This window comes from Escherichia sp. E10V10, assembly GCF_004211985.1.
Lineage (GTDB): Bacteria > Pseudomonadota > Gammaproteobacteria > Enterobacterales > Enterobacteriaceae > Escherichia.
In genome coordinates this window covers 339,062-396,732 of record NZ_RHJO01000001.1, presented here as the reverse complement: position 1 = coordinate 396,732, position 57,671 = coordinate 339,062, and the positions used below count along the sequence as shown (strand labels likewise).

The window sequence follows — 57,671 nt, the reverse complement described above, 5'->3', positions numbered from 1 at the left end:
TGACCCCAAAGCGGTGAGAAAACTCGAACGCTACTGGAGCCAGGATATATTTAGCGATCGAGAAGCCAGCTACATGTCGCATGAAAACCACTTCGGCTACGCGGCCTGCGCTGCCCTTTTGCGCGAACAAGGACTGGCAGCCGTTCCGCGCCTCGCGATATATGCCCATAAAGAAGATTGCGGCAGTCTGTTGGTACAAATTAACCATCCGCAAGTCATCCGCACCTTGCTGTTAGTTGCTGATAAAAACAAACCCAGCCTGCAACGTGTGGCTAAATACAGTAAAAACTTCCCCCATGCGACGCTCGCTGCACTGGCAGAACTGCTGGCGTTAAAAGAACCACCAGCCCGCCCAGGTTATCCAATCATCGAAGACAAAAAGCTGCCTGCACAGCAAAAAGTTCGAGATGAGTTCTGGCATACGCTGTTACAAACGCTGATGGCATCGCAGCCACAACTGGCAGAAGACGTCATGCCGTGGTTAAGTACTCAAGCCAGGGCAGAGCTGAAGAGTTATTTATCGGCACCGCCCAAACTAGTTATTGATGGCACCCCTAACAGCCAAATGCCTGAAATCCTCGTTTCACCACCATGGCGTGGGAGAAAGAAAAAGACTTCCATACCTCACTTTTCGCTGCCTGATCTTACGCTTGCACCACAAACGTACAGGTCGCCGAATAAACACTGGACGCCGGAACAGCAAACTGCAATTGACCATTTTAGCGCCATGTCTTTTGACGAACGTCTTGCTAAGAGAGGAGCGGATATCTTCTTGCGGAAATTAGGTTTTGACGTTCATAGCCTGGAATTTAATAAGCGTCTTCTTAATGGACAGTTGGATGCCTTTGATGCTCAGCAACTGCAAGAATACACATCAATAGGACTATTGCGTACTTATCACGCGCATCAGGCCAAATCTAAACAGTACCGGGAAGAAGCCACCAAATCATTACTGGCACAAGATAGCATTGCGTTGATGGAAGGGTGGCGAACTTTTCAGTACGGATTTTACTATGGTAATGAACAGCGTTGGGGGATTTGGAATCTGTACCTTATCGCGCAGATGCCGCGCGAAATGGCGGTATCGTGCTGGCAACAAATTGTCGAGGCTGATTTTCATTACACCGGGGGGGAATATCTGTTAAGTGTGCTGGGTACCGATGCTTTGCCTGGATTAAACACCGCCTTTGCCCGACATCCAAAAGAGATATTTCCGCTGCTGATTCATTTTGGCGCAACAGAACTGGCCCTGCCCGTTGCCCGCGTCTGGCACCGTTTTGCGGGCCAGCGTAATCTGGCTCGCCAGTGGATTTTACAATGGCCGGAACATACGGCTTCTGCACTTATCCCTCTTGTCTTTACCAAACCCAGCGATATTAGCGAAGCCGCATTACTTGCCCTGCGTTTACTGTACGAACAGGGACATGGCGAATTGCTGCAAACTGTGGCAAACCGCTGGCAACGCGCTGATGTATGGCCTGCCCTGGAGCATTTACTTAAACAGAGTCCAATAGAGATTTACCCAGCACGCATTCCAAAAGCTCCTGATTTCTGGCATCCGACAATGTGGTCCAGGCCGCGCCTTATCACGAATAATCAGCCTGTTACCGATGACGCTCTGGAAATTATCGGCGAAATGCTGCGCTTTACCCAGGGTGGACGTTTTTATAGCGGGCTGGAACAACTGAAAACGTTCTGCCAACCGCAAACGCTGGCCACTTTTGCCTGGGATCTCTTCACCGCATGGCAACAAGCTGGCGCCCCCGCAAAAGACAACTGGGCATTTCTGGCGTTAAGTCTCTTTGGCGACGAAAGCACGGCACGGGATCTGACGACACAGATCCTCGCCTGGCCACAAGAAGGCAAATCTGCCCGTGCTGTCAGTGGTCTGAATATACTCACCCTGATGAATAATGATATGGCGCTGATACAGCTGCATCATATATCGCAACGGGCGAAATCCCGCCCCTTACGTGATAACGCGGCGGAATTCCTTCAGGTGGTCGCAGAAAATCGCGGGCTAAGCCAGGAAGAGTTAGCGGACAAATTAGTCCCAACCTTGGGCCTTGATGATCCGCAGGCGTTGATTTTTGATTTTGGTCCCCGGCAATTTACCGTTCGCTTCGATGAAAACCTCAACCCGGTTATCTACGATCAGCAAAACGCTCGCCAGAAAAGTGTTCCCCGGTTGCGCGCCGATGACGATCAACTGAAAGCGCCCGAGGCACTGGCCCGATTAAAAGGGCTAAAAAAAGATGCCACTCAGGTGAGCAAAAACCTGCTCCCGCGTCTTGAAACTGCCCTTCGCACCACCCGACGCTGGTCGCTGGCAGATTTTCATTCTCTCTTTGTTAATCATCCATTTACTCGCCTGGTTACCCAGCGACTGATATGGGGCGTTTATCTGGCAAATGAACCGCGACGTTTACTCAACGCCTTTCGTGTGGCCGCAGAGGGGGAATTCTGCAATGCACAAGATGAGCCAATTGACCTGCCTGCGGACGCTCTGATTGGCATTGCCCACCCGTTAGAAATGACAGCAGAAATGCGCAGTGAATTTGCACAGCTTTTTGCCGATTACGAAATTATGCCGCCTTTTCGCCAGTTGGCGCGGCGCACGGTACTGCTCACACCTGACGAGTCAACCAGTAACAGCCTGACTCGCTGGGAAGGTAAATCCGCTACCGTTGGGCAACTTATGGGAATGCGATACAAAGGCTGGGAGTCAGGCTATGAGGACGCATTTGTCTATGACCTGGGCGAGTACCGGCTGGTCCTTAAGTTTTCACCCGGTTTTAACCACTACAATGTTGATAGCAAAGCGCTAATGAGCTTCCGTTCTCTTCGGGTTTACCGTGACAATAAATCCGTCACTTTTGCCGAACTTGATGTGTTTGATTTGAGTGAGGCGTTAAGCGCACCTGACGTCATTTTCCATTAAAACACAGCGGGCAGTGATGCGACTGCCCGTTATCAACACGACTTACAACCGGGAAAAGCGATGATCGTGCCAAAAGAGCTGGTCGCTATTTACGATTATGAGGTCCCTGTACCTGAAGATCCGTTTTCCTTCAGTCTTGATATCCATAAATGCTCTGAATTATTTACAGGTTCTGTCTATCGACTGGAACGATTCCGGCTACTTCCAACATTTAATGATGCCGACCCGCTAATAAATGATGCGTTGATTTATATAAGAGATGAGTGTATTGATGAGCGAAAATTACGAGGTGAATCACCTGAAACGGTAATAGCAATTTTTAATCGCGAACTACAGAATATATTCAACCAAGAAATAGAATAATAGTTTATTAAAGGGGGAAACGGTATTCCCCCTTAAATGCGTTTCAATTTGCCCGTTACTTCAACAAATCAATCAACCGTAACAGAGCCACTAATAGCTCCAGTACGGCAATGAGCACGGTTAACTTTTGTGTCAGCGTGTCCATCCGCTCTCCTTATTAAGGAGCGCAACACCAGCACCTTACCCTTACACTGCCTGTCGATACTGGTTTACGTATGTTGGTACGAAACGTTGCTCTCCGGATCAGGGCACCGCCTGCGGCACCACCCGTCCGGCAGCCAGGACTTAAAATTGGTCCGATCCGGCACAACCTCCCAACGGGCAGGATTATAAATCTCACTCACTGAATTGCAATGGAGTGTGGATATGGTTATAATTTATTCGTTGGTACGAAATGTTGCACAATCAGCAAGTTAGCGTCATTGTAGTAAATAAAAGAACCTGCCTCACCAGCAGGTTTTTTTATTTACTGTGATCTGCTTTCCAGATATTTTCCGCCCAAACAACTAATGCGCCAAACATTTATTGCGCGTAAAATATCGTTTATTTCATTAATACATTTCAGGGATGAATATATGTCACCGCAGAATAATCATCTGCAGCGTCCGCCTGCTGCTGTGTTATACGCCGATGAACTGGCAAAATTAAAACAAAATGATAACGCCCCATGTCCGCCCGGTTGGCAGTTAAGTTTGCCTGCGGCCCGTGCTTTTATCCTTGGCGATAGCGCGCAAAATATTAGCCGTAAAGTCGTGATTAGTCCCTCCGCTGTCGAACGTATGTTAGTCACTCTTGCCACCGGACGCGGTTTGATGTTGGTGGGGGAACCAGGCACCGCAAAATCTCTCCTGTCTGAATTACTGGCAACCGCTATTAGCGGCGATGCCGGGTTAACCATTCAGGGCGGCGCATCTACCACCGAAGATCAAATCAAGTACGGCTGGAACTACGCCCTGCTTATCAACCATGGTCCGTCAACGGAAGCGCTGGTCCCAGCCCCGCTTTACCAGGGAATGCGCGACGGCAAAATTGTCCGTTTTGAAGAGATAACGCGTACACCGCTGGAAGTGCAAGACTGTCTGTTAGGTATGCTTTCTGACCGGGTTATGACGGTGCCGGAACTCACCGGTGAAGCCAGTCAGCTCTATGCGCGAGAAGGCTTTAATATTATTGCCACTGCCAATACCCGCGATCGCGGCGTCAATGAGATGAGTGCCGCGCTAAAGCGTCGCTTCGATTTTGAAACTGTCTTTCCGATTATGGATTTCGCCCAGGAGCTGGAACTGGTCGCCAGTGCTTCGGCGCGTTTGCTGGTCCATAGCGGTATTCCGCATAAAGTGCCTGACGCGGTACTGGAGTTACTGGTACGCACCTTCCGCGATCTGCGTGCCAACGGCGAAAAGAAAACGTCAATGGATACACTGACAGCGATAATGTCCACCGCTGAAGCCGTGAACGTGGCCCACGCTGTGGGCGTCCGCGCCTGGTTTTTAGCGAATCGCGCAGGTGAGCCTGCCGATCTGGTGGACTGTATTGCCGGAACCATCGTCAAAGATAACGAAGAAGATCGCGCTCGTCTGCGCCGTTACTTCGAACAGCGTGTCGCCACACATAAAGAAGCTCACTGGCAGGCTTATTATCAAGCCCGCCACCGCCTGCCGTGAGGAAAGATGCATGAGCGAGCCGTTAATTGTCGGCATCCGGCATCATAGTCCGGCCTGCGCCCGGCTGGTGAAATCGTTAATCGAAAGCCAGCGGCCACGATACGTGTTAATTGAAGGCCCGGCTGATTTTAATGACCGGGTAGACGAACTGTTGTTAGCCCACCAGCTTCCGGTAGCTATTTACAGTTATTGCCAGTATCAGGACGGTGCGGCCCCCGGGCGTGGTGCCTGGACGCCATTTGCTGAATTTTCGCCGGAGTGGCAGGCGCTACAAGCCGCACGTCGTATTCAGGCACAAGCTTACTTCATCGATTTGCCTTGCTGGGCGCAGAGTGAAGAAGGGGACGATTCGCCTGATACGCAAGAGGAAAGCCAGACCTTGCTGCTGCGTGCCACCCGCATGGATAACAGCGACACCCTGTGGGATCACTTGTTCGAAGATGAAAGCCAGCAAACTGCATTACCCTCTGCACTGGCGCACTATTTTGCCCAACTGCGGGGCGACTCCCCCGGCGATGCACTCAATCGTCAGCGCGAAGCCTTTATGGCCCGCTGGATTGCATGGGCGATGCAGCAAAATAATGGCGACGTGTTAGTCGTCTGCGGCGGCTGGCACGCTCCTGCACTGGCAAAAATGTGGCGCGAATGTCCGCAGGAAATTAACAAGCCAGAATTGCCCGCACAGGATGGGGCCGTTACAGGTTGCTATCTCACGCCATACAGCGAAAAGCGCCTTGATGTGCTGGCTGGATACCTTTCCGGTATGCCTGCCCCGGTCTGGCAAAACTGGTGCTGGCAGTGGGGCTTGCGGCAGGCGGGAGAACAACTGCTAAAAACGGTTCTTACCCGTTTGCGCCAGCATCACTTGCCTGCTTCAACCGCGGATATGGCTGCCGCTCATCTGCATGCGATGGCACTGGCACAGTTGCGCGGTCATACACTACCGTTACGCACTGACTGGCTGGATGCCATAGCAGGATCGCTGATTAAAGAAGCCCTGAATGCGCCGTTGCCGTGGAGCTATCGCGGCGTTATTCATCCCGATACCGATCCGATTCTGCTAACGTTGATAGACACATTAGCGGGTGACGGATTCGGTAAACTTGCCCCTTCTACGCCACAACCGCCTCTGCCAAAAGATGTCACCTGCGAACTGGAACGTAGCAAAATCACTCTTCCGGCGGAGCTTACCTTAAATCGCTTTAACCCCAATGGACTAGCGCAAAGTCAGGTGTTACATCGGCTGGCAATACTGGAGATCCCAGGGATTGTGCGCCAGCAGGGAAGTACACTGACACTTGCAGGTAACGGTGAAGAACGCTGGAAATTAACTCGCCCGCTTAGCCAACATGCGGCATTGATTGAGGCCGCCTGTTTTGGTGCCACACTCCAGGAAGCCGCACGCAATAAATTAGAAGCCGATATGCTGGAAGCGGGCGGAATCGGCAGTATCACCACATGTCTTAGCCAGGCGGCGTTAGCGAGTCTGGCGTCCTTCAGTCAACAATTACTGGAACAACTCACATTATTAATCGCCCAGGAAAATCAATTTGCCGAAATGGGCCAGGCGCTGGAAGTGCTATATGCCTTATGGCGGCTGGATGAAATTAGCGGTATGCAAGGCGCGCAGATATTACAAACGACGTTATGCGCGGCTATCGATCGCACGCTGTGGCTGTGTGAATCTAACGGAAGACCGGATGAAAAGGAGTTTCACGCTCACCTGCATAGCTGGCAAGCGTTGTGTCATATCCTGCGCGATCTGCATAGCGGTGTGCAGCTCCCCGGCGTTTCTCTTTCTGCGGCGGTGGCCTTACTGGAGCGCCGCAGTCAGGCGGTTCATGCCCCGGCACTGGATCGCGGCGCGGCTCTTGGCGCACTGATGCGTCTGGAACATCCCAACGCCAGTGCCGAAGCGGCGCTGGCGATGCTGACGCAGTTATCCCCGGCACAATCCGGCGAGGCGCTGCACGGTTTGCTGGCGCTGGCCCGCCATCAACTGGCCTGTCAGCCTGCATTTATCGCCGGTTTCAGCAGTCATTTAAATCAACTAAGTGACGCCGATTTTATCAACGCCCTGCCCGATTTACGCGCGGCGATGGCCTGGCTACCGCCACGAGAACGTGGGACGCTGGCGCATCAGGTGCTTGAGCATTATCAACTGGCGCAACTTCCCGTTTCGGCGCTGCAAATGCCGTTGCATTGCCCACCGCAAGCCATTGCACATCATCAACAACTCGAACAGCAGGCACTGGCATCGCTGCAACACTGGGGAGTTTTCCATGTCTGAACTAAACGATCTTCTGACCACCCGTGAGCTACAACGCTGGCGATTGATTCTTGGCGAAGCGGCAGAAACGACGCTTTGTGGACTGGATGACAACGCCCGACAACTAGACCACGCGCTGGAGTGGCTGTACGGGCGCGATCCTGAACGGATCCAGCGTGGTGAACGTTCCGGTGGATTGGGTAGCTCAAATCTCACCACGCCTGAGTGGATCAACAGTATTCACACGCTGTTTCCGCAACGGGTGATTGAGCGGCTGGAAAGCGATGCCGTGCTGCGCTACGGCATTGAAGATGTGGTGACGAATCTCGACGTGCTGGAACGTATGCAGCCTTCTGAAAGCCTGCTACGCGCCGTTTTGCACACCAAACATCTGATGAATCCTGAAGTGCTGGTTGCCGCCCGCCGGATAGTGCGCCAGGTAGTGGAAGAAATTATGGCGCGACTGGCAAAGGAAGTTCGCCAGGCTTTTTCTGGTGTCCGCGATCGCCGCCGTCGCTCATTTATTCCACTGGCGCGTAATTTCGATTTCAAAAGTACTCTGCGCGCCAACCTGCAACACTGGCACCCGCTACATGGCAAGTTGTATATCGAATCCCCCCGCTTTAACAGCCGTATTCAGCGCCACAGTGAACAATGGCAACTGGTCTTACTGGTTGATCAAAGCGGATCGATGGTCGATTCGGTGATCCACTCTGCGGTGATGGCGGCCTGTTTATGGCAGTTACCCGGCATTCGTACCCATCTGGTGGCGTTTGACACCAGCGTAGTTGATCTCACGGCAGACGTTGCCGATCCGGTAGAGTTATTAATGAAAGTACAGTTGGGCGGCGGGACCAATATCGCCAGTGCCGTAGAGTATGGTCGGCAACTTATTGAACAACCAGCAAAAAGCGTCATTATCCTCGTGAGCGATTTTTATGAAGGGGGTTCATCATCATTGCTGACGCATCAGGTGAAAAAGTGTGTCCAGAGCGGTATCAAAGTGCTGGGACTGGCAGCGCTCGATAGCACAGCAACGCCATGCTATGACCACGATACGGCCCAGGCGCTGGTTAATGTCGGCGCACAAATAGCCGCGATGACGCCGGGCGAGCTGGCATCATGGCTGGCGGAGAATCTTCAGTCATGAATTCACTACGTCCGGAATTATTAGAACTGACACCACAGGCACTGACAGCGTTAAGCAATGCCGGTTTTGTTAAGCGCAGCCTTAAGGAACTGGAAAATGGCAACATTCCAGAAATCAGTCATGAGAACGGCGCCTTAATCGCCACTTTCAGTGACGGTATACATACCCAGCTGGCGAACGGTCAGGCACTGAAAGAGGCTCAGTGCACCTGCGGGGCCAGCGGCATGTGCCGTCATCGCGTGATGCTGGTGTTAAGTTATCAACGACTTTGCGCTACCGCCCAGCCCACGGAAAAAGAAGAAGAGTGGGATCCAGCAATCTGGCTGGGAGAGCTGGCAACCCTACCCGATGCCACCCGTAAACGTGCACAAGCCCTTGTCGCTAAAGGCATCAGCATCGAGTTGTTCTGTGCGCCGGGCGAAATTCCCTCTGCCCGAATGCCGATGAGTGACGTACGTTTTTATTCCCGCAGCAGTATTCGCTTCGCGCGCTGTGATTGCATTGAAGGAACACTTTGCGAACATGTCGTGCTGGCGGTACAGGCCTTTGTCCAGGCCAAAGCGCAGCAAACAGAATTTACCCATTTGATCTGGCAGATGCGCAGCGAGCAAGTTGCCGCGAATGATGACCCATTTGCCAGCAACGAGGGCAACGCGTGCCGTCAATATGTTCAGCAATTAAGCCAGGCATTATGGCTTGGCGGTATCAGCCAGCCGCTCATCCATTACGAGGCAGCATTCAACCGCGCATTGCAGGCGGCAGAGACCTGCAACTGGCGCTGGGTGAGTGAATCAATACGACAGCTACGGGCAAGCGTTGATGCCTTCCACGCCCGCGCCAGCCACTACCACGCCGGAGAATGCTTGCGTCAGCTTGCGGCGTTAACCAGTCGCTTGAACAGTGCACAAAAAATGGCACGCCGCGACAGTGTTGGTGAAATTCCTCCCATGCCGTGGCGCACGGTGGTTGGCGCAGGCATTGCCGGAGAAGCAAAGCTTGATCATCTGCGGCTGGTGTCTTTAGGTATGCGTTGCTGGCAGGATAATGAGCAGTATGGTTTACGCATCTGGTTCACCGATCCCGACACCGGCAGTATTTTGCACCTTTCGCGCAGTTGGCCGAGAAGCGAACAGGAAAACTCACCGGCAGCCACACGTCGGCTGTTTAGTTTTCAGGCTGGCGCACTGGCAGGTGGGCAAATTGTTTCACAAGCCGCGCGTCGCAGTGCCGAAGGTGAGCTGCTGTTAGCTACTCGCAACCGCTTAAGTAGCGTTGTCCCACTGTCGCCCGATGCCTGGCAAATGCTGAGTGCACCGTTGCGCCAGCCCGGCATTGTGGCTTTGCGGGAATACTTACACCTGCGCCCACCAGTCTGCGTCCGGCCGCTTAATCAGGTGGATAATTTATTTATTCTGCCGGTGGCGGAGTGTATTTCGCTGGGATGGGACAGCAGCCGCCAGACGCTGGATGCGCAGGTGATTAGCGGCGAAGGTGAAAATAATGTGCTGACGTTATCGCTGCCAGCCTCTGCCTGTGCCCCCTTTGCGGTTGAACGCATGGCGGCGCTTTTGCAGCAGACGGATGATCCCGTGAATCTGGTTTCTGGGTTTGTCCGTTTTGTCGACGGGCAGTTAACGCTGGAGCCGCGGGTAATGATGACGCTAACCCGCGCCTGGGCGCTGGACGCTGAAACTACGCCTGTTGCAGCACTACCTTCTGCCAACGTTCTTCCTGCGCCATCCACCGCGCATCAGTTGCTGATGCGCTGCCAGACATTGCTCATTCAACTGCTACATAACGGTTGGCACTATCAGGAACAAAGCGCTATTGGTCAGGCCGAATTGCTGGCGAATGAACTTACCGCAGTGGGTTTTTATCGGCTGGCGCATGTGTTGGCACAATTGCGTAACCCGGAATGCGATTCAAGGGTAGAAGCATTGAATAACTGTGTTTTACTTTGCGAGCAGTTATTACTGATGCTTGAGTAACAAGGAGGGAAAGATGCTTTTTATTAAGAGTTCTACTCCATTTCCGGACTGCTCAAAACAAGGTATAAAGCATATTCTATAGCGCCCTGGTGAGAGTCACCAGTTTCCTGATTTTGATAAAATGGAGTTTTACATGAAGGCTTTCAACAAGCTGTTTTCCCTCGTAGTTGCATCTGTTCTGGTTTTCTCTCTCGCAGGCTGCGGTGACAAAGAAGAATCTAAGAAATTTAGCGCTAATCTGAACGGTACTGAAATTGCCATTACTTATGTCTACAAAGGCGACAAAGTGATTAAGCAATCTTCAGAAACCAAAATTCAGTTTGCAACCATTGGTGCAACCACCAAAGAAGATGCAGCTAAGAAACTTGAGCCATTAAGCGCCAAATACAAAAACATTCCGGGCGTTGAGGAAAAATTAACCTATACCGATACTTACGCGCAGGAAAATGTAAATATCGATATGGAAAAAGTTGATCTGAAAGCCCTGCAGGGCATTTCGGGTATCAAGATGGGTGATGAAGATACCAGCAAAGGTGTCAGCATGAAGCAGATTGAACTGGTCATGGCTGCTGCTGGTTTTAAAGAAGTGAAATAATCTGTCGGCGGCCATGTTCTTCGCATGGCCGCCATGCCCATCTTAGCTTTTCTTCACATGCTGGCGCGCTGCCAGTCCACGCAGAAAATAACGCAAGAATTGATCGCCGCATTCACGGAAGTTTTTATGATCCGGTGCACGCATCATCGCAGTAATTTCCGGCATCGAAACACGGAACTGTTGTTCGGTGAGGATCGCCAGAATGTCATCGGTTTTCAGTGAAAACGCGATGCGTAATTTTTTCAGCACGATGTTGTTATTAATGCGACGTTCCGGCTCCAGTGCCGGAGCAGACTCATCCTTGCCGCGTTTTTCGTAAATCAAACCATTCAGGAATGAAGACAAAACAATGTCCGGACAACGCTGAAAACCCTCTTCGTCTTCTTTACGTAGCCAGACAGCGATCTGTTCCGCGGTGGCTTCAACATTAGCCAGCGCCAGGATACGCACCAGGTCATTATTGTTGGCTTTCAAAATGTAGCGCACGCTGCGCAGAATATCGTTACTTAGCATGAGGCCTTCGGGTGTTAATGAGGCAAAAAGCCATTTTAGCAGTCTTTTACAGGCCAATCGCCTCTTTTAAACTTTTCAGATAACGGCGGCTGACAGGGACGGTTAATCCATTACGCAAAATCAACTCAGCCTGACCGTTATCTTCCAGGCGAATCTCCTGTAAATGCGCGAGGTTAACCAGATACTGTCGATGGCAGCGCAGTAGCGGTGTGCGGCTCTCCAGCGTGCGCAAAGTTAATTCTGTGAAGCCCTCTTTCCCTTCCTGGCTGATTACGTAAACACCGCTCATTCGACTACTAACAAACGCCACGTCTTTCATTTGCAGCAAATAAATACGACTATGACCGGTACAAGGGATAAATTTCAGCGCCTGCTGATTTTCCGGTAACAGCGAAACATCCTGCTTGCTACGCTCCTGTCGCAAACGCACCAGTGTTTTCTCCAGCCGCGCTTCATCAATCGGCTTCAATAGATAATCAAAGGCATGTTCTTCAAAGGCTTTTATAGCGTATTCGTCAAACGCGGTGAGAAAAACAATATACGGGCGATGTTCCGGGTCAAGCATGCCAACCATTTCCAGACCGCTGATACGCGGCATCTGGATATCGAGAAACAGCACATCCGGGCGCAGTTTATGCACCGCGCCGATCCCTTCTACGGCGTTTGAACATTCGCCGACAATTTCAATATCACTCTGCTCCTGCAGAAACACACGCAGGTTTTCCCGTGCTAACGGTTCATCATCAACAATTAAGACTTTAATCATGCCTCATCCCTCCATGGCAGTCGTAACGTTATTCGGGTGTAACTATCAGGCTCACAGGCGACGCTTATCCCATAGTCATCGCCAAACCGTTCACGTAAACGCTTATCCACCAGATTCATCCCCAGCCCGCTGGCATTGGTTGCCGGTTGATACAAACCAGCATTGTCTTCGATCTCCAGCATTAAATGTTGCCCATCACGTCGGGCGCTAATTGCCACTCGTCCTGTTTCCAGCAGTTGTGATGTCCCATGTTTGATGGCGTTTTCCACTATTGGTTGCAGGGTAAATGCGGGTAACTGCTGCTGAGACAACGCCTCCGGAATAGAAATGTTGACCTGCAACCGCGACTGGAAACGCGCCTTTTCAATTTGCAGATAAGCATTCACATGTTCAATTTCGTCAGCGAGAGTAACAAACTCCGAAGGCCGCTTTAAGTTTTTGCGGAAAAAAGTGGAAAGATACTGCACCAGCTGACTGGCCTGTTCGCTGTCACGGCGGATCACGGCTTTGATGGTGTTAAGTGCATTAAACAAAAAATGGGGATTGACCTGGGCGTGAAGCAGTTTGATCTCTGACTGGGTGAGCATCGCTTTTTGCCGCTCATACTGCCCGGCGAGGATCTGCGCCGAAAGCAGTTGTGCAATCCCCTCACCCAACGTGCGGTTGATCGAGCTGAACAGCCGATTTTTAGCTTCATACAATTTGATGGTACCCATCACCCGCTGATTTTCACCACGCAGAGGGATCACCAGCGTTGAGCCTAACTTGCACTGCGGATGCAAAGAGCAACGATAAGGCACTTCGTTGCCATCGGCGTAGACCACTTCTCCGGTTTCAATGGCTTTTAAGGTATAAGCCGAAGAAATCGGTTTACCTGGTAAATGATGGTCGTCACCAATACCAGTAAAGGCCAGCAGTTTCTCGCGATCGGTAATCGCTACCGCGCCAATATCCAGCTCCTGATACAGCACCTGGGCCACCTTCATGCTGTTCACTTCGTTAAAGCCCTGGCGCAAAATGCCTTCCGTCGAGGCCGCAACTTTCAGCGCGGTAGCGGAAAAAGCTGAGGTGTATTTTTCAAACATCGCGCGCTTATCAAGCAAAATGCGCATAAACAGCGCCGCGCCCACGGTGTTGGTTACCATCATCGGCGCAGCGATATTACTCACCAGACGCACCGCATCTTCATAAGGTCGGGCAATCGCCAGGATGATCAGCATTTGCACCATTTCCGCGACGAACGTGACGGCACCAGCGGTAATGGGGTTAAAGACTTTATCGGTACGCCCGCGGCGGATCAGGATGCTATGTACCAGCCCGCCGAGCAATCCTTCGACGATCGTCGAGATCATGCAACTCAGCGCAGTCATGCCCCCCATCGAATATCGATGTAGACCGCCGGTCAGACCAACCAGTCCGCCCACTACCGGACCACCGAGTAAGCCGCCCATTACCGCGCCTATGGCCCGGGTATTGGCAATAGAGTCGTCAATGTGCAGCCCGAACCAAGTGCCCATGATGCAGAAGATGGAAAAGACGATATAGCAGAGAAATTTGTGCGGCAGACGAACTGTGACCTGCATTAATGGTATGAATAATGGCGTTTTACTCATCAACCACGCAATGACCAGAAAAACGCACATCTGCTGAAGCAGCAGCAACACCAGATTAAAATCGTACATACCCGCAAACCACACATCCCTTTAATACGCGTAACATACATTGCTCGCGTTCAACTTTCTTTGAACTGTTGCAGAAAAATGAAAAATCGTGAGTACGATCACTCAAAACAACCTGGCAAAAACAAAATCATCCTAATCGAGATCAAAAAACGGCCAAAACTACCTGGTTCATAAAAGAACGTCTACAGTTATGCTGGGACCTCGCAAGCAAGGGTGGGACGATGGCGCTTTACACGATTGGTGAAGTGGCGTTGCTTTGTGATATCAACCCTGTCACGTTACGCGCGTGGCAGAGGCGTTATGGGCTGTTAAAACCGCAGCGCACAGACGGCGGTCATCGCCTGTTCAACGATGCCGATATCGACCGGATCCGGGAGATCAAACGCTGGATCGACAACGGTGTGCAGGTCAGCAAAGTTAAAATGCTACTCAGTAATGAGAATGTTGATGTGCAGAACGGCTGGCGCGATCAGCAAGAAACTCTGCTTAGTTACCTGCAAAGTGGCAACCTGCAAAGTCTGCGAATGTGGATCAAAGAGCGTGGTCAGGATTATCCCGCCCAGACGCTCACCACACATCTGTTCATTCCACTGCGCCGACGGCTTCAGTGCCAACAACCGACTCTCCAGGCACTGCTGGCGATTCTGGACGGCGTACTGATCAACTACATCGCCATTTGCCTGGCTTCGGCACGTAAAAAACAGGGCAAAGATGCGCTGGTGGTTGGCTGGAATATTCAGGATACCACTCGTCTGTGGCTGGAGGGCTGGATTGCCAGTCAACAAGGATGGCGCATTGATGTCCTCGCCCACTCGCTCAATCAACTACGCCCTGAACTGTTCGAAGGCCGTACATTGCTGGTGTGGTGCGGCGAAAATCGAACCTCCGCCCAACAGCAGCAACTCACCAGTTGGCAGGAACAAGGGCATGATATTTTCTCACTCGGCATTTAATGATTCGTTAACAAATGCGCTTTACTGTACAATCCTTTCGTTAACATAAGGAGTGCATTATGCGCATAGCTAAAATTGGGGTTATCGCCCTGTTCCTGTTTATGGCGTTAGGCGGTATCGGTGGCGTAATGCTCGCAGGTTATACCTTTATTTTGCGTGCTGGCTAAGCGCCTGCACCAGCCGTTCAAACAGGCGGTCTACGATGATCGCCGCCAGTGCCACCAGTAACGCTCCCTGAATCACATAAGCGGTATTAAATCCGCTAAGCCCGATGATGATCGGCGTACCCAGCGTACTGGCCCCAACCGTTGAGGCGATCGTCGCCGTGCCAATGTTGATAATTACTGAAGTCCGCACGCCCGCCAGAATCACCGGCGCTGCCAGCGGTAACTCGACTTTGCGCAGTCGCTGACTACGGCTCATTCCCATGCCTTTGGCAACTTCGGTCACGCTGGCATCAATCGCTCCCAGCCCGGCAAGTGTCGCCTGCAAGATGGGTAGCACGCCGTAAAGGATCAGCGCGATAATCGCCGGTTGCTGACCAAACCCAATTACCGGAACGGCAATCGCCAGCACCGCGACGGGCGGAAAAGTCTGCCCAACGGCGGCAATAGTTTCCACCATCGGGCGAAACTCCGCGCCCCACGGGCGAGTGACAGCAATTCCGGCACCAGTGCCAATGATCACCGCAAATAAACTCGAAATTCCCACCAACCAGAAATGGGCCAGCGCCAGGGCTGCAAAGCTTTCTTGCTGATAAACGGGCCTCGGCAGTTGCGGAAATAAAGCACCGAACAGCGGCTGGCTGTAAGGCAGCCAGAAGATCAGTGCCACAAACACAGCAATGAGCCAGAACAGCGGATCGCGCAATATCTTCATTCGATTACGCCTCCACCAGCAGATCCTGAAAATGCAGCGTGCCGCAAGGCTGGCCCTGCGTGTTGACCACCGGCAGCACTTCGCATCCCCGCGCAACAAACAGGGAGAGCGCATCGCGTAGCGTCATCTCTTCTGCCAGCGCCTCACCTTCAGCCCGTTCTTCGCGGCGCACGTAATCCGCTACGCTACGCAATGACAACAGACGCACACCCAGTTCGCTGCGCCCAAAAAACTGGCGGACAAAATCGTTTGCCGGACGAGTAAGCATCGCCAGCGGATTGCCCTGCTGCACCACTTCACCGTGATCCATCAATACCAGATGTTCTGCCAGCCGTAGCGCCTCGTCGATATCATGGGTCACCAGCACAATAGTGCGCCCCAGCAAACGGTGAATGCGCGTCATCTCTTGTTGCAACGCGCCGCGCGTTACCGGGTCCAGCGCGCCAAAGGGTTCATCCATCAGTAAGACTTGCGGATCGGCAGCCAGTGCGCGCGCCACTCCCACACGTTGCTGCTGACCACCGGAAAGCTGATGCGGATAACGCTCACGCAAATTTGACTCCAGCCCCAGTAGCGCCATTAATTCGTCGATACGATCGTCAATCCGCGCCCGCGACCATTTTTGTAATTGCGGCACGGTGGCGATGTTTTGCGCCACGCTCCAGTGGGGAAACAGGCCAATAGATTGAATGGCATAGCCCATCCGGCGGCGCAGCTCCAGCACTGGCAGCGAGCGAATTTCTTCTCCGGCAAAGCGGATCACGCCGCTGTCATGCTCCACCAGGCGGTTAATCATTTTCAGGGTGGTGGATTTGCCGGAGCCAGAGGTGCCAATCAGCACCGAAAAACTCCCTTCCTGAAAATTGAGATTGAGATCGTTAACGGCTTTTTGTGCGCCGAACAGTTTGCTGACATGGCTAAATTCAATCATTATGTTTCACCTTCAGCAGTGCGATAAGCAAATCGAACAGCGCGTCGGTAAGCACCGCCAGAACAATTACCGGGATCACCCCCAGCAACACTAAATCAATGGCACTGCTTAACAGCCCCTGGAAAACCAGCGCACCAAAACCGCCTGCGCCGATTAATGCCGCAATCACCGCCATGCCTACAGTTTGCACCATCACCACCCGCAGGCTGCGCAGAAATACCGGCAGCGCCAGCGGTAACTGAACATGCAGGAATCGCTGCGCCCCGCTCATCCCCATCGCTCTGGCGCTCTCTAGCACATCACGCGGGATCTGATTCAAGCCGACTACCACGCCACGCACCAGAGGCAACAGGGCATAGAGCACCAACGCTATCAGTGCTGGCGTCATGCCTGTTCCTGCCACACCAACCGTACCCAGCCACGGAAAGGCAGTAACCAGCGCGGCAAGCGGCGCAATCAACAGGCCAAAGAGCGCCACCGAAGGCACGGTCTGAATGACATTGAGCAGAGAAAAAATCGCCCCCTGCCGCGCAGTGGAAAAGTAGCACCTGACGCCCAGCGGCACACCAATCACCAGCGCAGGCAGCACCGCACCAAACAGCAACGTCAAATGCTGTGCCAGCGCGTCATCAAACACATCCTGACGGTTGGCGTATTCTTTCATTAGCGAGAGATCGTTAAGCGTGCCGGAGTACAGCAACCACAGCGGAATAATAGCAATCTGCATATGCAACAACCAGCGCCACAGCGGATGCGGGGAGATTCGGCGGATGGCATCGCTACAGGCCAGCAATGCCAGCGCCGCAGCCAGCCAGAAACCACTGCCGAGGCTGGTTCGCGCCAGCGCACTGCCATTTTGCGCCAGTTGTGTCGCCGCCTTTCCAGCTCCCCACACCAGCAATACGAAGACGAATTGCGCCAGAATGAGTGCAAAAATGCTGCCTTTTTTAGCGGGAATAAAACAGGCAGTCAGCCAGGCGCAACCAACGCCCACCAGCATCCAGATCGTTTGTGGCCACAGTTGCCAGAGATAACGTCCCTCACCAGAGACTAACCTGTTAGGTGCATAGCTGATAAACGGCAGCGCCGCTGCGATTGCCGTCAGCAACAGCAGCAGCGCCAGAACAGGATTAATACGTAGATAAGTCACGGGAAATTACTTCGTCCACCCTTTTTGTTTCAGGTAGTCGGCAGCCACTTTTTTGGCATCCAGTCCTTCCAGAGCTATGCTGGCATTCAGTTGCTGCAATGTTTTTTCATCGAGGCTGGCGAAGACTGGCTGTAGCCACTGTGCCATTTGCGGATACTCTTTCAGCACCGACTCACGCACCACTGGCGCAGGCGCGTAGATAGGTTGCACGCCTTGCGGATCGCTTAAGGTTTGCAGCCCCAGCGCCGCGACCGGGCCGTCAGTACCGTAAGCCATTGCGGCATTAACGCCAGAGGTTTGCTGGGCAGCGGCTTTAATCGTCACCGCCGTGTCACCGCCAGCCAGTGACAGCAATTGATCCTGATCGAGCTTAAAGCCATAGGCTTTTTCAAACGCGGGTAACGCATCGGCGCGTTCGATAAACTCTGCTGAGGCCGCCAGTTTGAAGGTGCCGCCCTCTTTCAGATAACGGCTCAGGTCGGCAAGCGAAGTGAGTTTGTTTTTCTCTGCCACATCCTGACGCACGGCGATGGTCCAGGTGTTATTCGCTGGTGCGGGCGTCAGCCAGATTAACTTGTTTTGCTCTGCATCGAGTTTTTTGACTTTCTCGTAGCCTTGCCCGGCATTTTTCCACGCTGCATCGTTTTCATCTTTAAAGAAGAAAGCGCCATTGCCAGTATATTCCGGATAGATATCCAGTTCGCCGGAAGTAATCGCCCCGCGCACCACAGGAGTGGTTCCCAACTGGACTTTATTGACCGTCGGTACGCCATGGCTTTCGAGTACCTGTAAGATGATGTTGCCGAGTAGCGCGCCCTCGGTATCGATTTTCGAACCAACTTTAACGGGGGAAGCCGCCTGTAGCGGCAGGCTCACGGCTGCCAACATAACCAGTGAACCTGTCCAGAGCTTTGAGAATGGCATGATGCTTTCCTCATTCTTTTACTGTTGTTTTCAGCGAATTAAGAGAAAAGCATAGTTGATAATAACAGGGTTAGCCTGAGCAGACGGATTCAGTTGCAGAATCAGATAAATACTTAAAGGGCATATCTTGCCCGGTGTATCTTGCCGGATGCGGCGCGAGCGCCTTATCCGGCCTACAAAGGGCGAAAATTCAGCAAGTTAAGATATGAACATCAGGCAAAGGGCGCAAACGTCGCGCCCTTACTAAAGCATTACAGCAACTCAAACTCGCCTTTCTTAACGCGTGCGGAATCAGTGCCGATGAAGACGTTGAATTTGCCAGGCTCGGCATCATACTTCATCTGTTGATTCCAGAACTTCAGAGCCTCAATATCGATTGGGAAGCTGACGGTCTGAGTTTCGCCCGGTTTCAGGGTGATTTTCTCAAATCCTTTCAGCTGTTTCACCGGGCGACTCATGGAAGCCGTTACATCCTGCAAATACATCTGCACTACCGTCGCCCCTTCGCGCTTACCGGTGTTCGTCACCTGCACGCTGGCGGTCACTTTACCGTCACGCTTCATGGTCGGCGCAGAAAGTTTCACATCAGAGACGGTGAAAGTGGTGTAGCTCAGACCATAGCCGAACGGATAAAGCGCCCCGTTAGCTTCATCAAAATAACGCGAAGTGTATTTATTCGGCTTATCGGCATTATACGGACGACCGGTATTCAGATGGCTGTAGTAAACAGGAATCTGCCCGACAGAACGCGGGAAGGACATTGGCAGCTTACCGGATGGGTTGTAATCACCAAACAACACATCGGCAATCGCATTACCCCCTTCCGTACCCGCAAACCAGGTTTCCAGAATCGCATCAGCCTGCTGATCTTCTTTCACCAGCGCCAGCGGACGACCGTTCATCAGCACCAGCACCAGCGGTTTTCCGGTGGCTTTCAGCGCCGCAATCAAGTCACGTTGGCTTTGCGGAATAGTAATATCGGTACGGCTGGAGGCCTCGTGCGCCATCCCCTGTGCTTCACCGACCACAGCCACCACCACATCAGATTGTTTCGCGGTTTGCACCGCTTCATCAATCATCTCTTGGGCAGAACGAGGATCGACTTTGACCGCTTCTTCATACTGATTCAGGAAATCGATAATGCCTTTGTCACTAGTAACGTTCGCCCCTTTGGCATACAGCACTTTACCGTTTTCACCGACGGCATTTTTAATCCCGGTCAGCACAGTCACGGATTGATCGGCGACACCGGCTGCGGACCAGCTGCCCATCACGTCACGTTTACTGTCCGCCAATGGCCCAACCACCGCAATGGTTGCTGATTTTTTCAGCGGTAACGTTTCGAGACGGTTTTTCAGCAACACCAGGCTTTCGCGCGCCACTTCACGCGCTTCTTTGCGGTGCAGGCGGCTTTCAGCATTGGTATCCACCGGGTCAGACTCTTTCGGACCGAGATGGCTGTATGGGTCGTTAAACAGCCCCATATCATATTTAACGTTCAATACGTGGCGGGCGGCGTCGTCCAGCTCTTCCATCGTCACTTTGCCGGACTTGATCAAACCGGGCAGATACTTCGAGTAATACTCGTCGCTCATGCTCATGTTGATCCCGGACTTAAGCGCCACGCGCACCGCATCTTCCGGGTCTGCCGCCGTACCGTGTTTGATCAACTCTTTGATTGCGCCATGATCGGAAACCGTGATGCCTTTAAAACCCCACTGATCGCGCAGGACATCTTTCAGCAGCCAGGAATCAGAAGTTGCAGGCGTGCCGTTGAGTGAGTTCAGCGCCACCATCACCGCGCCGCTGCCTGCGTCCAGCCCCGCTTTGTACGGCGGCATATAGTCATTAAACAGACGCTGCGGGCTCATATCGACGGTGTTGTACTCTTTACCGCCTTCTACCGCGCCGTAAGCAGCAAAGTGTTTGACGCTGGTCATCACCGAGTAGCGATCCGCCGGGCTTTTACCCTGCATCGCTTCAACCATGGTTTTACCCATAATTGAGGTGAGATATGTATCTTCACCAAAACCTTCGGAAGCGCGACCCCAGCGAGGATCGCGCGAGACATCGACCATCGGCGCCCAGGTCATGTTCAGGCCATCGTCCGCCGCTTCATAAGCTGAAACGCGCCCGACGGTTTTCACTGCGTCGAGGTTAAAAGAGGACGCCAGACCGAGGCTAATCGGGAAGACGGTGCGCTGACCGTGCAGCACGTCGTAGGCAAAGAAGAGAGGAATTTTCAGGCGGCTCAGTTCCATCACCTGATCCTGCATGGCGCGGATATCCTGGCGTGTGACGGTGTTGAAAATCGCCCCCACCTGCCCGTCTTTGATCATCTCGCGGATCGCCTCTTTCGGGTTATCCGGACCAACGCTGATTAAGCGCAGCTGACCAATTTTCTCATCAACCGTCATTTTCTTGAGCAGTTCGGTGACGAACGCATCCCGCGCTTCGGGCGTTAATGGATGGTTGCCGAATAAATCATCCGCCAGTGCTGGCTGTAGGGCCAGACTCACCGCGATACCTACTGAACATAGCCATTTCATATGGATTATTCTTCCTCTGTTGCCCGACGTGGCAGCGAAAATGGTGCAAAAGCGGTAGTTTGCCATAACCCTGATAGAGAGAGAAAAAGAAAGCTCAGTTTATTGTCTGAATTTTCAAAATATTCACTCGCTGAATTGTCATACAAGGCGCTATTCTAGTTTCTGATATTTTTTCGCCACCACAAGGAGTGGAAAATGTCTTCCATGACAACAACTGATAATAAAACCTTTTTGAATGAACTTGCCCGTCTGGTCGGTTCTTCACACCTGCTCACCGATCCCGCAAAAACGGCCCGCTATCGCAAGGGCTTCCGCTCCGGTCAGGGCGACGCGCTGGCCGTTGTTCTTCCAGGCTCGCTACTGGAATTGTGGCGGGTGCTGAAAGCCTGCGTCACCGCCGACAAAATTATTCTGATGCAGGCCGCCAATACCGGTCTGACCGAAGGCTCCACGCCAAATGGTAACGATTATGATCGCGATATCGTGATCATCAGCACCCAGCGCCTCGACAAGCTGCATGTTCTCGGTAAGGGCGAACAGGTGCTGGCATATCCTGGCACCACGCTCTATTCGCTGGAGAAAGCTCTCAAACCATTAGGCCGCGAACCGCACTCGGTGATTGGTTCATCGTGTATTGGCGCATCGGTTATCGGCGGCATCTGTAATAACTCTGGCGGCTCGCTGGTGCAGCGTGGCCCGGCGTATACCGAAATGTCGTTATTCGCACGCATAGATGAAAACGGCAAGCTGACGCTGGTTAACCATCTGGGAATTGATCTGGGTGAAACGCCGGAGCAGATCCTTAGCAAGCTGGATGACGATCGCATCAAAGATGACGATGTGCGTCACGATGGTCGTCACGCCCACGATTATGACTATGTCCACCGCGTCCGTGATATTGAAGCCGACACGCCCGCACGTTATAACGCTGACCCGGATCGCCTGTTTGAATCCTCCGGTTGCGCTGGCAAACTGGCAGTTTTCGCAGTGCGTCTGGATACCTTTGAAGCGGAAAAAAACCAGCAGGTGTTTTATATCGGCACCAACCAGCCGGAAGTACTGACCGAGATCCGCCGCCATATTCTGGCTAATTTCGAAAATCTGCCGGTTGCCGGCGAATATATGCATCGGGATATCTACGATATCGCGGAAAAATACGGCAAAGATACCTTCCTGATGATCGACAAGCTAGGCACCGACAAGATGCCGTTATTCTTTAATATCAAGGGACGTACCGATGCGATACTGGAGAAGGTGAAGTTCTTCCGACCACACTTTACCGATCTCGCAATGCAGAAATTCAGTCATTTGTTCCCCAGTCATTTGCCGCCACGCATGAAAAGCTGGCGCGATAAATATGAACATCATCTGCTGTTAAAAATGGCGGGGGATGGCGTGGGCGAAGCAAAATCCTGGCTGGTAGATTTTTTCAAACAGGCCGAAGGCGATTTCTTTGTCTGTACGCCGGAAGAAGGCAGTAAAGCGTTTTTGCACCGTTTCGCGGCGGCAGGCGCAGCGATACGTTATCAGGCCGTGCATTCCGATGAAGTCGAAGACATTCTGGCGCTGGATATTGCTCTGAGGCGTAATGACACCGAGTGGTATGAACATCTACCGCCGGAAATCGACAGCCAGCTGGTGCATAAGCTCTATTACGGGCATTTTATGTGCTACGTCTTCCACCAGGATTACATCGTTAAGAAAGGCGTGGATGTGCATGCGCTGAAGGAACAGATGCTGGAATTGTTACGCCAGCGCGGCGCGCAATATCCTGCCGAGCATAACGTCGGTCATTTGTATAAAGCACCGGAGACGTTGCAGAAGTTTTATCGTGAAAACGATCCGACCAACAGTATGAATCCGGGGATCGGTAAAACCAGTAAGCGGAAAAACTGGCAAGAAGTGGAGTAAATACGGCTGGATGCCTGATGCGCAAGCATCGCATCAGGCATGGGCATCGAATGCCGGATGCGGCGTGAACGCCTTATCCGGCCTACGGGCGCGTCACGTTTGTAGGCCTGATAAGATGCGCAAGCATCGCATCAGGCACGGGCATCGAATGCCGGATGCGGCGTGAACGCCTTATCCGGCCTACGGGCGCGTCACGTTTGCAGGACTGATAAGATGCGCAAGCATCGCATCAGGCACGGGTAACGAATGCCGGATGCGGCGTCAACGCCTTATCCAGCCTACGGGCGCGTCACATTTGTAGGCCTGATAAGATGCGCAAGCATCGCATCAGGCACGGGCAACGAATGCCGGATGCGGCGTCAACGCCTTCTCCGGCCTACGGGCAAGCAAACTTAATCGTTTTGTGCCGTCTGCCCTGCCGCCGCCATCTGGGCGGCTTTTTGTTTTTTATAACTCAACGCCGCTGCCGGAACGGGCATCACTTTGCCGGTTTCAATCCATGTACGCAGGCGGCTGGCATCGGCAAAATGGGTATATTTGCCAAACGCATCCATCACCACCAGCGCCACCGGTTTATTATTGAAAACCGTGCGCATCACCAGGCAATGCCCTGCGGCATTGGTAAAGCCCGTTTTGGTTAGCTGGATATTCCAGTTATCGCGATACACCAGATGGTTAGTATTGCGGAATGGCAGCGTATACGACGGGTTAGAGAAGGTCGCCATATCTTCACGGGTGGTACTTAACTGACCGATCAACGGATATTGTTTGGTGGCAATCAACAATTTGGTCAGATCACGGGCAGTCGAAACGTTATGCACAGATAGCCCGGTCGGTTCAACGAAGCGCGTGTTATTCATCCCGAGAGCTTTTGCTTTCGCATTCATTGCTTTAATAAATGCGTTATAACCGCCAGGATAATGATGTGCCAGGCTCGCCGCCGCGCGGTTTTCCGAAGACATCAACGCCAGCAGCAGCATATCTTTACGGCTGATTTCGCTGTTCAGTCGTACGCGCGAATAGACTCCTCTCATCTCCGGCGTCTGGCTGATGTCTACTTTTAGTTTCTCATCCAGCGGCAGTCGTGCATCCAGCACAACCATCGCAGTCATTAATTTGGTGATTGAGGCAATCGGACGCACCAGATCCGGGTGGTTCGAATAGATCACTTTGTTGGTATTAAGATCAACAATCATCGCACTACCGGAAGCAATTTCCGGCTGCGAAGCGGTGGTAGCGGCTGCCGTTTTCGCAGCGGCCTGCGGTGCAAAAGGCACAGCCAGCATCAGGGCCAGGCTAAATAAAGAAACTCGAAATTTCGGCATGATGAGCATTCAAATAGTGGTTCACGCGCACGGGTTGCGCACCGCCGGAGTAAGGATTTACTGAGGCTAGCGAAGCCATCATAACGAGCAAAAAGTGCGGTCGTCAAAGGAGAATCGTGAGGAAATGCTGCATTGCTGACATTTACGCCAGCAATGCAACGCAAAAGAACTTTCTAGAACAGACGATAACCGTACCCCCAAAGTATGACGGTAAGGGCGAGCAGGACTTCCAGTACCAGCACACCAATCGCCAGTGTAGAACTGGAGAAGCTAAGACCTTCCTCTTTGTTAATATTCAGGAAGCTTGGAATACCGAGATAAAGCAGATACCCCGTGTAAAACAGCGCCACCGTGCCGACCAGAGCACACAGCCAGACCAGCGGGTAAAGCGCTACCAGACCGCTTAGAAACAGCGGCGTCGCGACGTATCCCGCGAAGACCATACAGTGCGCAAGCGACGGGCGCTGTGGGTAATTGCGCGCCATCCACCAGATGACCCGCCCCATCACCGCGACCCCAGCCAGCATCACGCCATAAAACAAGACAGCCAACGCCAGTCCGGTAAACCAGGATAACTTCAGGATAGTGCCATCGCCAAAATTCCAGCCGATTTGCGTGGTGCCAATGAAGGCGCAAATCACCGGAATCGCCGCCATCAGCAAAACGTGGTGGGTGTAGTGATGAGAAATCGTTTCGTTTTCACGATTAATCACCTGCATTTCACGATCGGGATGGGAAAACAGTCCCCAGACATGGCTCATACCGCCCCCTTGTTGTGAGTTCATGAACCTGACAGTTCAAGTATAAGTCAGCTTGTGATTATTTTTTATTCAACCACAAAATTAGTGCACTACCCTGAGGGGCTTTTTCTGCGTGAATAATTTACTGGGTGTATGCTTACAGGTAACCAAAGGGAGACAGACTGGCCTATGGATATTAATACACTTATTTCACAATATGGTTATGCCGCGCTGGTACTTGGCAGTCTGGCTGAAGGTGAAACTGTCACCTTGCTCGGTGGTGTTGCCGCGCATCAGGGACTGCTGAAATTCCCGCTAGTGGTACTTTCCGTAGCACTTGGCGGCATGATTGGCGACCAGGCGCTTTATCTGTGCGGGCGGCGGTTTGGCGGCAAGCTGTTACGCCGTTTCTCAAAACATCAGGATAAAATTGAACGGGCGCAGAAGCTGATCCAACGTCATCCGTATCTGTTTGTTATTGGTACACGTTTTATGTATGGCTTTCGGGTGATTGGTCCGACGCTGATTGGCGCTAGTCAGCTACCGCCGAAAATATTTCTACCGCTGAATATTCTCGGCGCATTTGCCTGGGCGCTGATTTTTACCACCATTGGCTACGCAGGTGGCCAGGTGATTGCGCCGTGGTTGCACGAACTTGACCAACATTTGAAGCACTGGGTTTGGTTGATTCTGGTTGTGGCTCTGGTGGTTGGTGTTCGCTGGTGGCTGAAACGGCGCGGGAAGAAAAAGCCGGATAATCAGGCGTAAAGCAGTTATCTCATGATGCGGCCTGTAGGTCGGATAAGGCGTCCGCGCCGCATCCGACATTCGGTGCACCATGCCTGATGCGACGCTTGCGCGTCTTATCAGGCCTACAAAATATTACCTATTGAAATAGCCACTCACCTCATTGCACTACTCCGGCTTAAACTGCGGATTTGCCAGCATAAAACCGCCATCGACAATCAGCGACTGCCCGGTGGTGTAATTGGCGCCTTCGGAACATAGCCAGGCCACCAGGCTGGCAATCTCTTGCGTTGCGCCGAAACGTCGCAGGGGGATCGAAGGCTCTGCATCAGGCTTCACATCGCCGTCATCCATTCCGTTCATCGGCGTGGCAATCGCGCCAGGCGCGACCGCATTCACCAGAATCTTGTGCCGCACTAACTCCAGCGCCATTGCTTTAGTTAACCCGCCGAGCGCATGTTTAGCGGCTGTGTAGGCGCTGGCATCCGGCAGCGGCGTATGTTCATGTACCGACGTAATGTTGATGATACGACCGCCCTGCCCTTGTTTCACCATCTGGCGGGCCGCAATTTGTGAGCACAAAAATGCACCATCGACATCAACGGTAAAAATCTTGCGCCACTCATCAAAAGCCATATCAAGAAACGGCGCTTTGGTCATTGCGCCCGCATTATTCACCAGCACATCAATGCGCCCCAGCCGTTGAATAAGTTTCTCCAGCGCCAGTGCTCCTTCTGGCAGTTTACCGAGATCCAGCTGCACGATCTCCGCACGTACACCGTGGCTAACCACCCCACGGGCGGTATCTTTTGCCCCTGCTTCATCAGAGTGCCAGGTAATGCCAATATCAAACCCCTGCTGCGCCAGTAATAACGCGCACTCTTTGCCGATCCCCGAATCGGAAGCGGTAATAATCGCGACCTGCGCCATTGAGTTCTCCACCTAACGCTGACTAAACGTTAAGTATAGAAGGCGCATATCCTCAGCGTTTGTAGCCCCCGCCCAGCGCACTGGTGAGTTGAATGGAGACATCCAGCCATTGCCCTTGCAAAAGCAGGCCGTTGGCTCGTTCGCGAAGCGCCGGAATTCTGGCTTCACTGACGCGGGAACCCGCGATGATGCCCGCGTTAAATCGCGCCTGTGCCAGCCCCACCACACGCATGGCATCGCGCTCAATTTGCGCCTGATGCTGGTTTTTCTCTGCCAGTGTCTGCACCTGACTCGCCGCCCGCGCCACATCATTCACCGCCTCGACCACTGCTTTGTTGTAGTTGGCAATCGACAAGTTGCTTTCGGCTTTCGCAATATCAAGATTGGCATTAAGTCTGCCGCTGTCGAATATCGGCAATGTCAGTCCCGCCGTGACGCCCATCTGTTGGGCGGAGCTACGAAAAAGATCGCTTAAATGCAAAGCATCCTGTTGCAGGAAGGCCATCAGATTGATGTCGGGATAAAATGCCGCTTTTGCTGCGTCGATGGTACTTAACGACGACTCGACATACCAATGCGCCGCCTGCAAATCTGCCCGCCGGGCCAGCAAGGAATATCCCAGTTCATCAGGAAGCTGGCTTGCCACTTTCGGCAACGTGACCGGATGCAGCTTCAATGCGCTTTTCTGATGGTTGGTGAGCGCACTTAATCGCGCCTCGATAATTTTCATTTTACCCGCGACATCGTTGAGCTGTTGCTGGGTTTTACTGGCATTAATATCGGTTTCCACACCTTCAACCGAAGAGGTAATTCCACGCTGATAGAGCTGGCGATCGGTCGCAATAATGGTGTTCTGCTCTTTTTCGATTTGCAGCAATACAGTGTTCAAAGCTGCCTGGGTTTGCCACTCCCAGTACAGGCGTGCCACGCTGCCAGCCAGCAATTGTCGGGTCTGCTCACGTTCAGCCGCCCGTGCTTTAACATTCCCCAGGCGAGCAGTAACTTCCGCCCGATTCTTTCCCCAAATATCAAGATGCCAGCCCGCCGTTAAACCAAAAGTACCGTTGGTATACCACGGCCCCGTAGTTCCTGCGGCAGGATCGTTCAGGGCAAACGGCCCCATTAACCCTTCAGCCGACATTTTTTGCCGTTCCATATCCGCAGAAAAACCTACCTGCGGGCCATCCTGGGTCGCTACTGCTTTCGCCTGCGCTTCAGCCAGTTGAATGCGCTGTTCAGCCACCTGCATATCCGGCGCGTTCTGTATTGCATTATTAATTAAAGAAGTGAGTTGATTATCGTGGTATTCCAGCCACCACTGGCTGTCTGGCCAACCGTTTTTCAATGCCGCAGGTAACGCCGTGTCCACTTGCGTGGCAGGCGTTTGCAGGCTTAACGCCTGGCGAGTTTCGTGCACAGGCGCACATCCAGCCAACAAAATTAAAAGCGGAAAACAGACGCTTGCTGCATTAATTGAATCACGATTCATGGGGAATAATCAGGTAAGAAACGGTGCGCGGAGATTACCGTGTGTGGCGATATATTTTTTAGTTTCGCGTGGCAATACATCAGCGGAAATAAAACGACATATCCAGAAAAATATACAGTAAGTGAATGATATCCTCTGATTTATCTTAATTATTTATGAATGACGGCAAAGAGTTTCATTTTTTCCTATACTTATTCAGCATTCACAAATAAAGGAACGCCAATGAAAATTATACTCTGGGCAGTATTGATTATTTTCCTGATTGGGCTACTGGTGGTGACTGGCGTATTTAAGATGATATTTTAAAAATCAGATATGGCATATAAGTTGTCAGGCTACTAATTAGATGTTTTGTGTACTTGATTTGCAAACAGCTCCGGTGTTGGTGGCGTCAAAATCGCTGAAGCGTTCCCCGAAGGCCGGGGCAGCCCACATGGATGTGGGCTGAGGGCGCGTCTTACAAGGACGTTACCTCGCGCCCGACCCGGTAGCCGAAGGGGATAAGCTGAAGGTACCGCGCAGCGGCGATTTTGTTCGCCAGAGCCCGGGGGTGCAGGGGGCGGCGGCGATTGGCCGCCCCCTGCGCGCTCCTTGCGCCAGTAGCAATATGTGGCTTAGCTCATGAAAGGAGCGCAACAAGATGATGAAGCTGAATAAGCAATTCATTGTCCCTTATAAGCTGCGATTCCACTATTATCGCAGCTTATCGATATCAATTGCCTGAATAGCCCTTGCAATATCAGGGGAATTATTCAACACCCGCACATGCTGAAATAATTCCGTTGCTTCATCATATTCTTTACGTAAATAACTCAACCACTGCTTAATCCGCGCGACGTGATATAAGCCGGTATCTCCCTGTTTCTCCAGACGGGTATACTTTTGCAGCAATGCAACGACCTCCGGCCACGGCATTCGCGGTTCGTTATATTTCACCACCCGACTCAGGTTGGGAATATTGAGCGCCCCGCGCCCAATCATCACCGCGTCGCAGCCGCTGATAGCCATGCATTGTTGCGCACTCTGCCAGTCCCAGATTTCACCATTGGCAATCACCGGAATATTCAGCCGCTGGCGAATCTCGCCAATCGCCCGCCAGTCGATATGCTCCGCGCGGTACCCCTGCTCTTTTGTCCGCCCATGCACCACCAGCTCCGTAGCGCCAGCCTGTTGAACAGCATCGGCAATTTCAAATTTTTTCTCGCCACTGTCCCAGCCCAAACGCACTTTCACGCTGACGGGCAAATGCGCCGGTACGGCTTCGCGCATCGCTTTCGCTCCCTGGTAGATGAGTTCGGGATCTTTCAGTAACGTTGCCCCACCGCCGCTGCCGTTAACCGTTTTCGACGGGCAGCCGCAGTTAAGATCCACGCCCCAGGAACCTAATTCCACCGCACGGGCGGCGTTCTCTGCCAGCCATTGCGGAAACTGCCCCAGCAACTGTACGCGCACCAGCGTACCTGAAGGAGTACGGCTGGCGTTTTGTAGCTCAGGACAAATGCGATGAAAAACTTTTACCGGCAGCAGTTGATCCACCACGCGAACAAACTCAGTGATGCACAGATCGTAGTCGTTAACTTCGGTCAGCAATTCGCGCACCAGAGAGTCAAGTACCCCCTCCATTGGCGCCAGTAACACACGCATATCATCACCCGCAAAAAAATGAGGCGCTATGTTAGCGCCTCCGGTCAGCGGATTAAAGGTCTGCCGAGAGAGATTGCGGCGAAGCTGCAATCCCTCTCTATGCTTGATCTATGGCAAACACACTTTCTGTTGCGAAAAAGCAGATTTGCCTGAGTTCGCTGCTCACATCGTCATACCCAGGCGCGAAAAATAGCGATGAATTCTCAATGTGATCTGTAGCACATTTTATGAATTAATTGTATGATGAATCCATCTCATCTGGGGTGTTGATTATGAGTAAGACACTGAACATTATCTGGCAATATTTACGCGCTTTCGTCCTGATTTATGCCTGCCTGTATGCAGGCATTTTCATTGCATCCCTGCTACCGGTAACCATTCCGGGCAGCATTATCGGGATGCTGATCCTGTTTGTCCTGCTGGCCTTGCAAATTCTTCCGGCGAAGTGGGTCAATCCGGGGTGTTACGTTTTAATTCGCTATATGGCGCTATTGTTTGTGCCGATTGGCGTAGGCGTAATGCAATATTTTGATTTACTACGCGCGCAGTTTGGCCCGGTAGTGGTTTCCTGTGCAGTCAGTACGCTGGTGGTTTTTCTGGTGGTGAGCTGGAGTTCTCAACTGGTGCACGGTGAACGTAAGGTCGTAGGTCAGAAAGGATCAGAAGAATGATGGCAAATATCTGGTGGTCATTACCGCTGACGTTGATTGTCTTTTTTGCCGCCCGCAAGCTGGCGGCGCGGTATAAGTTTCCCTTGCTTAACCCGTTGCTGGTGGCAATGGTGGTGATCATTCCTTTTTTAATGCTGACCGGCATCTCTTACGACAGCTACTTTAAAGGTAGCGAAGTGCTAAACGATCTGCTGCAACCGGCGGTCGTCGCACTGGCCTATCCTTTATATGAACAGTTGCATCAAATCCGCGCCCGCTGGAAATCAATCATCACCATCTGTTTTATCGGCAGCGTGGTAGCGATGGTGACAGGGACTTGCGTGGCATTGTTGATGGGGGCTTCACCGGAAATTGCTGCGTCAATATTACCGAAATCAGTCACCACGCCAATTGCGATGGCTGTCGGCGGCAGTATTGGCGGTATTCCGGCAATCAGCGCAGTTTGTGTCATTTTCGTCGGGATCCTCGGCGCGGTCTTTGGTCATACGTTACTTAATGCAATGCGTATTCGTACCAAAGCGGCGCGCGGTCTGGCGATGGGGACGGCTTCCCACGCCCTCGGTACGGCGCGCTGTGCTGAGCTGGATTATCAGGAAGGCGCATTTAGTTCGCTGGCGCTGGTGTTATGCGGGATTATTACTTCGCTGATCGCGCCGTTCCTTTTCCCAATTATTCTGGCAGTAATGGGCTAAAATTTGCGATGCGTCGCGCATTTTTGATGTACGTTTCACGCGTTGCATAATTAATGAGATTCAGATCACATATAAAGCCATAGCAGGTTCGTAAACTGTTATCCCATTACATGATTATGAGGCAACGCCATGCATCCACGTTTTCAAACTGCTTTTGCCCACCTTGCGGATAACTTGCAATCTGCGCTGGAACCTATTCTGGCAGACAAGTACTTCCCCGCTTTGTTGACCGAGGAGCAAGTCTCTTCGCTTAAGAGCGCAACCGGGCTGGACGAAGACGCGCTGGCTTTCGCACTGCTACCGCTGGCTGCGGCCTGTGCGCGTACGCCATTGTCGAATTTTAACGTTGGCGCTATTGCACGCGGCGTGAGTGGTACATGGTATTTCGGTGCCAATATGGAATTTATTGGTGCAACAATGCAGCAAACTGTTCATGCCGAACAAAGTGCTATCAGCCACGCCTGGTTAAGCGGTGAGAAAGCTCTCGCGGCCATCACCGTTAACTACACGCCTTGTGGTCACTGCCGTCAGTTTATGAATGAACTGAACAGCGGTCTGGATCTGCGTATTCATCTGCCGGGTCGCGAGGCGCACGCACTGCGTGACTATCTGCCGGATGCCTTTGGACCAAAAGATCTGGAGATAAAAACGCTGCTGATGGACGAGCAGGATCACGGCTTTGCGTTAACTGGTGATGCGCTTTCTCAGGCGGCGATTGCCGCGGCAAACCGTTCGCACATGCCTTACAGTAAGTCACCAAGCGGTGTAGCGCTGGAATGCAAAGACGGTCGTATTTTCAGCGGCAGCTACGCTGAAAACGCCGCATTCAACCCGACTCTGCCGCCGTTGCAGGGTGCGTTAATTCTGTTGAATCTCAAGGGTTATGATTACCCGGATATCCAGCGCGCGGTTCTGGCAGAAAAAGCCGATGCGCCGTTGATTCAATGGGATGCAACCTCAGCAACGCTGAAAGCTCTCGGCTGTCACAGTATCGACCGCGTTCTTCTCGCTTAAGCCTGGTGCCGGATGCGGCGGGAACGCCTTGTCCGGCCTACAGTCTGGCACGCTGATAAGCGTTGCATCAGGCTTGCCAGCGCTCTCCTGATGTCGAAAATCCCGGCAAACAGTTTACCGTTTCTTGCGCAAAAGCAGCGGGTAAAGTAGCCTGATAAAAATTTCCCGAGATCGAGTCTTCTGCATGTTAAAGCGTCTGTTCTACAGCCTGTTAGTCATGATCGGCTTGCTGCTGTTGACTGTGCTCGGCCTCGATCGCTGGATGAGTTGGAAAACCGCGCCTTATATCTACGACGAGTTGCAGGATCTCCCCTACCGTCAGGTCGGCGTGGTGCTTGGCACAGCAAAGTATTATCGCACCGGAGTCATTAATCAGTATTACCGCTACCGTATTCAGGGGGCGATTAATGCCTATAACAGCGGTAAGGTGAACTATCTATTACTTAGCGGCGATAACGCGTTGCAAAGTTATAACGAGCCGATGACCATGCGCAAAGATTTAATAGCCGCTGGCGTCGACCCCTCTGATATTGTTCTCGATTACGCGGGCTTCCGAACACTGGATTCCATCGTACGCACGCGCAAAGTGTTCGATACTAACGATTTCATTATTATCACCCAGCGTTTTCACTGTGAGCGGGCATTATTTATCGCTTTACATATGGGTATTCAGGCCCAGTGTTATGCCGTACCATCGCCAAAAGATATGTGGTCTGTCCGTATTCGCGAATTTGCCGCCCGTTTCGGCGCGCTGGCTGACCTTTATATTTTTAAACGTGAGCCGCGCTTTTTAGGTCCATTGGTCCCTATTCCGGCAATGCATCAAGTGCCGGAAGATGCGCAGGGCTATCCCGCCGTCACGCCCGAGCAGTTACTTGAATTACAAAAGAAACAAGGAAAGTAGTTATGGATGTACAGCAGTTTTTTGTCGTTGCCGTTTTTTTCCTAATCCCTGTATTTTGTTTTCGCGAAGCGTGGAAAGGCTGGCGTGCTGGCGCGATTGATAAACGGGTTAAAAATTCGCCGGAACCGGTGTATGTCTGGCGCGAAAAAAATCCGGGGCTCTTCTTTGCTTATATGGTGGCGTATTGTGGTTTCGGAATTTTATCTATTGGCATGATTATTTATCTTATTTTCTATCGTTAATATTCCCCTCTCCAGTTAATTATTGAGAATAATTATTACTTCACCTGATAAGCTGCGGATATCACATTCTTAACCGCAGCTATTTGTGAATCCTTTCACAGTTTAAATTTCCCCGCACGCTTAGCCTTAATATCAGTACATTATTATTGACTAAACGCTCGCCTTAATTACCTATAGCATTAAGGAAGATCACATGCCGCAACAAAATTATCTGGATGAACTCACTCCGGCTTTTACGCCTTTACTGGCGATTAAAGAAGCCTCTCGCTGTTTATTATGTCACGACGCGCCCTGTAGTCAGGCTTGCCCGGCGCAAACCGATCCGGGAAAATTTATTCGCTCAATTTATTTTCGTAATTTTAAAGGTGCTGCCGAGACAATTCGCGAAAATAACGCGCTCGGTGCCGTTTGCGCCAGAGTATGCCCTACGGAAAAATTATGCCAGCGGGGTTGTACCCGTGCCGGTGTTGATGATCCAATTGATATTGGCCGCTTGCAGCGTTTTGTTACTGATTTCGAACAGCAAACCGGAATGGAGATTTATCAGCTCGGCAGTAAAACGCTCGGCAAAGTGGCGATTATTGGTGCAGGCCCTGCCGGGCTACAAGCGAGTGTGACACTGACCAACCGGGGATACGACGTCACGATTTATGAAAAAGAAGCACAGCCAGGGGGTTGGCTGCGTAATGGCATTCCGCAATTTCGTTTGCCGCAATCAGTGCTGGATGCAGAAATCGCCCGTATCGAAAAAATGGGGGTGACCATAAAGTGCAATTGCGAGATTGGTAAAACACTCACGCTGGAACAATTGAAAGCGGAAAACCGAGCGGTACTGGTCACCGTGGGGTTATCGAGCGGTTCTGGTCTGCCGCTGTTTGAACATAGCGACGTTGAGATTGCCGTCGACTTCTTGCAACGTGCACGACAGGCGCAGGGCGATATCAGCATCCCACAGAGCGCATTAATTATTGGCGGCGGCGATGTCGCGATGGACGTTGCCAGCACGCTGAAAGTTCTTGGTTGCCCGGCGGTGACCTGCGTTGCGCGTGAAGAGTTAGATGAGTTTCCGGCAAGCAAGAAAGAGTTCACCAGCGCTCAGAAATTGGGGGTATCGATTATCGATGGCTTTACGCCAGTGGCTGTAGACGGCAATAAAGTGACGTTTAAACATGTTCATTTACCGGGCGAACTGACGATGGCGGCGGACAAAATTATTCTCGCTGTAGGTCAACATGCCGAACTTGCCGCGTTTGCGGCGCTGGCTCCGCAGCGTAACACCATCGAAACGCAAAATTACCAGACCCGTGACCCGCAACTGTTTGCCGCTGGCGATATTGTTGAGGGTGACAAAACCGTGGTTTATGCAGTGAAAACCGGGAAAGAAGCCGCCGAGGCGATCCATCACTATTTAGAGGGAGCTTGCTCATGTTAACGAAAGATCTTTCTATTACCTTTTGCGGCGTGAAGTTTCCCAACCCGTTCTGCCTCTCTTCTTCGCCGGTTGGCAATTGCTACGAGATGTGCGCCAAAGCCTACGACACCGGCTGGGGTGGCGTGGTGTTCAAAACGATCGGCTTTTTTATCGCTAATGAAGTCTCACCGCGTTTTGATCATCTGGTGAAAGAAGATACCGGTTTTATCGGCTTCAAAAATATGGAGCAGATTGCTGAACATCCGTTGGAAGAGAATCTGGCCGCCCTGCGTCGGCTGAAAGAAGATTACCCGGACAAAGTATTGATCGCTTCGATCATGGGGGAAAATGAGCAGCAATGGGAAGATCTGGCGCGTCTGGTGCAAGAAGCTGGCGCCGATATGATCGAGTGTAACTTCTCCTGTCCACAGATGACTTCCCATGCAATGGGTAGCGATGTCGGGCAAAGCCCGGAGCTGGTAGAAAAATATTGTCGGGCAGTGAAACGTGGTTCCACGCTGCCAATGCTGGCGAAGATGACGCCGAATATCGGTGATATGTGCGAAGTGGCGCTGGCGGCGAAGCGCGGCGGCGCAGATGGCATTGCAGCGATTAACACCGTCAAATCCATCACCAATATCGATCTTAATCAGAAAATTGGTATGCCGATCGTCAACGGTAAATCGAGTATTTCCGGTTATTCCGGTAAAGCGGTGAAACCGATCGCCCTGCGCTTTATTCAGCAAATGCGCACGCATCCAGAGCTGCGCGATTTCCCGATCAGCGGTATCGGCGGTATTGAAACCTGGGAAGATTCGGCGGAGTTTTTATTGCTCGGCGCGGCAACCTTGCAGGTGACCACCGGCATTATGCAGTACGGGTATCGGATAGTGGAAGATATGGCGAGCGGGTTGTCGCATTACCTTGCCGATCAGGGATTTGATTCGTTGCAGGAGATGGTAGGTCTGGCGAATCATAATATTGTTCCGGCAGAAGATTTAGACCGCAGCTATATCGTCTATCCCCATATCAATCTTGATAAATGTGTTGGCTGTGGACGCTGTTACATTTCCTGTTATGACGGCGGTCATCAGGCGATGGAATGGAACGAGAAAACGCGCACGCCGCATTGTAATACCGAAAAATGCGTTGGTTGTTTGCTTTGCGGTCATGTTTGCCCGGTGGGTTGTATCGATCTCGGGGAAGTGAAGTTTAAGAAAGGAGAGAAAGAACACCCGGTAACGTTGTAAAACCAGCGTTGCATCCGGCATTTGGCTCCGATTGCCGGATGCGGCGTGAACGCCTTATCCGGCCTACAAAACCATATAGATCAGTATGTTGTGCTCATTGTAGGCCAGATAAAATGCGCCAGCATTTCATCCGGCATTTGGCTCCTGTCGCCGGATACGGCGTGAACGCCTTATCCGGCCTACAAAACCATATAAATCAGTATGTTGTGCTCATTGTAGGCCGGATAAAACGCGCCAGCGTTGCATCCGGCAATACCCACAATCACATCACTTCTTACGTGCGTATTTCAGTGAATCCAGCGCCACGGCGAAGATAATAATCGCCCCTTTGATGATGTACTGCCAGTACGGGTTTACGCCGATGTACGTCAGGCCATAGTTGATGACCGTAAAGATAATTACCCCGGTCACCACGCCAATCACCGTCCCCACACCGCCGCTGAACGATACGCCGCCCACCACGCACGCCGCGATAGCATCCAGCTCATACATGAAGCCGAGGTTGTTGGTGGCAGAGCCGATACGTCCGGCTTCTAACATCCCGCCGAAGGCATAGAACACGCCAGACAACGCGTAGATCATCAGCAGGTTCAGGCCGACGTTGACACCAGAAACTTTCGCCGCTTCCGGGTTACCGCCAATGGCAAAAATGTTCTTACCAAAACGGGTTTTGTTCCACAGCACCCAGACGAATGCCACCGCAATCAGGGCGTAGAAGGTGATGTAAGAGAGACGGAAACTCCCCAGCGCAATAAATCCCTGGGCAAAAGTGGAGAAACCACTGTCAAAACCAGAAATAGGCGACGCTCCAACAAAGTCGTAATAGAGCGAGTTAATGCCATAAACGATGATCATCGTGCCGAGAGTGGTTATGAATGGCGTTACGTTGAGATAGGCGATAATCAGCCCGTTGATCAAACCGATCACCGCACCAATGGCACAGACAATCAGAATAACCAGCGCAATCGGCATCGTCGCCATTTCCGGAAACACTTTGTTAGCGTTATCCATCGACTGCAATAACGTCGCTGCTACCACTGCCGCCAGCCCTACCTGACGACCAGCAGAAAGGTCAGTCCCCTGGGTGACAATTAACCCTGCCACGCCGAGCGCGATAATAATACGCACCGATGACTGGGTGAGAATATTACTTAAGTTCAACAGACTTAAAAATGTTGGGTCCTGGAAAATAATAATCGCCAGCAAAACTAAAAGAACGACGTAAATACCGCCCTCTTTTAGGTAAGTAAGAAAACTTTTCTTATTTAACGCACTCATGGGAAGCCCCTAATCTTAAAGGTGCAAAGACGCAAGACGCAGAATTTCGTTTTGCGTTGTTGTTTTTGTATCGACAATTCCGGAAACGAGGCCATTGCTCATAACCAGAATACGGTCTGTTATCCCTAACAACTCTGGCATTTCAGAGGAGATAATAATAATCCCCTTGCCTTTCTTCGCCAGTTCGGCAATTAACTGATAAATTTCAAACTTCGCCCCAACATCAATACCGCGCGTTGGTTCGTCGAGCATTAATATTTCCGGTTGCGTCAGTAACCAACGACCAATAATCACTTTTTGCTGATTACCGCCGGAGAGCGAACCAATTTGCGTCCGATGACCTGGCGTTTTTACCCGCATCGAATCAATCACCCACTGGGTATCGCTTTTCATCCGCGAGTTATCCAATAAGCCAACTTTATTTTTGTAGTTGCGAATATTGGAAATTAATGAGTTAAAGCCAATATCCAGATAGGCATAAATTCCCGTTGAACGGCGTTCTTCAGTTACCAACGCGAATCCGTGGTTAATGGCTTCGTTGGCGTTATGGTTATTGATCTTTTTGCCGTGCAACGTAATGGTGCCAGCAGATTTCTCGCGAATGCCAAATAACGTCTCAACAATATCGGTACGTTTCGCCCCCACCAGCCCGGCAATACCGAGGATCTCCCCTTTATGCAAGTCAAACGAGACATCGCGAATCGATGGCTGGCGTAGTGACGTCAGGTTACGCACTTCGAGGATCACTTCGCCCGGCTTGTTTTCTTTATCCGGGAAACGCTGGTTAAGAGAACGACCAACCATCATGGCGATGATCTTGTCCATCGTCAGCCCTTCCAGCGGTTCGGTAGCAATCCACTGACCGTCGCGCAATACGGTGACTTCATCACATAACTGGAAAATCTCTTCCATTTTATGCGAGATATAGACAATACCGCAGCCGCGTTCTTTTAATTTACGAATAATAGTAAACAGATGATTGACCTCTTTTTCGGTTAACGAAGAAGTCGGTTCATCCATAATCACAATTTTCGCGTTATAGGAAAACGCTTTAGCAATTTCGATCATCTGCATTTGCGAAACGGATAATGTGCCGACGCGCGCACGCGGATCGATATCAATATCCAGTTCATCAAAAATCGCTTTAGTTTCGCGGTACATTTTGTCCTGATCAACAAACATGCCTTTGGTGGGATATCGCCCCAGCCACATGTTGTCCATCACCGAACGTTGTAATACCAGGTTTAACTCCTGGTGTACCATCGAAATACCATTTTCCAGTGCTTCTTTGGCAGAATGAAAATCGATCTCTTTACCCTGGAATAAAATGGTGCCGGAATCTTTTTGATAAATACCAAACAGGCATTTTAATAATGTTGATTTTCCCGCGCCGTTTTCCCCCATTAATGCATGGATAGAATGTGGTCGGACTTTTAAATTAACGTTATCAAGTGCCTTAACACCAGGAAAGGACTTGTTGATACCGCTCATTTCCAACAAGTATTCACCTGATGACGGAGTCGTTGAGCTGACCATATAATTTTACCTTGTTGGTCATACAATAAGGGCGCAATAAACTATTGCGCCCGTTCAGTCTTATTTCTTGCTGAATTCAGCCAGGTTATCTTTGTCTACGCCAACATAAGGTACGCGAACCACTTTGTTGTCGATTTTCCAGTTGGTGCCGTCAGCGGCGCCCTTGCCATCGGCCAGGTTTTTCGCCAGATCAAAAGTCGCTTTCGCCTGGTTGTTGGCATCATTCAGTACGGTACCCGCCAGCGCACCGGATTTCACCAGCGCCAGAGCTTCTGGCAGCGCATCGACGCCAAACACCGGAATGCTGGACTTGTTGTGTGCTTTCAGCGCTTCAACCGCACCCATTGCCATCGCATCGTTGTTAGCAATAACCACTTCGATTTTGTTGGCGTTCGGGCCAGACAGCCAGGCGTCCATCTTATCTTTCGCCTGAGCAGTGTCCCACATAGCGGTATCTAACTGTAACTGTTCAGTTTTGATGCCTTTGTCGTTCAGTTCTTTAATCACGTAAGTGGTGCGTGCTTCTGCGTCCGGATGGCCCGGCTCGCCTTTCAGCAGTACGAACTGAATCTGACCGTCTTTGTTCAGATCCCACCCCTGATTCGCCGCCCAGTGTTTAGCAATCAGATCGCCCTGGATAATGCCGGACTCTTTGGAGTCAGTACCAACGTAGTAGGCTTTGTCGTAGCTATCCAGTGCCTTACGGGAAGGTTCTTTGTTGAAGAAAACCACCGGCACGTTTTGCCCGCGCGCTTTCTCAATCACCGTACCCGCAGCTGCCGGGTCAACCAGGTTGATTGCCAGCGCCTTCACCCCTTTCGCCAACAGCACGTCAATCTGATCGTTCTGCTTGGACTGGTCATTCTGTGAATCATTCATCAGCAACTGGACGTCTGGTGCTGCTTTCGCATCCTGTTCGATAGCCTTACGCACGACAGACATAAAGTTATCGTCATATTTATAAATCGTCACACCAATACGGGTATCAGCAGCGTGTGCAGCGGCGCCGAATAACATGCTGGCCATCACAGCAGACAGGGTTAACACCTTCTTATTCATGGTATCTCCGGTTTTTCTTATGCAGGGTAGTGCTTGAGATAAATGCTCGGCGGGCCAGTATGGTTAATGAAGTGTTACTGAACGCCGAAGCTCATTTTTAAAAATCCGTTCGTCCATGCCCGGTAACGCTCCATAAAACGGCTCTAATTGTTGTTATGACGCCATAACTTCGATAAAAGCGATTATTCGCTGTTACATACAAGTTACAACGTTAAAACGGTGCAATCATAGCTACCACATTGTTAAGATACTGTGAAATCTCTCACAAATTGAAAGCGGTTACATCCCCTGATTTGCTCAGTTAGTGATCGCCGCCGCATTCTGGCGTATTGCGACAGAATGGCGGCGCACTAACGTCGGCATAAAACAGTGGCTGGCACGCGGATCAATGTTGCCTGCTGCCCCCTGCAAGGCCAGTTCCGTGGCTAATTTTGCCATCGAAGCAATGGGGTAACGCACAGTCGTTAATTGCGGGTCGGTGTAACGAGCAATGGGGATATCATCGAAACCAATGATTGAGAGATGTAACGGAATCGCAATGCCATTATCTTTTAATGCCGTCAGAGCGCCTGCGGCCATATTGTCGTTATAGGCAAATACAGCGGTAAGATGTAGATTGCGCCCGAGTAGTTCAACCATCGCCGCCTCGCCGCCTGGCATATCTGGCGTACCCGTGCCAATCCAGCTTTCCGGCGGAACAATATCCTGCTCTTTCAACGCGCTTATCCAGCCCGCTTTACGCATTGCGTCATCTTCAATGCTGTGGCTGGAAGAGAGATAGCCGATACGTTGATGACCGTTATTCAACAACATGCGCGTCGCCATTCTGGCACCGCTGATATTATCCAGACAAACACAGCGATGGGCATAACCTGGCACAACCCGATTGATGAGCACCATGCCGGGAATGTTGTCCATAAATTGCGCCAGCTCGTCGTCACTTAACGCCTTTGAATGAACAATCAACGCGTTACAACGCTGGCGAATTAGCACTTCAATGGCGTGACGCTCTTTTTCCGCTTCATGATAGCTATTGCCAATCAACACATATTTCTGATGTTGCTGGGCAACGAGATCGACGGCTTTAACCAATGCGCCGAAAAATGCATCTGAAACATCCATGACCACCACACCGATGGTATCGCTCACCTGAGTTGCCAGCGCCTGTGCATTGGCATTTGGCCGATAATCCAACTCACTCACCGCTTTCATAACTGCTTCACGCGTGTCGGCACTGACCAGCGTACTGTTATTGAGCACCCGGGAAACCGTTGCCACAGAGACGCCAGCCTGACGCGCTACATCACGAATGGTGATCATATTCACTACCTGTTATGAGAATGCAGTAGGTTACTGCTTGCTGGCGGCTATTTTGTCAGCACTGAATACAGGACTTCGTGAATCGAGTCACAGCAATGGAAACGGTTACAGCCGTTTTGTTAATGAATGTGATCCAGATCGTTATCTGGATGTTTTAGATAATGCAGGTCCGGCAGCGCGCAAGGTTAACTGACGCCAGAGCCATTCCACCGGCCCCTGACGGAAGTAACGCAGCCAGATAACAGAGAAAAGCAGGTTCGCCAGCCATACCGGAACGACAAACGCCAGCAACTCCAGGCGGTCAAACTGCATAAACAAACCGAGGTGGTAAAACAGCGTGGTACAAATCAGCGTTTGCAGTAGATAATTGGTTAGCGCCATCCGTCCGACGCAGGCGATTGCCAGCACCAGCCTGAAGCGGCTTAATTGCGGCCAAAAGCCATAAAACAGCGACGCATAGCCAATTGCCTGAAACGGCGCGCTAAGTTCACGCGGCATTTGAAGTAAGAAGGCACACCAGCGATACGCCCAGTCCAGCCGCCATTGCAGTACGATAGCAGGAAGGTTAATCAGCACACCAATTGCCACCAGCACAAAACCGGTACGACGATAGTGACGTAAGCTGAACTGCCCTTTCAGCCAGCCGCTACGCATCAGCGCCGCGCCAATTAACATCATCCCTGCCAGTTGCCAGCCATACTGCGCGCCCAGTGCCAGTAAACTGTTGCCGACGCCATCGGCGCGGTTACTGATCGCTTCAACGCCGCCATAAAGTTTCCAGTATTTTTCATACAAAATGGCCGATGCATCTGGCGTCCAGGCGCGGCTGGTCTGGCTGTCAGAAATCAACCCCAGCAACAGCAAAACGCCAATCCCCACCAGATACAGCATCACGCCAGTATTAAATAAACTTTTTACCGATGGCGCATCACGCACCAGTCGCCAACTGATTAAGCCCACCAATCCGTAAGCCAGCAGGATATCGCCGTCCCAGAACAATAAACCGTGAATAAAGCCCAGCAAGACTAACAGTGTTAACCGCGACTGGATCCAGCGTCTGCCGCGCGGCAGCAACATTTGCAGGCCCGCGCCAAACAACAGCGCAAAAAGCGTGAGGAATTTCACCTGGCCGATGAGATCCAAAAACGCCCAGGTCCAGGCGTCGGACGGGGTAATAGTGCCATACCAGGCGGGATTGAGATAAGCCGCCTTTGGTAAACCAAAGGCGCTGATGTTTAATAGCAGGATCCCCAGAATGGCGACGCCGCGAACAAAATCGAGCGTGACGTTGCGCTCCATGGTTCCTGCCTTTTAATCAGTTGTGATGACGCACAGCGCGCAGAAACTCGTGCCGCGTATTCTGACTGGATTTGAACAAACCACCGAGGGAGGTCGTTGTCGTGGCGCTGGTTGCATCGCGGATGCCACGCGCTTTCACGCAGTAATGCACCGCGTCGATGGAGACAGCCACGTTATTGGTGCCCAGCAGCGTTTGCAGCGCAATGAGGATTTGCTGAGTCAGACGTTCCTGCACCTGCGGGCGCTGGGCAAAGAACTGCACGATGCGGTTAATTTTCGACAGGCCAATCACCGAATCTTTCGGGATATAGGCTACCGTAGCTTTGCCATCGATAGTGACAAAATGGTGCTCGCAGGTGCTGGTCAGGGTGATATCGCGCACGGTGACCATTTCATCGACCTTCATTTTGTTTTCAATGAGGGTGATTTTCGGGAAATTGGCGTAATCCAGACCGGAGAAAATTTCATCGACATACATTTTAGCGATGCGATGCGGCGTTTCCATCAAACTGTCATCAGCGAGGTCGAGATTCAATAGCTGCATGATTTCAGTCATATGACCGGCGATAAGGCTTTTGCGCGTTTCGTTATCCATTTCATGCACGGGCGGGCGCAGCGGTGTTTCCAGTCCTCGCGCAACTAACGCTTCATGAACCAGGGCCGCTTCTTTACTGAGTGATGGCATTTATGTTTTCTCCTGCAGGTGTGACGCCTCCGCCCTGCGTGGGGGCAAAGTTATTAAGCTGATTAGCAGCCCGATTATTGTGCGTGAGGTGGCGCACATAATCCAGTATTCACAGCGATAATTATTGTAATTGCCGCTGCCTTTCAGCGTTAGATGTTAAAACATCGTTATGCATATGCGGAAGTGAAAGTTACTCACAGCGCATTGAATAAACGGTATGATGACTAAAATGCAAACAACACAACAAGGAGCCACGCATGGAAATGCTCGAAGAGCACCGCTGTTTTGAAGGCTGGCAGCAACGCTGGCGGCACGACTCCAGTACCTTAAATTGTCCGATGACGTTCAGCATCTTTCTCCCACCGCCCCGCGACAACGCCCCTCCGCCAGTGCTGTACTGGCTTTCAGGTTTAACCTGCAATGACGAGAACTTCACCACCAAAGCAGGCGCTCAGCGCATAGCGGCAGAACTGGGGATTGTGCTGGTAATGCCAGACACCAGCCCGCGCGGCGAACAGATTGCTAACGATGATGGCTACGATTTAGGCCAGGGTGCGGGGTTTTATCTCAACGCCACGCAACCGCCGTGGGCGACGCATTACAGGATGTATGATTATCTGCGCGATGAATTACCGACGCTGATTCAATCGCAATTTAACGTCAGCGATCGCTGTGCTATTAGTGGTCATTCGATGGGGGGTCATGGCGCATTGATTATGGCGCTGAAAAATCCTGGCAAATACACCAGCGTTTCGGCCTTTGCGCCGATTGTGAATCCGTGCTGCGTCCCGTGGGGAATCAAAGCGTTTAGCACCTATTTAGGTGAGGACAAAAATGCATGGCTGGAATGGGACAGTTGCGCGCTGATGTATGCCAGTAACACGCAGGATGCGATCCCGACGCTTATTGATCAGGGTGATAATGATCAGTTTCTTGCTGACCAACTGCAACCTGCAGTACTGGCAGAAGCCGCGCGCCAGAAAGCGTGGCCGATGACGCTACGTATTCAACCTGGTTATGATCACAGTTACTACTTCATTGCTTCTTTTATAGAGGATCATCTGCGCTTCCATGCGCAGTATTTACTGAAGTGAAAGTTCGCCCGGTTCGCCGGGCATCTCCTCATCAGAAGCGATAATCCACAGCCATAAAGTAACGACGTCCGTCTTCGTTATAGCTGTAGTCATCACGACTCAGATCTTTGTCGCCCAGGTTCAGCACGCCTGCGCGCAGTTTGACGTCTTTGGTCACCTGCCAGGCCGCGCCGGTATTCCAGATCACATAGCCACCTGGCGTTTTAGCGGTATCGCTGTCGGCTCGTTTCTGACCAGTGTAGTGACCAGAAACATAAAACGACCAGTCTTCCAGCGCCAGCGGTTTCCAGTCTAGCGTACCGTTAGCGGTATGGAACGGCAGATCGGATAGCGGTTTGTTTTCACCGTTGCTGACATCGCGTCCATCGTTGTAGGTGTAGTTGAGTGACAGCTTCCATTCATCGTTGAACGGAATTTTCAGCTCGGTTTCCACGCCCTGAATACGAGCTTTGTTAACGTTGTAGTAGCTGAACACCGGTATACGTCGACCGTTTGCCCCCGTTTCAAAACCAACAAAGTTTTGGTAGCCCGGTGCAGCGTTGACGTCAGACGTACGGCTGATGCTGATACGATCTTTCACATCATTGCGGAAGACGGTCACACTGGATTCAACCCCTTCCAGCCAGCCCTCTTCACCCATGTAGTAAAGCCCCAGTTCCCAACTTTCGCTGGTTTCTGGTTTCAGATCCGGGCTACCAATAATCTTGCATGCGCCACGGCAGGAATTGCTCGTCCAGTCAGGGCTAAGTTGCAACAGAGAAGGCGCTTTAAATGCCGTCGCCCAGCCGCCTTTCACCGTTACGGTGTCGGTGGCGTTATAAACCAGATAGGCACGCGGACTCCAGTGTTCGCCGTAGGTTTCGTGATCGTCCATACGCACGCCGGTCGTCAGCGCCAGCGGCTCGAAGATCCGCCATTCATCTTCCACAAACAGCGCGTACTGACTGGCGGACGTTTTAGTGCTGGTGCCGCCGGTCAGGTTCACCGCATCGCTAAGTTTGTCGTGGCGCCATTCCCCCCCCACCGTGACAAACTGATTGATAGCCGTCAGCGGCAGCGTGTATTTACCATCGACCGTGTTACTTTCGGAAGTAATCGGGCTACTGTTGCCTGGGTTTTTGTTCTCGACTTTCTCACCATAATATTTCAGTTCGCTGGTGCCGTAATCCCAGCGCCCATTATGGCTTACGGAGTAGTTCTGGCGTTCGAGGCGGTTTTTGTCCAGCGAGTCAGAATCGCGATCCTGGCGGTCAAAACCGTAACCAGCGGTAAAATCGTGATTTTGATTCGGCGTCCAGGCAAATTCGACATTGCCGTCGCGACTGGAGAATCCTTCAATACGCGGCGTTTCTCCCGTGTCGGTAGTAGAGGAACTCTGCGGGTCATCCTTTTCACGTTTTGCCAGGCTGCCGTAAGCTTTCATTCCCAGCACGCCGTCAATCAGCGGTCCACTCGTGAAGAACTGGCCGTTGTAGGTGTCACCGCGATCGCGATGTTCCTGAATGGTGGTATCTACCGTTACAGTGCCTGACCATTTCTGGCCGATTTTTTTGGTGATGATGTTCACCACGCCGCCGAGCGCATCGGAACCATACAGTGAAGACATCGGGCCACGTACCACTTCGATACGTTCGATGGAATCGACCGGGATCCAGTTCAGGTCAAAGTCATTATGGCGGAAGACGGCATTGCGCGAGTTAACACGTTTACCATCGACAAGAATCAGGGTGTAGCTGCTATCCAGACCACGAATACTGACGCCCTTACGGTTGTCCCCTTCGTTAGTCAGTTGTACGCCCGGCACTTCTTTGAGGACATCCTTCAAATTTTGCACTGGTTTACGTTGCAAATCTTGCTGGGTAATGACACTGATACTGGCGGGCGCATCTTTGAGGTTTTGTTCAACGGAAGATGCCGTGACTACCATCGTTTCGCCATCATCATCAACCGCTAACACAGGCCATGCACATGAAACTGCGGACAAACACAGCCCGACCCGTACGAAAGGGTTCAACCTAAACATTCCATATCTCCATGAGGTAACTACGAAAATAAAATGGGTTATCGCTCACATCTTCTTCATGTCCCCTTGCGTACGGCAGCATCGCGGTAGACTTTTTTGTATGCAGGTGATCATCCCAAAAGCCTGAACAGCCTCTGATTTGTCAGCCTTTTTTGATTTCGGCGTAACGATAATGCAAACGATAACAATTATCAATCCAAATGTTAAATTTTATATCCGTATGAATACTAAGGAAAAGAAAAAGCCCTCTCGGTTGAGAGGGCTTTATTAAGGAAGGGGTAAAACTTATTTCTTATCGTTCTGCGGGAACTTCATTTCGCTGTAGCGTACGAAGTGGGTTCCTTTAATCAACTTATAGCCAAACCAGATCATAAGGAACAGCGGGATGCCAATATAGGTTGCCGCTACGCCACCCCAGTCGATAGTGTCTTTCAGGAACGCTTCGTAGTTCTGGCCCAGAGTGATAATCAGGCACAGCACAAAAGCGAAGATCGGTCCCAGCGGGAAGAAGCCTGAACGGTACGGCAGATCGTTAATATCATGCCCCTGCAGCACATAACCGCGACGGAAACGATAATGGCTGATCGCAATTCCCAGCCAGGCGATAAAGCCTGTCATACCGGAGGTGTTCAGCAGCCACAGGTATACCGTCTGGTTACCAAACATGGAGGTCAGGAAGCACAGACCCGCAATTACCGTGGTCGCATACAGCGCGTTACGCGGTACGCCGCCACGCGACAATTTAGCGAAAATGCGCGGCGCTTTACCGTCACACGCCAGGGTGTACAGCATACGAGTAGACGCATACATACCGGAGTTACCCGCTGACAGCACCGCCGTCAGAATAACCGCGTTCATCACCGCCGCCGCAGAGAGCAGACCCGCATGCTGGAACACCAGGGTGAACGGGCTGACGCTGATGTCTTTAACATCGTTACGCAGCAGGCTCGGATCGGTGTATGGAATGATCAGGCTGATGATCAGGATTGCGAACACATAGAACAGCAGGATTCGCCAGAACACCTGACGTACCGCGCGTGGAATGTTTTTCGCCGGTTCTTCGGACTCGCCTGCAGCAATACCGATCAGCTCAGTTCCCTGGAAAGAGAAGCCGACAATCATTGCCACACCGATCATCGCCGCAAAACCACCAGCAAATGGTGCTTCGCCAATCGTCCAGTTGCTCCATCCCGCAGGCTGTGCGCCTTTGAAGATGCCGATAATCATCATCACGCCGACGATGATAAAGACAATGACCGTGGTGACTTTGATCAGTGAGAACCAGTATTCCGCCTCGCCAAAGCCACGAACTGAAATGTAGTTCAGGAGGAAGATAACGCCGAGGAACAGCGCACTCCAGATCCAACCTGGGGTGTCCGGGAACCACCAGCTCATGACCAACTGAGCGGCCACCAGGTCAACGGCGATAGTTACCGCCCAGTTGTACCAGTAGTTCCAGCCCAGCGCGAAGCCAAAGCCTTCTTCAACATAGTTCTGACCGTAAGTGGCAAAGGAACCAGAAACCGGCATATATGCCGCCAGTTCACCAAGACTGGTCATCAGGAAGTAAACCATCAGGCCGATCAGAATATACGAGAGCAGCGCCCCACCTGGACCTGCCTGAGAGATCGTTGCGCCAGAGGCAACAAAAAGACCCGTACCGATGGAACCGCCAATGGCAATCATCGTCAGGTGACGCGCCTTTAATTCACGGCGTAAGCCCGGCGCTTCTGTGGTTTTAGTTTCGGAAACCATACGAAAATGCTATCCATCTTAAAAATGAGGCGCGATTGTAGCAGACGATTTGCAATCCTTCCGGTAGAAATACGCTTTTATAAGACACCTTCATGATCGCCCAGGGATTATAAGTAAAGCAACCAATCTCTTTTCTGGCGAATGTATACCGGTGGTGCTGCGTCACAAAATCGACACAGCCCCCGTAGGTTTCTGTACAACGGATTAACGCGGCAAAGTGGAGGAATCGCAGTACTCCAGAAAGCGCCGTAACGCGTTGGAAAGGTGTTTCTGCCGATGATGTATACGCCACAACGTACGCATCAGGCGCGGCAGAGGGACAGCAACTTCACTTAATGTGCCAGCCTGCAATTGATCTTCAATGACCCTTCGCGACAGGCAACTAATTCCCAACCCATGACGCACCGCATGTTTGATTGCCTCGGAGTTACCTAATTCCATCGCCATCTCAAACTTCGGTAAATGTGACAGCAACAGATAATCGACAATCTCCCGCGTGCCGGAACCGCGTTCACGCAGGATCCACGGCGCAGCGGCCAGCTGTTCTAAAGTGACCGGACCACGAGCCAACGGCGAAGTCGGCGCGGCGAAAACCACCAGCTCGTCTTCCAGCCACGGTTCAGAAATGATTTCAGTGCTGTGGCACGGTCCTTCAATAAAGCCAATATCAACGCGGAAATCCAGCACCGCTTGCATCACGTCCTGGCTGTTCCCAACGCTCAGTTCAATCGGCAACTGCGGATAATCATGGCGATACCGGGCGATGACTGCAGGCAGAATGTAGTTACCGATGGTACTACTGGCATAGACACGAATCGCGCCGTTGTCTTCGCGAAACAGTTGTTCGATTTCAATCGCCTGTTCAAGCAGTGCCAACGCACGCGGATAGAGCAGCCGCCCGTGTTCATTAACAACCAGTCTTTTCCCCACGCGATCAAACAGTTGCACGCCAAGCTGCCCTTCCAGGTCGGTCAAGGCTGCGCTCACTGCTGATTGCGACAACGCCAGCATCACCGACGCCTGGGTGGTTGATCCACTTTTCAATACTTCTGCAAAAACTTCCAACTGCCGGAGGGTGATGTGCATAGTCGCTTACCACTTATAAAGATTAATTATAAATATATAATCAATTTTATTTTTAAACCAGTTAGTCGTAACCTTATGCCCGGTTAAAGGAGAGGGTTATGACGAATATCACCTTACAGAAACAACATCGTACACTGTGGCATTTTATTCCGGGGTTAGCCCTGAGTGCAGTTATCACCGGGGTCGCCCTGTGGGGTGGTTCCATTCCCGCGATTGCGGGTGCCGGGTTTAGTGCCCTCACCCTCGCAATCTTGTTGGGGATGGTTTTAGGCAACACCATCTATCCGCACATCTGGAAAAGCTGTGACGGTGGCGTGCTGTTTGCCAAGCAATATTTATTACGTCTGGGTATCATTCTTTATGGCTTCCGTCTGACGTTCTCGCAAATTGCCGATGTCGGTATCAGTGGGATCATCATTGACGTGCTGACGCTGTCCAGTACCTTCCTGCTGGCTTGCTTCCTGGGGCAGAAAGTGTTTGGTCTGGATAAGCACACCAGCTGGTTGATCGGTGCCGGTAGCAGTATCTGTGGTGCTGCAGCGGTACTGGCGACTGAGCCGGTAGTGAAAGCGGAAGCCAGTAAAGTAACCGTGGCTGTTGCAACCGTTGTTATCTTCGGGACCGTCGCGATTTTCCTCTACCCGGCGATATATCCGCTGATGTCTCAATGGTTTAGCCCGGAAACTTTCGGTATCTACATTGGTTCTACTGTGCACGAAGTGGCGCAGGTGGTGGCGGCAGGTCATGCCATCAGCCCGGATGCAGAAAACGCAGCAGTTATTTCCAAAATGCTGCGCGTGATGATGCTGGCTCCGTTCCTCATCCTGCTGGCGGCGCGTGTTAAACAGCTGTCTGGGGCGAACAGCGGCGAGAAAAGCAAAATCACTATTCCGTGGTTTGCCATCTTGTTCATCGTAGTTGCCATCTTTAACTCGTTCCACCTGTTACCGCAGAGCGTGGTGAACATGCTGGTAACGCTGGATACCTTCCTGCTGGCAATGGCGATGGCGGCGCTGGGTCTGACCACTCACGTCAGCGCGCTGAAAAAGGCCGGGGCGAAACCTCTGCTGATGGCACTGGTACTGTTTGCCTGGCTGATTGTTGGTGGTGGTGCAATTAACTATGTGATTCAAAGCGTCATCGCATAAACCACTACATCTTGCTCCTGTTAACCCGCTATCATTACCGTTTTCCTCCAGCGGGTTTAACAGGAGTCCTCGCATGAAATACATTGGAGCGCACGTTAGTGCTGCTGGCGGTCTGGCAAATGCCGCAATTCGCGCCGCCGAAATCGACGCAACCGCGTTTGCCTTGTTCACCAAAAACCAACGTCAGTGGCGTGCCGCACCGCTCACGACGCAAACCATCGATGAATTCAAAGCCGCCTGTGAAAAATATCACTACACATCGGCGCAAATTCTTCCCCACGACAGTTATCTGATTAACCTCGGACATCCGGTCGCTGAAGCTCTGGAAAAATCGCGCGATGCCTTTATAGATGAAATGCAGCGTTGCGAACAGCTAGGGCTTTCTTTGCTCAACTTCCACCCTGGCAGCCATCTGATGCAGATTTCAGAAGAGGATTGCCTTGCGCGTATTGCCGAATCCATCAACATTGCGCTGGATAAAACACAAGGTGTGACCGCGGTGATTGAAAATACCGCCGGTCAGGGCAGCAATTTAGGGTTTAAATTCGAACATCTCGCAGCGATTATCGACGGTGTGGAAGATAAATCCCGCGTCGGCGTCTGCATTGATACCTGCCATGCTTTCGCTGCCGGGTATGATTTGCGTACTCCAGCCGAATGCGAGAAAACGTTCGCTGATTTTGCTCGTATTGTCGGCTTTAAATATCTGCGCGGGATGCACCTTAACGATGCGAAAAGCACCTTTGGCAGCCGCGTTGACCGCCATCATAGCCTCGGTGAAGGCAATATCGGTCATGATGCGTTCCGCTGGATCATGCAGGACGACCGTTTCGACGGCATTCCGCTGATCCTCGAAACTATCAACCCGGATATCTGGGCAGAAGAGATCGCCTGGCTGAAAGCGCAACAAACTGAAAAAGCGGTAGCCTGAAAATGAACAACCGGGAGAAGGAAATCCTTGCAATTTTACGGCGTAACCCGCTGATTCAGCAGAATGAAATTGCGGATATGCTGCAAATTAGCCGTTCGCGCGTAGCGGCGCATATTATGGATTTAATGCGCAAAGGGCGGATTAAAGGCAAAGGTTACATTCTCACCGAGCAGGAATATTGCGTGGTGGTGGGAACAATCAATATGGATATTCGCGGGATGGCGGATATCCGTTATCCGCAAGCGGCCTCTAATCCCGGTACGATTCATTGCTCGGCGGGCGGCGTTGGGCGCAACATCGCCCACAATCTGGCACTGTTAGGCCGCGACGTCCATTTACTCTCGGTGATTGGCGATGACTTTTATGGCGAAATGCTCCTGGAAGAGACGCGCCGCGCCGGCGTGAATGTCTCCGGCTGCGTTCGTTTACACGGTCAAAGCACATCGACGTATCTGGCAATTGCCAATCGAGACGATGAAACCGTGCTGGCGATTAACGATACCCATCTGTTGGAACAGTTGACACCGCAACTACTGAACGGGTCTCGCGATTTACTTCGTCATGCGGGCGTAGTGCTGGCAGATTGTAACCTGACTGCCGAGGCGCTGGAGTGGGTCTTTACCCTCGCTGATGAAATCCCGGTGTTTGTCGATACCGTTTCAGAATTCAAAGCGGGCAAAATCAAACACTGGCTGGCGCATATTCACACCCTGAAACCCACTTTACAGGAACTGGAAATTTTATGGGGACAGGCGATCATCAGCGATGCTGACCGTAATGCCGCAGTGAATGCGTTGCATCAGCAAGGTGTTCAGCAACTGTTTGTTTATTTGCCCGATGAGTCAGTTTATTGCAGCGAAAAGGATGGTGAACAATTTTTGCTGACTCCGCCAGCACATACGACGGTAGACAGTTTTGGTGCTGACGATGGTTTTATGGCGGGCCTGGTGTATAGCTTTCTGGAAGGAAGCAGTTTCCGTGATAGCGCCCGTTTTGCGATGGCCTGCGCGGCAATTTCGCGCGCCAGCGGCAGCTTAAACAACCCTACCCTGTCTGCCGATAACGCGCTTTCATTAGTGCCAATGGTGTAACAATGTTGCCGGATGCGACGCTTAACGCGTCTTATCCGGCTCATAAATCGCGCACTACGCTAAACCAATAAAGAACCCGGCAATGGTCGCACTCATCAGGTTGGAAAGCGTCGCCGCCGCCAGCGCCCGTAAACCAAGCTGGGCGATTTCCGGCGCACGGTGTGGCGCAACCGCAGAAAATGCCCCAACCACTACCCCGATAGAACCAAAGTTAGCGAAACCGCACAGCGCAAAAGAAATAATCGCCACGGTTTTAGCATTCAGAGAGCCACCCGTTTGCAGATATGGCGAGAAATTGAGATAAGCGACAAATTCATTGATCGCCAGCTTCTGCCCAATCAAACTCCCGGCAAGATTTGCATCACTCCAGTCAACACCCATCACCCACGCCAGCGGGGCCAGCAGATAACCTAAAATGGACTCCAGCGAGGCTTGCTCAAAACCAAACCAGCCGCCAACGCCGCCGATAATACCGTTAATTAACGCAATGATGGCAACAAATGCCATCACCACTGTTGCCACACCCGCAGCGATTTTCAACCCGGTCATCGCCCCGGTCGCTGCCGCTTCAATAATGCTTTTTGGCGGTGTTTCGGTGAAAGAGAGGTTATTAAAGGAAACCTGCGAAGATTCCGTAGCCGGGCTTAGCAGGCGGGCAAACAAGATCCCGCCGGGGATCGCCATTAATGATGCCGCCAGCAGATATTCCACAGGTACGCCCAGTGCAGCGTAACCAATCATTGTCGAACCAGCAATTGAGGCCATCCCGCTGCAAATAGCTGTAAATAATTCATTGCGATTCAGCCGATCGATAAAGGGCTTCACGATCGCCGGAATTTCGTTTTGCCCGAGGAAAATGGTAGTAACCGCGACGAATGACTCAATCTTGCTGATATTTAATGCTTTCTGGAATATACCGCCGAGAATGCGAATTAAAATCCCCATCACACCGATGTAGTAGAGAATACTCACCAGTGCAGTGACGAAGATAATTGCCGGTAATACCCTGAAACCAAAGATAAATCCTGCGCCATCAAATAAGGTGTCCATTTTCGGTCCGACCAGAGAACCGAAGATAAATGCGCTACCCGCGTCGCTGTACGCCATCACTTTATGGACGCCAAAAGCGACTTTTTCAGCGACCCAACGCCCTGGCGGTAACCAAAGCATAATGCCGCCAATCACGACCTGTAATACTAACGCCGCGCCAACGGTACGCAGGCTGATCTTCTTCTTGTTTACTGACAGTAAAAACGCAATCGTCAGCAATACCACCATTCCCAGAACACTTCTCATGACATCCATAGTTATTATCTCTTCATGTCATATTGGGCGACGGCTTTCTGCCCATCAGAAATAGCCGGGCCTGCATTTTGCGATACTGGCCCGGCTTGTTATCAACACTTAATGGGTTTTGATGTAGCCGCGAACGCACTCTTCGACTAATCCCCAGAACCAGTCGGTATCAATAGTGATGCCGACTTTGGTATTGGCGGGCTTGCCAAGAACGCCCAGCTCGTCGCAGACGGTACGCCCATAGCAAGGGCCACTGTTGACGTCCACTTCGACGTACATCTCCTGGGTTTTAATGCCATCAGGGTTAATCAGATAACCGATGCAGGTGGCGTCGTGCACCGGGCCGCCAGCCAGACCGTAGTTTTCGAACTGCGTTTTGAGAGTGAAGTTCATGATGTCGCTGAACAGCTCCCCGGCAGGGCCGCCTGCCCTTTCCATCCGTGCAATCACGTCAGGGGTGCAAACGGTCTGGTTGGTGAGATCGAGGCCCATCATCACCAACGGAACGCCGGAGGTGAACACCACGCGTGCGGCTTCCGGGTCAGCAAAGATGTTGAACTCGGCAGATGGCGTAAAGTTGCCAGTACCATAAGCGCCGCCCATCAGTACAATTTCACGGATTTTGGGCAGAATTGCGGGTTGCATGCGCATTGCCACCGCGATGTTTGACAACGGACCAACCGGCACCAGAGTGATATCGCCATCGCTTGCCATCAGGGTATCGATGATGTATTTCACCGCATGAGTGCTTTCTGCCTGGCGGGTCAGCGGCTCGAATACCGGGCCATCCAGTCCGGTTTCACCGTGAATATTATCGGCAACAATTTGTTGACGCATAATGGGCTGCGGCATCCCCGCATAAACCGGAACATTAATCTCCAGTTTCTGGCAAACATTCAGGCCATTAATTAATGTTTTATCAAGCGTCTGATTACCCGCCACAATAGTGATACCTAATAAATCAATCGCCGGATGTTTCGCAGCCATCATTATGGCAATAGCATCATCATGACCCGGATCACAATCCAGAATAATTTTTCTCTTTTCCATTGTTTATTTCCTCTGTTTCCAGTTGCGTTATTTTTTCTACAGCAAAGAAAATTCGACCGGGCCGATGATTGAATCTTAACAACAGCGTACGTATGCTAAATATGAGAAATCTCATAGCGGATAAACATCGTGAAAGAAATCCACAATAATGATCTTAAGCAGCAATTGATGAGTGAATCCGCGTTTAAGGATTGCTTTTCAACGGATGTTTCAGCCGATACGCGGCTGTTTCATTTTTTAGCGCGTGACTACATTGTGCAGGAAGGGCAACAGCCGTCCTGGCTGTTTTACCTGACGCGAGGCCGTGCCAGACTTTACGCCACGCTAGCTAATGGTCGCGTGTCGCTGATTGATTTCTTTGCCGCGCCCTGTTTTATTGGCGAGATTGAGTTAATCGATAAAGATCATGAACCGCGTGCGGTACAGGCTATTGAAGAGTGTTGGTGTATTGTGCTCCCCATGAAACATTACCGTCCGCTGTTATTAAACGACACGCTATTTTTACGAAAACTCTGCGTCACCTTAAGTCATAAAAATTATCGTAATATTGTATCTCTAACGCAGAACCAATCATTTCCGTTAGTGAATCGCCTGGCAGCATTTATATTACTCTCGCAAGAAGGTGATCTTTATCACGAAAAACACACACAAGCGGCAGAGTATTTGGGTGTTTCTTATCGGCACCTGTTATATGTTCTCGCGCAATTCATTCACGACGGTTTATTAATTAAAAGTCAGAAAGGATATTTAATTAAAAACAGAAAGCAGCTGTTAGGGTTGGCGCTGGAAATGGACCCGGAGAATAAATTCTCCGGGATGATGCAGTAAAAATTATTGGCAATAGTGCGATTGCCGGATACGTCTTATCCGGACTACAAATCGAGCATTACGCCAGCCCAAGAAAGAACCCGGCAATAGTCGCACTCATCAGGTTGGAAAGCGTCGCTGCTGCCAGCGCCCGTAAACCAAGCTGGGCGATTTCCGGAGCACGTTTTGGCGAAATAGCCGAAAACGCCCCAACGACAACGCCGATAGAACCAAAGTTAGCAAAACCACACAGCGCAAAGGAGATAATCGCAATGGTTTTCACTTCCAGCGTGCCGCCCGTTTGCAGGTATGGTGAAAAACTCAGGTAAGCGACGAATTCGTTAATCGCCAGTTTCTGCCCAATCAGGCTACCCGCAAGGTTGGCATCGCTCCAGTCTACCCCCATGATCCACGCCAGTGGCGCCAGCACATAGCCAAAAATACTTTCCAGAGAAGCATTGGCGAGACCAAACCAGCCGCCAATTCCGCCGATAATGCCGTTGATCAACGCAATAATTGCGACAAACGCCATTACCACCGTCGCCACACCCGCGGCAATTTTCAGCCCGGTCATCGCACCGCTCGCCGCCGCTTCGATAAAGCTTTTTGGCGGCGTTTCGCTGAATGACAGGTTTTCAAATGTCACCTGCGAAGGCTCGGTTGCTGGGCTAAGAATACGCGCAAACAAAATACCGCCGGGGATAGCCATCAGCGATGCCGCTAACAGGTAGTCAATCGGCACGCCCATTCCGGCATAACCAATCATCATCGAACCAGCAATGGACGCCATCCCGCTACAAATTGCGGTAAACAACTCGTTGCGATTCATGCGATCGATAAACGGTTTTACGATCGCCGGGATCTCGTTTTGCCCGAGGAAAATAGTGGTAACTGCAACAAAAGATTCGATTTTGCTGATGTTGAGGGCTTTCTGGAAAATACTGCCAAGAATGCGAATCAGCAGCCCCATCACGCCAATGTAATAAAGCAGGCTAATGAGCGCGGTAACGAAGATAATCGCCGGAAGTACGCGAAAGGCGAAGATAAAGCCCGCTCCATCAAAGAGAACATCCATTTTCGGCCCAACCAGCGAACCAAAAATGAAGGCGCTACCGGCATCACTGTAAGACATCACTTTATGAACGCCTAATGCCGCCTGTTCTACTGCCCATTTTCCCGGCGGAAAATAGAGCATGATGCCACCAATAGCGATTTGCAGCAGCAGCGCGGCTCCAACCGTGCGCAAACTGATACTTTTTTTATTTACCGACAACAAAAATGCTATTGCCAGTAACACCACCATCCCCACAACACTTCTCATTATATCCATAATGATTTTCCCTTCATGCCAGTAAACCCGGCGTCAGCGCCAGGTTTCGGTATGTATGATCAGTACGGGCGACGGCTTTCTGCCCGTCAGAAATTAACCCGCGAGACGCTGGTATTCTTTGGCAATTTCACTCGCCAGAATGGCGTTGTTGAACACCAGCTGGATGTTGGATTTCAGGCTGTCACCGCCGGTCAGTTCAGCAACGCGCGCCAGCAAGAACGGCGTACTTTCTTTACCAATAACACCCTGCGCTTCAGCTTCAGCTACCGCCTGATCGATCGCCGCATTGATAGTGTGTTCCGGCATAGCAAACTGTTCCGGGATCGGGTTCGCTACCACGAGGCCACCGTTCAGCCCGCTTTGCCATTTCACCGCCATCGCACGGGCAATTTCTGTGGCACTGTCGAGACGAATGCTGACGTCAAACGGGCTGGTGCGGCAGAAAAACGCAGGCAGCGCTTTGGTCTGATAGCCAATTAGCGGTACACCGAAAGTTTCTAAATATTCGGTAGTTAAGCCTAAATCGAGAATAGATTTCGCCCCGGCACAAACAACGGTGACATTGGTATTTGCCAGTTCTTGCAAATCGGCAGAAA

The 57,671-nt window shown here is 51.5% G+C and carries 50 protein-coding genes (2 of these 50 running past the window's edge); 24 read left to right on the top strand and 26 right to left on the bottom strand.

Features of this window, described 5'->3' with window-relative positions; translation table 11 throughout:
- The 7 genes from D9736_RS01755 to D9736_RS01725 all read left to right on the top strand — a co-directional run.
- On the top strand, window positions 1-2,941 hold the 3' portion of the coding sequence (locus D9736_RS01755) for a DUF4132 domain-containing protein (RefSeq protein WP_130257541.1). Its footprint begins 707 nt before the window's first position; only the last 2,941 of its 3,648 coding nucleotides appear in the window; the start codon falls outside the window, past its left edge; the stop codon is at window positions 2,939-2,941.
- A 60-nt stretch (window positions 2,942-3,001) separates the two neighbouring features.
- A complete protein-coding gene (yehK, locus tag D9736_RS01750) occupies window positions 3,002-3,304 on the top strand; it encodes a protein YehK (RefSeq protein WP_130257540.1) in 303 nt (100 codons plus the stop codon).
- Window positions 3,305-3,879: 575 nt separating this feature from the next.
- Window positions 3,880-4,968, top strand: a complete 1,089-nt coding sequence (locus D9736_RS01745; protein ID WP_130257539.1) for a MoxR family ATPase — start codon at window positions 3,880-3,882, stop codon at window positions 4,966-4,968.
- Window positions 4,969-4,978: 10 nt separating this feature from the next.
- Window positions 4,979-7,258, top strand: coding sequence for a DUF5682 family protein (locus tag D9736_RS01740; RefSeq protein ID WP_130257538.1), 2,280 nt, complete (start codon window positions 4,979-4,981; stop codon window positions 7,256-7,258).
- A complete protein-coding gene (locus D9736_RS01735) occupies window positions 7,251-8,387 on the top strand; it encodes a VWA domain-containing protein (protein ID WP_130257537.1) in 1,137 nt (378 codons plus the stop codon). Before D9736_RS01740 ends, D9736_RS01735 begins: the two co-directional genes overlap by 8 nt.
- The gene (locus D9736_RS01730; RefSeq protein ID WP_130257536.1) at window positions 8,384-10,375 is read left to right on the top strand and encodes an SWIM zinc finger family protein; all 1,992 of its coding nucleotides are present in this window, start codon (window positions 8,384-8,386) and stop codon (window positions 10,373-10,375) included. Before D9736_RS01735 ends, D9736_RS01730 begins: the two co-directional genes overlap by 4 nt.
- 133 nt (window positions 10,376-10,508) lie before the next feature.
- Window positions 10,509-10,970: a YehR family lipoprotein gene (locus D9736_RS01725; RefSeq protein ID WP_130207020.1), complete on the top strand. Its 462-nt coding sequence runs from the start codon at window positions 10,509-10,511 to the stop codon at window positions 10,968-10,970.
- Window positions 10,971-11,012: 42 nt separating this feature from the next.
- On the opposite strand, the gene D9736_RS01720 is transcribed toward D9736_RS01725, so the two are convergent.
- Genes D9736_RS01720 through btsS form a run of 3 tightly spaced genes read right to left on the bottom strand, consistent with a single transcriptional unit; the run spans window position 11,013 to window position 13,931 of the window.
- Entirely contained in the window at window positions 11,013-11,483 is a 471-nt protein-coding gene (locus D9736_RS01720; RefSeq protein WP_130257535.1) for a DUF1456 family protein, read from the bottom strand.
- A 46-nt stretch (window positions 11,484-11,529) separates the two neighbouring features.
- The gene (gene btsR, locus D9736_RS01715) at window positions 11,530-12,249 is read right to left on the bottom strand and encodes a two-component system response regulator BtsR (RefSeq protein WP_130207024.1); all 720 of its coding nucleotides are present in this window, start codon (window positions 12,247-12,249) and stop codon (window positions 11,530-11,532) included.
- On the bottom strand, window positions 12,246-13,931 hold the full coding sequence (gene btsS, locus D9736_RS01710) for a two-component regulatory system sensor histidine kinase BtsS (RefSeq protein WP_130217160.1): 1,686 nt from the start codon (window positions 13,929-13,931) through the stop codon (window positions 12,246-12,248). The genes btsR and btsS overlap by 4 nt, the downstream gene beginning before the upstream one ends.
- A 221-nt stretch (window positions 13,932-14,152) precedes the next feature.
- Here btsS and mlrA point away from each other — a divergent pair, with 221 nt between their 5' ends.
- Together mlrA and D9736_RS01700 are read left to right on the top strand one after the other, a co-directional pair.
- On the top strand, window positions 14,153-14,884 hold the full coding sequence (gene mlrA / locus D9736_RS01705) for an HTH-type transcriptional regulator MlrA (protein ID WP_130207028.1): 732 nt from the start codon (window positions 14,153-14,155) through the stop codon (window positions 14,882-14,884).
- 59 nt (window positions 14,885-14,943) lie between these two features.
- The gene (locus D9736_RS01700; protein ID WP_001216963.1) at window positions 14,944-15,051 is read left to right on the top strand and encodes a protein YohO; all 108 of its coding nucleotides are present in this window, start codon (window positions 14,944-14,946) and stop codon (window positions 15,049-15,051) included.
- Here the strand turns inward: D9736_RS01700 and yehW are convergent.
- The 5 genes from yehW to bglX form a co-directional block, all read right to left on the bottom strand.
- Window positions 15,032-15,763 (bottom strand): glycine betaine ABC transporter permease YehW, encoded by a 732-nt coding sequence (yehW, locus tag D9736_RS01695; RefSeq protein ID WP_130257534.1) that lies wholly within the window; start codon window positions 15,761-15,763, stop codon window positions 15,032-15,034. The genes D9736_RS01700 and yehW overlap by 20 nt on opposite strands.
- Window positions 15,764-15,767: 4 nt before the next feature.
- Complete coding sequence (yehX, locus tag D9736_RS01690; RefSeq protein WP_130257533.1) at window positions 15,768-16,694, bottom strand: glycine betaine ABC transporter ATP binding protein YehX; 927 nt, start codon at window positions 16,692-16,694, stop codon at window positions 15,768-15,770.
- Window positions 16,687-17,844, bottom strand: coding sequence for a glycine betaine ABC transporter permease YehY (gene yehY, locus D9736_RS01685; protein ID WP_130257532.1), 1,158 nt, complete (start codon window positions 17,842-17,844; stop codon window positions 16,687-16,689). Before yehY ends, yehX begins: the two co-directional genes overlap by 8 nt.
- Before the next feature lie 6 nt (window positions 17,845-17,850).
- On the bottom strand, window positions 17,851-18,768 hold the full coding sequence (gene osmF, locus D9736_RS01680; RefSeq protein ID WP_130257531.1) for a glycine betaine ABC transporter substrate-binding protein OsmF: 918 nt from the start codon (window positions 18,766-18,768) through the stop codon (window positions 17,851-17,853).
- Between the two features lie 251 nt (window positions 18,769-19,019).
- Window positions 19,020-21,317, bottom strand: a complete 2,298-nt coding sequence (gene bglX, locus D9736_RS01675) for a beta-glucosidase BglX (protein ID WP_130257530.1) — start codon at window positions 21,315-21,317, stop codon at window positions 19,020-19,022.
- A gap of 195 nt (window positions 21,318-21,512) precedes the next feature.
- Here bglX and dld point away from each other — a divergent pair, with 195 nt between their 5' ends.
- Window positions 21,513-23,228: a D-lactate dehydrogenase gene (dld, locus tag D9736_RS01670; protein ID WP_130217152.1), complete on the top strand. Its 1,716-nt coding sequence runs from the start codon at window positions 21,513-21,515 to the stop codon at window positions 23,226-23,228.
- A gap of 392 nt (window positions 23,229-23,620) precedes the next feature.
- Here the strand turns inward: dld and pbpG are convergent, their stop codons facing one another.
- Together pbpG and D9736_RS01660 are read right to left on the bottom strand one after the other, a co-directional pair.
- Entirely contained in the window at window positions 23,621-24,553 is a 933-nt protein-coding gene (gene pbpG, locus D9736_RS01665; protein WP_130257529.1) for a D-alanyl-D-alanine endopeptidase, read from the bottom strand.
- 173 nt (window positions 24,554-24,726) lie between these two features.
- Window positions 24,727-25,314 (bottom strand): Yip1 family protein, encoded by a 588-nt coding sequence (locus D9736_RS01660; protein WP_001295454.1) that lies wholly within the window; start codon window positions 25,312-25,314, stop codon window positions 24,727-24,729.
- Window positions 25,315-25,482: 168 nt separating this feature from the next.
- Between D9736_RS01660 and D9736_RS01655 the strand changes: the two genes are divergently transcribed.
- Entirely contained in the window at window positions 25,483-26,061 is a 579-nt protein-coding gene (locus tag D9736_RS01655) for a DedA family protein (protein ID WP_130257528.1), read from the top strand.
- 147 nt (window positions 26,062-26,208) lie between these two features.
- On the opposite strand, the gene D9736_RS01650 is transcribed toward D9736_RS01655, so the two are convergent.
- Together D9736_RS01650 and mdtQ are read right to left on the bottom strand one after the other, a co-directional pair.
- Window positions 26,209-26,970, bottom strand: a complete 762-nt coding sequence (locus D9736_RS01650) for an SDR family oxidoreductase (protein WP_130257527.1) — start codon at window positions 26,968-26,970, stop codon at window positions 26,209-26,211.
- A gap of 52 nt (window positions 26,971-27,022) precedes the next feature.
- Window positions 27,023-28,459, bottom strand: coding sequence for a multidrug resistance outer membrane protein MdtQ (gene mdtQ, locus D9736_RS01645; protein ID WP_130257526.1), 1,437 nt, complete (start codon window positions 28,457-28,459; stop codon window positions 27,023-27,025).
- Window positions 28,460-28,618: 159 nt separating this feature from the next.
- On the opposite strand from mdtQ, the gene yohP reads away from it, so the two are divergent.
- A complete protein-coding gene (yohP, locus tag D9736_RS23815; RefSeq protein WP_205712852.1) occupies window positions 28,619-28,765 on the top strand; it encodes a small membrane protein YohP in 147 nt (48 codons plus the stop codon).
- Between the two features lie 387 nt (window positions 28,766-29,152).
- Here the strand turns inward: yohP and dusC are convergent, their stop codons facing one another.
- On the bottom strand, window positions 29,153-30,103 hold the full coding sequence (gene dusC / locus D9736_RS01635) for a tRNA dihydrouridine(16) synthase DusC (protein WP_130257525.1): 951 nt from the start codon (window positions 30,101-30,103) through the stop codon (window positions 29,153-29,155).
- Window positions 30,104-30,375: 272 nt separating this feature from the next.
- Here dusC and D9736_RS01630 point away from each other — a divergent pair, with 272 nt between their 5' ends.
- From D9736_RS01630 to preA, 7 genes are all read left to right on the top strand, one after another.
- A complete protein-coding gene (locus D9736_RS01630; RefSeq protein ID WP_001295452.1) occupies window positions 30,376-30,774 on the top strand; it encodes a CidA/LrgA family protein in 399 nt (132 codons plus the stop codon).
- Window positions 30,771-31,466: a CidB/LrgB family autolysis modulator gene (locus tag D9736_RS01625; protein WP_130207051.1), complete on the top strand. Its 696-nt coding sequence runs from the start codon at window positions 30,771-30,773 to the stop codon at window positions 31,464-31,466. The genes D9736_RS01630 and D9736_RS01625 overlap by 4 nt, the downstream gene beginning before the upstream one ends.
- A gap of 129 nt (window positions 31,467-31,595) precedes the next feature.
- Window positions 31,596-32,480, top strand: a complete 885-nt coding sequence (gene cdd, locus D9736_RS01620; RefSeq protein WP_130257524.1) for a cytidine deaminase — start codon at window positions 31,596-31,598, stop codon at window positions 32,478-32,480.
- Window positions 32,481-32,664: 184 nt separating this feature from the next.
- Window positions 32,665-33,384 (top strand): outer membrane permeability protein SanA, encoded by a 720-nt coding sequence (gene sanA, locus D9736_RS01615; RefSeq protein WP_130207054.1) that lies wholly within the window; start codon window positions 32,665-32,667, stop codon window positions 33,382-33,384.
- Between the two features lie 2 nt (window positions 33,385-33,386).
- Complete coding sequence (locus tag D9736_RS01610) at window positions 33,387-33,626, top strand: DUF2542 family protein (RefSeq protein WP_130207056.1); 240 nt, start codon at window positions 33,387-33,389, stop codon at window positions 33,624-33,626.
- Window positions 33,627-33,819: 193 nt separating this feature from the next.
- Window positions 33,820-35,058 carry an NAD-dependent dihydropyrimidine dehydrogenase subunit PreT gene (gene preT, locus D9736_RS01605; protein ID WP_130257523.1) on the top strand — a complete coding sequence of 413 codons (1,239 nt, stop codon included), beginning with the start codon at window positions 33,820-33,822 and terminating at the stop codon, window positions 35,056-35,058.
- Window positions 35,052-36,287 (top strand): NAD-dependent dihydropyrimidine dehydrogenase subunit PreA, encoded by a 1,236-nt coding sequence (gene preA / locus D9736_RS01600; RefSeq protein WP_130257522.1) that lies wholly within the window; start codon window positions 35,052-35,054, stop codon window positions 36,285-36,287. Before preT ends, preA begins: the two co-directional genes overlap by 7 nt.
- 267 nt (window positions 36,288-36,554) lie before the next feature.
- Here preA and mglC read toward each other — a convergent pair whose 3' ends face one another.
- The 6 genes from mglC to folE all read right to left on the bottom strand — a co-directional run bounded on the left by mglC (window position 36,555) and on the right by folE (window position 43,464).
- A complete protein-coding gene (gene mglC / locus D9736_RS01595) occupies window positions 36,555-37,565 on the bottom strand; it encodes a galactose/methyl galactoside ABC transporter permease MglC (RefSeq protein WP_001275110.1) in 1,011 nt (336 codons plus the stop codon).
- Between the two features lie 15 nt (window positions 37,566-37,580).
- A complete protein-coding gene (mglA, locus tag D9736_RS01590) occupies window positions 37,581-39,101 on the bottom strand; it encodes a galactose/methyl galactoside ABC transporter ATP-binding protein MglA (protein WP_130221873.1) in 1,521 nt (506 codons plus the stop codon).
- Between the two features lie 60 nt (window positions 39,102-39,161).
- On the bottom strand, window positions 39,162-40,160 hold the full coding sequence (gene mglB, locus D9736_RS01585; RefSeq protein WP_001036964.1) for a galactose/glucose ABC transporter substrate-binding protein MglB: 999 nt from the start codon (window positions 40,158-40,160) through the stop codon (window positions 39,162-39,164).
- A gap of 297 nt (window positions 40,161-40,457) precedes the next feature.
- A complete protein-coding gene (gene galS, locus D9736_RS01580) occupies window positions 40,458-41,480 on the bottom strand; it encodes an HTH-type transcriptional regulator GalS (protein ID WP_130257521.1) in 1,023 nt (340 codons plus the stop codon).
- A gap of 141 nt (window positions 41,481-41,621) precedes the next feature.
- Complete coding sequence (gene yeiB, locus D9736_RS01575) at window positions 41,622-42,779, bottom strand: DUF418 domain-containing protein YeiB (protein WP_130257520.1); 1,158 nt, start codon at window positions 42,777-42,779, stop codon at window positions 41,622-41,624.
- 16 nt (window positions 42,780-42,795) lie between these two features.
- Window positions 42,796-43,464 carry a GTP cyclohydrolase I FolE gene (gene folE / locus D9736_RS01570; RefSeq protein ID WP_001139613.1) on the bottom strand — a complete coding sequence of 223 codons (669 nt, stop codon included), beginning with the start codon at window positions 43,462-43,464 and terminating at the stop codon, window positions 42,796-42,798.
- Window positions 43,465-43,721: 257 nt separating this feature from the next.
- Here folE and yeiG point away from each other — a divergent pair, with 257 nt between their 5' ends.
- Window positions 43,722-44,558, top strand: a complete 837-nt coding sequence (gene yeiG / locus D9736_RS01565) for an S-formylglutathione hydrolase (protein ID WP_130257519.1) — start codon at window positions 43,722-43,724, stop codon at window positions 44,556-44,558.
- Window positions 44,559-44,589: 31 nt separating this feature from the next.
- Here the strand turns inward: yeiG and cirA are convergent, their stop codons facing one another.
- The 3 genes from cirA to yieE all read right to left on the bottom strand — a co-directional run bounded on the left by cirA (window position 44,590) and on the right by yieE (window position 49,422).
- Window positions 44,590-46,581 carry a catecholate siderophore receptor CirA gene (gene cirA / locus D9736_RS01560; RefSeq protein ID WP_130257518.1) on the bottom strand — a complete coding sequence of 664 codons (1,992 nt, stop codon included), beginning with the start codon at window positions 46,579-46,581 and terminating at the stop codon, window positions 44,590-44,592.
- A 285-nt stretch (window positions 46,582-46,866) separates the two neighbouring features.
- The gene (gene lysP, locus D9736_RS01550; RefSeq protein WP_130207072.1) at window positions 46,867-48,336 is read right to left on the bottom strand and encodes a lysine-specific permease; all 1,470 of its coding nucleotides are present in this window, start codon (window positions 48,334-48,336) and stop codon (window positions 46,867-46,869) included.
- A 204-nt stretch (window positions 48,337-48,540) separates the two neighbouring features.
- On the bottom strand, window positions 48,541-49,422 hold the full coding sequence (gene yieE / locus D9736_RS01540; protein WP_130207074.1) for a DNA-binding transcriptional regulator YeiE: 882 nt from the start codon (window positions 49,420-49,422) through the stop codon (window positions 48,541-48,543).
- Between the two features lie 98 nt (window positions 49,423-49,520).
- Between yieE and D9736_RS01535 the strand changes: the two genes are divergently transcribed.
- From D9736_RS01535 to D9736_RS01525, 3 genes are all read left to right on the top strand, one after another.
- On the top strand, window positions 49,521-50,570 hold the full coding sequence (locus tag D9736_RS01535; RefSeq protein WP_000182044.1) for a YeiH family protein: 1,050 nt from the start codon (window positions 49,521-49,523) through the stop codon (window positions 50,568-50,570).
- A gap of 73 nt (window positions 50,571-50,643) precedes the next feature.
- Window positions 50,644-51,501 (top strand): deoxyribonuclease IV, encoded by an 858-nt coding sequence (nfo, locus tag D9736_RS01530; RefSeq protein ID WP_000873880.1) that lies wholly within the window; start codon window positions 50,644-50,646, stop codon window positions 51,499-51,501.
- Between the two features lie 2 nt (window positions 51,502-51,503).
- Window positions 51,504-52,592 (top strand): sugar kinase, encoded by a 1,089-nt coding sequence (locus D9736_RS01525; RefSeq protein WP_130257517.1) that lies wholly within the window; start codon window positions 51,504-51,506, stop codon window positions 52,590-52,592.
- Between the two features lie 54 nt (window positions 52,593-52,646).
- Here the strand turns inward: D9736_RS01525 and D9736_RS01520 are convergent, their stop codons facing one another.
- On the bottom strand, window positions 52,647-53,897 hold the full coding sequence (locus D9736_RS01520) for a NupC/NupG family nucleoside CNT transporter (protein WP_130257516.1): 1,251 nt from the start codon (window positions 53,895-53,897) through the stop codon (window positions 52,647-52,649).
- Window positions 53,898-53,996: 99 nt separating this feature from the next.
- Window positions 53,997-54,938, bottom strand: coding sequence for a ribosylpyrimidine nucleosidase (rihB, locus tag D9736_RS01515; protein ID WP_000415429.1), 942 nt, complete (start codon window positions 54,936-54,938; stop codon window positions 53,997-53,999).
- A gap of 129 nt (window positions 54,939-55,067) precedes the next feature.
- Between rihB and D9736_RS01510 the strand changes: the two genes are divergently transcribed.
- Window positions 55,068-55,766 carry a transcriptional regulator YeiL gene (locus D9736_RS01510; protein ID WP_130257515.1) on the top strand — a complete coding sequence of 233 codons (699 nt, stop codon included), beginning with the start codon at window positions 55,068-55,070 and terminating at the stop codon, window positions 55,764-55,766.
- Between the two features lie 58 nt (window positions 55,767-55,824).
- On the opposite strand, the gene D9736_RS01505 is transcribed toward D9736_RS01510, so the two are convergent.
- Together D9736_RS01505 and psuG are read right to left on the bottom strand one after the other, a co-directional pair.
- Window positions 55,825-57,075, bottom strand: a complete 1,251-nt coding sequence (locus D9736_RS01505) for a NupC/NupG family nucleoside CNT transporter (protein WP_130257514.1) — start codon at window positions 57,073-57,075, stop codon at window positions 55,825-55,827.
- Between the two features lie 93 nt (window positions 57,076-57,168).
- A protein-coding gene (psuG, locus tag D9736_RS01500) for a pseudouridine-5'-phosphate glycosidase (protein ID WP_130257513.1) crosses the window boundary here: on the bottom strand, window positions 57,169-57,671 show its 3' portion. The gene runs 436 nt beyond the window's last position; 503 of the gene's 939 nt are visible here — the last part of the coding sequence; the start codon falls outside the window, past its right edge; its stop codon occupies window positions 57,169-57,171.

Bases quoted from the DNA above. Each gene is read 5' to 3' on its own strand.
- yeiG (WP_130257519.1), top strand. From the start codon at position 43,722: ATGGAAATGCTCGAAGAGCACCGCTGTTTTGAAGGCTGGCAGCAACGC.
- nfo (WP_000873880.1), top strand. From the start codon at position 50,644: ATGAAATACATTGGAGCGCACGTTAGTGCTGCTGGCGGTCTGGCAAAT.
- bglX (WP_130257530.1), bottom strand. From the start codon at position 21,317: ATGAAATGGCTATGTTCAGTAGGTATCGCGGTGAGTCTGGCCCTACAG.
- D9736_RS01505 (WP_130257514.1), bottom strand. From the start codon at position 57,075: ATGGATATAATGAGAAGTGTTGTGGGGATGGTGGTGTTACTGGCAATA.
- cdd (WP_130257524.1), top strand. From the start codon at position 31,596: ATGCATCCACGTTTTCAAACTGCTTTTGCCCACCTTGCGGATAACTTG.
- mglA (WP_130221873.1), bottom strand. From the start codon at position 39,101: ATGGTCAGCTCAACGACTCCGTCATCAGGTGAATACTTGTTGGAAATG.
- galS (WP_130257521.1), bottom strand. From the start codon at position 41,480: ATGATCACCATTCGTGATGTAGCGCGTCAGGCTGGCGTCTCTGTGGCA.
- D9736_RS01520 (WP_130257516.1), bottom strand. From the start codon at position 53,897: ATGGATGTCATGAGAAGTGTTCTGGGAATGGTGGTATTGCTGACGATT.
- D9736_RS01730 (WP_130257536.1), top strand. From the start codon at position 8,384: ATGAATTCACTACGTCCGGAATTATTAGAACTGACACCACAGGCACTG.
- mdtQ (WP_130257526.1), bottom strand. From the start codon at position 28,459: ATGAATCGTGATTCAATTAATGCAGCAAGCGTCTGTTTTCCGCTTTTA.
- D9736_RS01745 (WP_130257539.1), top strand. From the start codon at position 3,880: ATGTCACCGCAGAATAATCATCTGCAGCGTCCGCCTGCTGCTGTGTTA.
- yohP (WP_205712852.1), top strand. From the start codon at position 28,619: ATGACGGCAAAGAGTTTCATTTTTTCCTATACTTATTCAGCATTCACA.
- D9736_RS01625 (WP_130207051.1), top strand. From the start codon at position 30,771: ATGATGGCAAATATCTGGTGGTCATTACCGCTGACGTTGATTGTCTTT.
- D9736_RS01525 (WP_130257517.1), top strand. From the start codon at position 51,504: ATGAACAACCGGGAGAAGGAAATCCTTGCAATTTTACGGCGTAACCCG.
- D9736_RS01725 (WP_130207020.1), top strand. From the start codon at position 10,509: ATGAAGGCTTTCAACAAGCTGTTTTCCCTCGTAGTTGCATCTGTTCTG.
- D9736_RS01735 (WP_130257537.1), top strand. From the start codon at position 7,251: ATGTCTGAACTAAACGATCTTCTGACCACCCGTGAGCTACAACGCTGG.
- lysP (WP_130207072.1), bottom strand. From the start codon at position 48,336: ATGGTTTCCGAAACTAAAACCACAGAAGCGCCGGGCTTACGCCGTGAA.
- yehW (WP_130257534.1), bottom strand. From the start codon at position 15,763: ATGAAGATATTGCGCGATCCGCTGTTCTGGCTCATTGCTGTGTTTGTG.
- preT (WP_130257523.1), top strand. From the start codon at position 33,820: ATGCCGCAACAAAATTATCTGGATGAACTCACTCCGGCTTTTACGCCT.
- D9736_RS01720 (WP_130257535.1), bottom strand. From the start codon at position 11,483: ATGCTAAGTAACGATATTCTGCGCAGCGTGCGCTACATTTTGAAAGCC.
- dusC (WP_130257525.1), bottom strand. From the start codon at position 30,103: ATGCGTGTGTTACTGGCGCCAATGGAGGGGGTACTTGACTCTCTGGTG.
- D9736_RS01610 (WP_130207056.1), top strand. From the start codon at position 33,387: ATGGATGTACAGCAGTTTTTTGTCGTTGCCGTTTTTTTCCTAATCCCT.
- mlrA (WP_130207028.1), top strand. From the start codon at position 14,153: ATGGCGCTTTACACGATTGGTGAAGTGGCGTTGCTTTGTGATATCAAC.
- cirA (WP_130257518.1), bottom strand. From the start codon at position 46,581: ATGTTTAGGTTGAACCCTTTCGTACGGGTCGGGCTGTGTTTGTCCGCA.
- folE (WP_001139613.1), bottom strand. From the start codon at position 43,464: ATGCCATCACTCAGTAAAGAAGCGGCCCTGGTTCATGAAGCGTTAGTT.
- D9736_RS01655 (WP_130257528.1), top strand. From the start codon at position 25,483: ATGGATATTAATACACTTATTTCACAATATGGTTATGCCGCGCTGGTA.
- yeiB (WP_130257520.1), bottom strand. From the start codon at position 42,779: ATGGAGCGCAACGTCACGCTCGATTTTGTTCGCGGCGTCGCCATTCTG.
- D9736_RS01650 (WP_130257527.1), bottom strand. From the start codon at position 26,970: ATGGCGCAGGTCGCGATTATTACCGCTTCCGATTCGGGGATCGGCAAA.
- btsS (WP_130217160.1), bottom strand. From the start codon at position 13,931: ATGTACGATTTTAATCTGGTGTTGCTGCTGCTTCAGCAGATGTGCGTT.
- dld (WP_130217152.1), top strand. From the start codon at position 21,513: ATGTCTTCCATGACAACAACTGATAATAAAACCTTTTTGAATGAACTT.
- osmF (WP_130257531.1), bottom strand. From the start codon at position 18,768: ATGCCATTCTCAAAGCTCTGGACAGGTTCACTGGTTATGTTGGCAGCC.
- yehX (WP_130257533.1), bottom strand. From the start codon at position 16,694: ATGATTGAATTTAGCCATGTCAGCAAACTGTTCGGCGCACAAAAAGCC.
- mglC (WP_001275110.1), bottom strand. From the start codon at position 37,565: ATGAGTGCGTTAAATAAGAAAAGTTTTCTTACTTACCTAAAAGAGGGC.
- yehK (WP_130257540.1), top strand. From the start codon at position 3,002: ATGATCGTGCCAAAAGAGCTGGTCGCTATTTACGATTATGAGGTCCCT.
- D9736_RS01700 (WP_001216963.1), top strand. From the start codon at position 14,944: ATGCGCATAGCTAAAATTGGGGTTATCGCCCTGTTCCTGTTTATGGCG.
- btsR (WP_130207024.1), bottom strand. From the start codon at position 12,249: ATGATTAAAGTCTTAATTGTTGATGATGAACCGTTAGCACGGGAAAAC.
- preA (WP_130257522.1), top strand. From the start codon at position 35,052: ATGTTAACGAAAGATCTTTCTATTACCTTTTGCGGCGTGAAGTTTCCC.
- D9736_RS01660 (WP_001295454.1), bottom strand. From the start codon at position 25,314: ATGAGCCATGTCTGGGGACTGTTTTCCCATCCCGATCGTGAAATGCAG.
- mglB (WP_001036964.1), bottom strand. From the start codon at position 40,160: ATGAATAAGAAGGTGTTAACCCTGTCTGCTGTGATGGCCAGCATGTTA.
- yieE (WP_130207074.1), bottom strand. From the start codon at position 49,422: ATGCACATCACCCTCCGGCAGTTGGAAGTTTTTGCAGAAGTATTGAAA.
- sanA (WP_130207054.1), top strand. From the start codon at position 32,665: ATGTTAAAGCGTCTGTTCTACAGCCTGTTAGTCATGATCGGCTTGCTG.
- D9736_RS01740 (WP_130257538.1), top strand. From the start codon at position 4,979: ATGAGCGAGCCGTTAATTGTCGGCATCCGGCATCATAGTCCGGCCTGC.
- pbpG (WP_130257529.1), bottom strand. From the start codon at position 24,553: ATGCCGAAATTTCGAGTTTCTTTATTTAGCCTGGCCCTGATGCTGGCT.
- rihB (WP_000415429.1), bottom strand. From the start codon at position 54,938: ATGGAAAAGAGAAAAATTATTCTGGATTGTGATCCGGGTCATGATGAT.
- D9736_RS01535 (WP_000182044.1), top strand. From the start codon at position 49,521: ATGACGAATATCACCTTACAGAAACAACATCGTACACTGTGGCATTTT.
- D9736_RS01630 (WP_001295452.1), top strand. From the start codon at position 30,376: ATGAGTAAGACACTGAACATTATCTGGCAATATTTACGCGCTTTCGTC.